Origin of the sequence: Sphingobium estronivorans, assembly GCF_008692605.1 — a bacterium.
GTDB lineage: Bacteria > Pseudomonadota > Alphaproteobacteria > Sphingomonadales > Sphingomonadaceae > Sphingobium > Sphingobium estronivorans.
Window position 1 is genome coordinate 1 of sequence record NZ_LFCT01000026.1, and the last position, 57,671, is coordinate 57,671.

At 61.6% G+C, this 57,671-nt stretch carries 52 protein-coding genes and 1 pseudogene (1 of these 53 running past the window's edge); 24 read left to right on the forward strand and 29 right to left on the reverse strand.

The genetic code is table 11. The features are described from left to right. On the forward strand, nt 1-544 hold a 544-nt coding region (locus tag F7P65_RS17265), incomplete at its 5' end, for an IS66 family transposase (protein WP_150293880.1). 171 nt (nt 545-715) lie between these two features. On the opposite strand, the gene F7P65_RS17270 is transcribed toward F7P65_RS17265, so the two are convergent. After that, complete coding sequence (locus tag F7P65_RS17270; RefSeq protein WP_150293882.1) at nt 716-2,977, reverse strand: arylsulfatase; 2,262 nt, start codon at nt 2,975-2,977, stop codon at nt 716-718. Between the two features lie 122 nt (nt 2,978-3,099). Between F7P65_RS17270 and F7P65_RS17275 the strand changes: the two genes are divergently transcribed. Beyond that, a complete protein-coding gene (locus tag F7P65_RS17275; protein ID WP_162854686.1) occupies nt 3,100-4,404 on the forward strand; it encodes a TetR/AcrR family transcriptional regulator in 1,305 nt (434 codons plus the stop codon). 93 nt (nt 4,405-4,497) lie between these two features. Then, nucleotides 4,498-4,658, forward strand: a pseudogene (locus F7P65_RS17280) (transposase); the annotation flags it as partial. A gap of 15 nt (nt 4,659-4,673) precedes the next feature. Here the strand turns inward: F7P65_RS17280 and F7P65_RS17285 are convergent. Continuing rightward, entirely contained in the window at nt 4,674-5,333 is a 660-nt protein-coding gene (locus tag F7P65_RS17285; protein WP_150293886.1) for a GntR family transcriptional regulator, read from the reverse strand. 96 nt (nt 5,334-5,429) lie between these two features. On the opposite strand from F7P65_RS17285, the gene F7P65_RS17290 reads away from it, so the two are divergent. The 3 genes from F7P65_RS17290 (at nt 5,430) to F7P65_RS17300 (ending at nt 8,493) form a co-directional block, all read left to right on the forward strand. Further along, nucleotides 5,430-6,185 carry an SDR family NAD(P)-dependent oxidoreductase gene (locus F7P65_RS17290; RefSeq protein WP_150293888.1) on the forward strand — a complete coding sequence of 252 codons (756 nt, stop codon included), beginning with the start codon at nt 5,430-5,432 and terminating at the stop codon, nt 6,183-6,185. Nucleotides 6,186-6,259: 74 nt separating this feature from the next. Then, nucleotides 6,260-7,429 (forward strand): acyl-CoA dehydrogenase family protein, encoded by a 1,170-nt coding sequence (locus F7P65_RS17295; RefSeq protein WP_150293890.1) that lies wholly within the window; start codon nt 6,260-6,262, stop codon nt 7,427-7,429. Beyond that, nucleotides 7,426-8,493, forward strand: coding sequence for a phosphotransferase (locus tag F7P65_RS17300; RefSeq protein ID WP_150293893.1), 1,068 nt, complete (start codon nt 7,426-7,428; stop codon nt 8,491-8,493). Before F7P65_RS17295 ends, F7P65_RS17300 begins: the two co-directional genes overlap by 4 nt. Before the next feature lie 128 nt (nt 8,494-8,621). Here F7P65_RS17300 and F7P65_RS17305 read toward each other — a convergent pair whose 3' ends face one another. Then, nucleotides 8,622-9,827 carry an MFS transporter gene (locus F7P65_RS17305; protein ID WP_150293895.1) on the reverse strand — a complete coding sequence of 402 codons (1,206 nt, stop codon included), beginning with the start codon at nt 9,825-9,827 and terminating at the stop codon, nt 8,622-8,624. A 97-nt stretch (nt 9,828-9,924) separates the two neighbouring features. On the opposite strand from F7P65_RS17305, the gene F7P65_RS17310 reads away from it, so the two are divergent. Together F7P65_RS17310 and F7P65_RS17320 are read left to right on the forward strand one after the other, a co-directional pair. After that, nucleotides 9,925-10,743, forward strand: coding sequence for an AraC family transcriptional regulator (locus F7P65_RS17310; protein ID WP_150293897.1), 819 nt, complete (start codon nt 9,925-9,927; stop codon nt 10,741-10,743). 543 nt (nt 10,744-11,286) lie between these two features. Then, the gene (locus F7P65_RS17320; protein ID WP_150293901.1) at nt 11,287-11,517 is read left to right on the forward strand and encodes a hypothetical protein; all 231 of its coding nucleotides are present in this window, start codon (nt 11,287-11,289) and stop codon (nt 11,515-11,517) included. A 155-nt stretch (nt 11,518-11,672) separates the two neighbouring features. On the opposite strand, the gene F7P65_RS17325 is transcribed toward F7P65_RS17320, so the two are convergent. The 3 genes from F7P65_RS17325 to F7P65_RS17335 all read right to left on the reverse strand — a co-directional run bounded on the left by F7P65_RS17325 (nt 11,673) and on the right by F7P65_RS17335 (nt 16,871). After that, complete coding sequence (locus F7P65_RS17325) at nt 11,673-12,944, reverse strand: hypothetical protein (protein ID WP_162854687.1); 1,272 nt, start codon at nt 12,942-12,944, stop codon at nt 11,673-11,675. Nucleotides 12,945-12,954: 10 nt separating this feature from the next. After that, nucleotides 12,955-14,211 (reverse strand): DUF1214 domain-containing protein, encoded by a 1,257-nt coding sequence (locus F7P65_RS17330; RefSeq protein WP_150293905.1) that lies wholly within the window; start codon nt 14,209-14,211, stop codon nt 12,955-12,957. Between the two features lie 71 nt (nt 14,212-14,282). After that, nucleotides 14,283-16,871 (reverse strand): TonB-dependent receptor, encoded by a 2,589-nt coding sequence (locus F7P65_RS17335; RefSeq protein ID WP_162854688.1) that lies wholly within the window; start codon nt 16,869-16,871, stop codon nt 14,283-14,285. Nucleotides 16,872-16,999: 128 nt separating this feature from the next. Between F7P65_RS17335 and F7P65_RS17340 the strand changes: the two genes are divergently transcribed. The 6 genes from F7P65_RS17340 to F7P65_RS17365 all read left to right on the forward strand — a co-directional run bounded on the left by F7P65_RS17340 (nt 17,000) and on the right by F7P65_RS17365 (nt 23,010). Next, nucleotides 17,000-17,566, forward strand: coding sequence for an RNA polymerase sigma factor (locus F7P65_RS17340; protein ID WP_150293909.1), 567 nt, complete (start codon nt 17,000-17,002; stop codon nt 17,564-17,566). Beyond that, the gene (locus F7P65_RS17345) at nt 17,559-18,455 is read left to right on the forward strand and encodes a FecR family protein (RefSeq protein WP_150293911.1); all 897 of its coding nucleotides are present in this window, start codon (nt 17,559-17,561) and stop codon (nt 18,453-18,455) included. The genes F7P65_RS17340 and F7P65_RS17345 overlap by 8 nt, the downstream gene beginning before the upstream one ends. A 440-nt stretch (nt 18,456-18,895) precedes the next feature. Further along, the gene (locus F7P65_RS17350) at nt 18,896-20,767 is read left to right on the forward strand and encodes a PAS domain-containing protein (protein ID WP_150293913.1); all 1,872 of its coding nucleotides are present in this window, start codon (nt 18,896-18,898) and stop codon (nt 20,765-20,767) included. A gap of 2 nt (nt 20,768-20,769) precedes the next feature. Continuing rightward, the gene (locus F7P65_RS17355; protein WP_162854689.1) at nt 20,770-21,444 is read left to right on the forward strand and encodes a response regulator; all 675 of its coding nucleotides are present in this window, start codon (nt 20,770-20,772) and stop codon (nt 21,442-21,444) included. Nucleotides 21,445-21,738: 294 nt separating this feature from the next. Continuing rightward, the gene (locus F7P65_RS17360) at nt 21,739-22,251 is read left to right on the forward strand and encodes a hemerythrin domain-containing protein (RefSeq protein WP_150293917.1); all 513 of its coding nucleotides are present in this window, start codon (nt 21,739-21,741) and stop codon (nt 22,249-22,251) included. A 312-nt stretch (nt 22,252-22,563) separates the two neighbouring features. Next, nucleotides 22,564-23,010, forward strand: coding sequence for an MgtC/SapB family protein (locus F7P65_RS17365; RefSeq protein WP_150293919.1), 447 nt, complete (start codon nt 22,564-22,566; stop codon nt 23,008-23,010). A 186-nt stretch (nt 23,011-23,196) separates the two neighbouring features. Here the strand turns inward: F7P65_RS17365 and F7P65_RS17370 are convergent, their stop codons facing one another. From F7P65_RS17370 to F7P65_RS17430, 13 genes are all read right to left on the reverse strand, one after another. After that, nucleotides 23,197-23,478 carry a cytochrome C oxidase subunit IV family protein gene (locus tag F7P65_RS17370; protein WP_162854690.1) on the reverse strand — a complete coding sequence of 94 codons (282 nt, stop codon included), beginning with the start codon at nt 23,476-23,478 and terminating at the stop codon, nt 23,197-23,199. Further along, nucleotides 23,475-24,104: a cytochrome c oxidase subunit 3 gene (locus F7P65_RS17375; protein ID WP_150293923.1), complete on the reverse strand. Its 630-nt coding sequence runs from the start codon at nt 24,102-24,104 to the stop codon at nt 23,475-23,477. The genes F7P65_RS17370 and F7P65_RS17375 overlap by 4 nt, the downstream gene beginning before the upstream one ends. Further along, nucleotides 24,097-25,746 (reverse strand): cytochrome c oxidase subunit I, encoded by a 1,650-nt coding sequence (gene ctaD, locus F7P65_RS17380; RefSeq protein ID WP_205452144.1) that lies wholly within the window; start codon nt 25,744-25,746, stop codon nt 24,097-24,099. Before ctaD ends, F7P65_RS17375 begins: the two co-directional genes overlap by 8 nt. After that, nucleotides 25,739-26,713, reverse strand: a complete 975-nt coding sequence (gene coxB / locus F7P65_RS17385; RefSeq protein ID WP_150293925.1) for a cytochrome c oxidase subunit II — start codon at nt 26,711-26,713, stop codon at nt 25,739-25,741. The genes ctaD and coxB overlap by 8 nt, the downstream gene beginning before the upstream one ends. Continuing rightward, the gene (locus F7P65_RS17390) at nt 26,710-27,468 is read right to left on the reverse strand and encodes an SCO family protein (protein WP_150293928.1); all 759 of its coding nucleotides are present in this window, start codon (nt 27,466-27,468) and stop codon (nt 26,710-26,712) included. The genes coxB and F7P65_RS17390 overlap by 4 nt, the downstream gene beginning before the upstream one ends. Continuing rightward, on the reverse strand, nt 27,465-27,884 hold the full coding sequence (locus F7P65_RS17395) for a hypothetical protein (protein WP_150293931.1): 420 nt from the start codon (nt 27,882-27,884) through the stop codon (nt 27,465-27,467). The genes F7P65_RS17390 and F7P65_RS17395 overlap by 4 nt, the downstream gene beginning before the upstream one ends. After that, entirely contained in the window at nt 27,881-28,927 is a 1,047-nt protein-coding gene (locus F7P65_RS17400; RefSeq protein WP_150293933.1) for a hypothetical protein, read from the reverse strand. The genes F7P65_RS17395 and F7P65_RS17400 overlap by 4 nt, the downstream gene beginning before the upstream one ends. Further along, complete coding sequence (locus F7P65_RS17405; protein ID WP_150293935.1) at nt 28,917-29,420, reverse strand: c-type cytochrome; 504 nt, start codon at nt 29,418-29,420, stop codon at nt 28,917-28,919. The genes F7P65_RS17400 and F7P65_RS17405 overlap by 11 nt, the downstream gene beginning before the upstream one ends. After that, nucleotides 29,417-29,962 (reverse strand): DUF3341 domain-containing protein, encoded by a 546-nt coding sequence (locus F7P65_RS17410; protein WP_150293937.1) that lies wholly within the window; start codon nt 29,960-29,962, stop codon nt 29,417-29,419. Before F7P65_RS17410 ends, F7P65_RS17405 begins: the two co-directional genes overlap by 4 nt. Further along, complete coding sequence (gene nrfD / locus F7P65_RS17415; protein WP_150293940.1) at nt 29,955-31,256, reverse strand: NrfD/PsrC family molybdoenzyme membrane anchor subunit; 1,302 nt, start codon at nt 31,254-31,256, stop codon at nt 29,955-29,957. The genes F7P65_RS17410 and nrfD overlap by 8 nt, the downstream gene beginning before the upstream one ends. Further along, entirely contained in the window at nt 31,253-34,081 is a 2,829-nt protein-coding gene (locus F7P65_RS17420; protein WP_150293942.1) for a Fe-S-cluster-containing hydrogenase, read from the reverse strand. Before F7P65_RS17420 ends, nrfD begins: the two co-directional genes overlap by 4 nt. Next, nucleotides 34,078-34,683 carry a cytochrome c3 family protein gene (locus F7P65_RS17425; protein WP_205452145.1) on the reverse strand — a complete coding sequence of 202 codons (606 nt, stop codon included), beginning with the start codon at nt 34,681-34,683 and terminating at the stop codon, nt 34,078-34,080. Before F7P65_RS17425 ends, F7P65_RS17420 begins: the two co-directional genes overlap by 4 nt. A 270-nt stretch (nt 34,684-34,953) precedes the next feature. Then, a complete protein-coding gene (locus F7P65_RS17430; RefSeq protein ID WP_205452147.1) occupies nt 34,954-35,214 on the reverse strand; it encodes a hypothetical protein in 261 nt (86 codons plus the stop codon). Nucleotides 35,215-35,367: 153 nt separating this feature from the next. On the opposite strand from F7P65_RS17430, the gene F7P65_RS17435 reads away from it, so the two are divergent. The 3 genes from F7P65_RS17435 (at nt 35,368) to F7P65_RS22515 (ending at nt 38,057) form a co-directional block, all read left to right on the forward strand. Continuing rightward, nucleotides 35,368-36,081, forward strand: coding sequence for a Crp/Fnr family transcriptional regulator (locus F7P65_RS17435; RefSeq protein ID WP_162854691.1), 714 nt, complete (start codon nt 35,368-35,370; stop codon nt 36,079-36,081). A gap of 336 nt (nt 36,082-36,417) precedes the next feature. Further along, entirely contained in the window at nt 36,418-37,743 is a 1,326-nt protein-coding gene (locus F7P65_RS17440) for a D-serine ammonia-lyase (RefSeq protein ID WP_162854692.1), read from the forward strand. Between the two features lie 179 nt (nt 37,744-37,922). After that, nucleotides 37,923-38,057 carry a hypothetical protein gene (locus tag F7P65_RS22515; protein ID WP_275897566.1) on the forward strand — a complete coding sequence of 45 codons (135 nt, stop codon included), beginning with the start codon at nt 37,923-37,925 and terminating at the stop codon, nt 38,055-38,057. A gap of 85 nt (nt 38,058-38,142) precedes the next feature. Here F7P65_RS22515 and F7P65_RS17445 read toward each other — a convergent pair whose 3' ends face one another. From F7P65_RS17445 to F7P65_RS17465, 5 genes are all read right to left on the reverse strand, one after another. After that, the gene (locus F7P65_RS17445) at nt 38,143-39,315 is read right to left on the reverse strand and encodes an acetyl-CoA C-acyltransferase (protein ID WP_150293950.1); all 1,173 of its coding nucleotides are present in this window, start codon (nt 39,313-39,315) and stop codon (nt 38,143-38,145) included. Nucleotides 39,316-39,415: 100 nt separating this feature from the next. After that, nucleotides 39,416-40,531, reverse strand: a complete 1,116-nt coding sequence (locus F7P65_RS17450) for an acyl-CoA dehydrogenase family protein (protein WP_150293952.1) — start codon at nt 40,529-40,531, stop codon at nt 39,416-39,418. 3 nt (nt 40,532-40,534) lie between these two features. After that, nucleotides 40,535-41,731, reverse strand: coding sequence for an acyl-CoA dehydrogenase family protein (locus F7P65_RS17455; protein WP_150293960.1), 1,197 nt, complete (start codon nt 41,729-41,731; stop codon nt 40,535-40,537). Between the two features lie 132 nt (nt 41,732-41,863). Further along, nucleotides 41,864-42,661, reverse strand: coding sequence for an SDR family NAD(P)-dependent oxidoreductase (locus tag F7P65_RS17460; RefSeq protein WP_150293962.1), 798 nt, complete (start codon nt 42,659-42,661; stop codon nt 41,864-41,866). Next, a complete protein-coding gene (locus tag F7P65_RS17465) occupies nt 42,658-43,434 on the reverse strand; it encodes an SDR family oxidoreductase (protein WP_150293964.1) in 777 nt (258 codons plus the stop codon). The genes F7P65_RS17460 and F7P65_RS17465 overlap by 4 nt, the downstream gene beginning before the upstream one ends. 621 nt (nt 43,435-44,055) lie before the next feature. On the opposite strand from F7P65_RS17465, the gene F7P65_RS17470 reads away from it, so the two are divergent. Continuing rightward, nucleotides 44,056-45,042: a TetR/AcrR family transcriptional regulator gene (locus F7P65_RS17470; protein WP_240334363.1), complete on the forward strand. Its 987-nt coding sequence runs from the start codon at nt 44,056-44,058 to the stop codon at nt 45,040-45,042. Nucleotides 45,043-45,307: 265 nt separating this feature from the next. Further along, a complete protein-coding gene (locus F7P65_RS17475; RefSeq protein WP_150293968.1) occupies nt 45,308-48,412 on the forward strand; it encodes a TonB-dependent receptor domain-containing protein in 3,105 nt (1,034 codons plus the stop codon). A gap of 131 nt (nt 48,413-48,543) precedes the next feature. On the opposite strand, the gene F7P65_RS17480 is transcribed toward F7P65_RS17475, so the two are convergent. Next, complete coding sequence (locus F7P65_RS17480) at nt 48,544-49,578, reverse strand: urea transporter (RefSeq protein ID WP_150293971.1); 1,035 nt, start codon at nt 49,576-49,578, stop codon at nt 48,544-48,546. A 242-nt stretch (nt 49,579-49,820) separates the two neighbouring features. Here F7P65_RS17480 and F7P65_RS17485 point away from each other — a divergent pair, with 242 nt between their 5' ends. Both F7P65_RS17485 and F7P65_RS17490 read left to right on the forward strand, forming a co-directional pair. Then, nucleotides 49,821-50,867, forward strand: coding sequence for an NADP-dependent oxidoreductase (locus tag F7P65_RS17485; RefSeq protein ID WP_150293973.1), 1,047 nt, complete (start codon nt 49,821-49,823; stop codon nt 50,865-50,867). Nucleotides 50,868-50,880: 13 nt separating this feature from the next. Continuing rightward, a complete protein-coding gene (locus F7P65_RS17490) occupies nt 50,881-51,867 on the forward strand; it encodes a 3-keto-5-aminohexanoate cleavage protein (protein WP_162854694.1) in 987 nt (328 codons plus the stop codon). A gap of 19 nt (nt 51,868-51,886) precedes the next feature. On the opposite strand, the gene F7P65_RS17495 is transcribed toward F7P65_RS17490, so the two are convergent. Then, entirely contained in the window at nt 51,887-52,798 is a 912-nt protein-coding gene (locus F7P65_RS17495; RefSeq protein ID WP_150293977.1) for a LysR family transcriptional regulator, read from the reverse strand. 99 nt (nt 52,799-52,897) lie between these two features. Here F7P65_RS17495 and F7P65_RS17500 point away from each other — a divergent pair, with 99 nt between their 5' ends. Beyond that, complete coding sequence (locus F7P65_RS17500; RefSeq protein ID WP_240334364.1) at nt 52,898-53,704, forward strand: sterol desaturase family protein; 807 nt, start codon at nt 52,898-52,900, stop codon at nt 53,702-53,704. Between the two features lie 75 nt (nt 53,705-53,779). Here the strand turns inward: F7P65_RS17500 and F7P65_RS17505 are convergent, their stop codons facing one another. The 3 genes from F7P65_RS17505 to F7P65_RS17515 are packed head-to-tail and all read right to left on the reverse strand — an operon-like array spanning nt 53,780 to nt 56,466. Beyond that, nucleotides 53,780-54,571: an IclR family transcriptional regulator gene (locus F7P65_RS17505; protein ID WP_150293980.1), complete on the reverse strand. Its 792-nt coding sequence runs from the start codon at nt 54,569-54,571 to the stop codon at nt 53,780-53,782. A gap of 21 nt (nt 54,572-54,592) precedes the next feature. Further along, the gene (locus tag F7P65_RS17510; RefSeq protein WP_150293982.1) at nt 54,593-55,510 is read right to left on the reverse strand and encodes a DUF6282 family protein; all 918 of its coding nucleotides are present in this window, start codon (nt 55,508-55,510) and stop codon (nt 54,593-54,595) included. Between the two features lie 44 nt (nt 55,511-55,554). Then, on the reverse strand, nt 55,555-56,466 hold the full coding sequence (locus tag F7P65_RS17515) for a cupin domain-containing protein (RefSeq protein WP_150293984.1): 912 nt from the start codon (nt 56,464-56,466) through the stop codon (nt 55,555-55,557). 220 nt (nt 56,467-56,686) lie between these two features. On the opposite strand from F7P65_RS17515, the gene F7P65_RS17520 reads away from it, so the two are divergent. Together F7P65_RS17520 and F7P65_RS17525 are read left to right on the forward strand one after the other, a co-directional pair. Beyond that, nucleotides 56,687-57,478: an HpcH/HpaI aldolase family protein gene (locus F7P65_RS17520; RefSeq protein ID WP_150293986.1), complete on the forward strand. Its 792-nt coding sequence runs from the start codon at nt 56,687-56,689 to the stop codon at nt 57,476-57,478. Nucleotides 57,479-57,584: 106 nt separating this feature from the next. After that, nucleotides 57,585-57,671, forward strand: the 5' portion of a protein-coding gene (locus F7P65_RS17525) for an MFS transporter (RefSeq protein ID WP_150293987.1). It continues 1,218 nt past the right edge of the window; 87 of the gene's 1,305 nt are visible here — the first part of the coding sequence; the start codon lies at nt 57,585-57,587; the stop codon falls past the right edge of the window.

Below are 57,671 nucleotides of genomic sequence, written 5' to 3' on the forward strand. Positions count from 1 at the left end.
CGACATCCACGCCACCAAGCCGACGTCGCTCACCACTGATCTGCTGGAACGCATCGGCCAGATCTATGAGATCGAGGCAGAGGTTCGAGGCCAGCAACCCGAGATCCGACGACGAAGCCGGCAGGACCGCACCCAGCCATTGGTCGACGAGCTGCGCCAGGCACTTGACGATGCCCTGCGCCGTCTCTCGCCCAAGTCCGAGATGGCCAAGGCGATCGCCTATGGCCGCAAGCGCTGGGTCGCGCTGACGCGCTTCCTCGACGATGGGCGCCTGGAAATCGACAACAACATCGCGGAGCGCGCCATGCGGTGCGTGGCCCTGGGCCGTAAAAACTGGCTGTTTGCCGGGTCAAAGGCCGGCGGTGATCGCGCGGCTGCCGTCTATTCCGTCATCGAGAGCGCCAAACTCAATGGCCTCGAACCACAGGCATATATCGCCGACGTCATCGCCAAGATCGCGGACGAATGGCCCGCTGCCCGCTGGGATGAACTCATGCCGTGGAACTGGCGGCCCGATCAGCAACCGATCGCCGCAGCCGCCTGATCTGCCGTCTCCAGCCCACGCTTACGCAAATGATGACGCGGCCGCTAGTAAGATAGGTCGATACGCCACGGACATATCAGCCGATCGTCCATGATGGCTTTCCCGAACCGCCTCGTCGCCATGACTGCTATGCTCAAGCATCATCCTATTCCCCCGTTGTTAGAGTTTGACTCAGTTTTTTGTGCTCACCGTGACGTCCAGAAACTGTTCCTTGGGAAATTCGAAAGGGTATTTGTCGGAATAGGCACTCGTTACATTGGACCCGATATCGCGCCCTATGTCGGTGCCGGCCCAGCTGATCGACACGGCGGGCGTCATCGCCATATCCATTTGAGCCACGTCATCGCCATTGACCCTGAGCGTGCCTTGGCCGCGGAAATCCTCGGTTTTATCGAATGAAAAGCTGAGCGTCGCGGGGCCAAGGGGCAATTCCCGGTCGGATCGCAGCGTCATATGCCTGCCAAAGTCGTTGAAGTCGAAATAGAGGCGGTTGCCCCGCACATAGAGCGCATAACCACCGAAATAGTCGCCCGAGGCAATCAGCACCCCTTCTGTTGACCGGCTGATGCGGTTGACCTTCGCATCGATCGAAAAGGATCGATTGGTGACCATCGGATCGGTGCCGAACGGGAGAATGCCCACGCCCGGTGTAAAATGATAAGTTCGCGGCGGAAGTTGAACGCCGCTAAAGGCGTTATCGCGCACGCCCCGGTCATCCAGCGGAAGCACCTTATACTTCCGCGCCTCCGTCAACCAGAGATCCTTAAGTCCGTCCAATCGCTGCGGGAATTTCGAACCCACATCCTGAGTAGCGGTGATGCCCCTTGCTGTGTCATACAGACTCCAGCGATCAGCGTCGAAGGGCGTCCCCGGCTGATGCCGCGCCATCGCTTTCCAGCCGTCGCTCCAGATCGCGCGCTTGCCCCATAATTCGAAATATTGGACGTTGCGAGGCGACGGCGTATCGGCCTTGCCGAAGGTGGCCGCTATGCTGGCACCCTCTATCGGTTGTTGGGGTATCCCTGCATAATTGTCGGGCGCGGTCGTACCCGACACGGCAAGGGCGGTCGGCGTGATGTCGATAATGTCGACAAATTGTCGCCGGATCGCGCCAGGATCAGCGATATGGTGCGGCCATGATATGATCAGAGGGGTCCGCAGTCCTCCTTCGTCGACGGTGCTTTTATAATCCCGAAAGGGCGTGTTGCCGACCATTGCCCAGCCACGCGGATAATTGTTGAATGTCCGATCGGTGCCGACATCGTCCAGATGCTTCACCTGCTCGGCGAGCGACTCCGGCTTGCGGGCAAGATTGCCGACATTGTAGGTTTCATTATAAGTGCCATGCTCTTCACCCTCGGAACTGGCGCCATTGTCCGATGCGACAATGATCAGCGTATTCTCCCGCAAGCCGCTTTGTTCGAGATAGGAGAGCAGTCGACCAATCTGGGCATCGGTATGCTCCAGGAAGCCGGCATAAGCCGCCTGGAGACGGGCCGCGACTGCCTTTTCATCGCTATTCAGCGTGTCCCATGCGCGAACGTCGGCATTGCGCGCCGGCAGCACGGCGCTTTTTGGAATAATGCCAAGTTCTTTCTGTCGGGCGAACCGTTCCTGGCGGATTTCGTCCCATCCTCTGGCGTAGGTTGTTTTATATTTGTCGATATATTCGGCGGGCGCCTGATGGGGCGCGTGGGTTGCTCCAGTCGCGAAGTAGAGGAAGAAGGGATGCGCGCTGTTCAGAGCCTGAGCGCGTTTGATATAAGCTATGCTGTGATCGACCAGATCGGTCGTGAGGTGATAGCCAGGCGTGGCCGGCGGATCGATTGACGTATTATCCTGCGTGAGATCGGGATGAAACTGATCGGTCATTCCCCCCAGGAAACCATAATATTGATCGAAACCGCGCTGGACCGGCCATTGATCCTTCCGGCCCGCCGATAGGGGCGCCAGATGCCATTTGCCAACCGCCATCGTGGCATAGCCGTTCAGCCGCAACATTTCCGCGACGGTGGCCGCGCCGTGCGAGATTTCGCCTTTCTTACCGGGAGCATCGGTCACGATATGCGTGAGATTGCCCATCCCCACCGAGTGACTGTTACGGCCTGTCAACAACGCTGCGCGCGAGGGCGAACAGATCGCGCGGGTGTGGAAGTTGTTGTACCGAAGCCCCTCGGCCGCCAATCGGTCGAGGTTTGGCGTATGGATTTCCGATCCGAAACTGCCCAGGTCGCTGAAACCCGTATCATCCAGCAGGACGTATATGATATTCGGCCGCGCCTGTTCTGCGCGCTTGGCGGGCGTGGACGTCGCATTGGGCCCGACCGACGGTGGGGTCCCGGTAGCGGGCGTATGGGCCGCAGCAACCGCTCCCGGCGCGACAGAATAGAAGCAGGCACCGATCAGGCCGATTCGCAAATAGCGCAAACCCATACACACTCCCCTCTTGGCTCATTTGACAGGTACGGTACAGACACGTACCGCATTAAGCAATGGTATTTCTATGTTGCGCGTTTGCCGCTATCGTGACGGCAGCTTCACGGGAGATGCACCGATTGCCACAGTCTGACAGTTCCAATGTGGAAAACGGAAATCCATTGAGGGAAAGAATTCTCAACGCTGCTGAAAAATTGTTTCTGGAGCAGGGGTATATTGGTACCACGGTTGAAAAGATCGTCACCATAGCTCGTACAAGCAAGCGCGAATTCTATCGGCTTTTTCCCAATCGCGAAGCGGTGCTGTTGGAAACGGTTTCGTACCTGGTAAGCGACGAAAACTCTATCATGTCGGTTCCAACCGGACGATTATCTAATGTTCTCGCCAAAGCCGGACGTCTGATGTATCTCGACCACACGCAAGCTCGTGCAATGGGCTTGTTTCGGGCCAGCATCGCCGCTGCTGGGCGATCTCCATCGCTGGCCGTCGCGGCCCATCGGGCTCGCTCGCGCGCCACTGGTTTAAACGTTTATCTTGAGGAAAAACTTCAGACGGGAAAGGTCGTCTTGGACAGTCCGAGACTGGCGAGCATTCGCTTTGGCTATCTGTCGATTGATGGCTTGCGTTTCATGATCGGTGCGTCCCCTCTGACCGGGGATGAGCTCGATGTCCATGTTAACGACGTGGTCGACGTCACGCTGAATGGCCATGCAACATCCGTGTTCCGCAAGGCACCTGACATATGCTTGCCTATTCCCCCGTTGGCAAAGATCGGACGTGTCGATGATGCGGAGATCAGCGATGCTGCCTATTCCAGCAGGCTGGATCAGTCGATTTGGGACAAGCTGTTAGATGTCGCCTGGGAGGAGTTCAGCGCGAACGGATTTTGCAGCGCCAGCGTGCCCGCCATCGCAAAGAATGCCAATTTTCCACGCAACACAATTTACCGGCGTTTCAAATCGAAAAGGGAATTGTTCCAAGCGTCGGCGAAAAGAGCAATGTTGCAGTCGTTCGATGTGGATTTTCATCAGAGAAGCAATCTCACGGTTCAAGATTATATGGAGCGTGTTGCAGATCATCTTCTACACTGCTTTCTTGATCCGAAAAATCTGGCGCTCCACAAAATCATGCTTGCCGAAGCCGGAAGAGAGCCGGAGGTGATGCTGAACCTATATTCTTGGTTGGCGGCGTTGATGGAGCAGCGACTCGCGCCGATGTTGGCCTGTCTTGTCGAACAGGGGGTCATCCGTCATGATGTGTCTGCGAAAGCAGCATGGCGCTTCTTCATATTGGCTACCTTCGGCAGTCGCTTCCTGTTCCTTCCGGTTGATGATCAGGAACGGCGCGACCTGACGAAAGAGGCTGTCCGGATGTTCCTCTTCGGTTTTACCTCCGGCTCATCGAACAGCGACATCAAGATCTGACCGGCACATTGCCTCCAAAATATTCCCGAGGTCGGTTGGGAACGCGCGGAGATTGCCGGTGGCTTTGCATATGATAGACGCCGGAGAGCATCGATGCAGCGGAGGAAGGTCAGCCGCGAGTCAAGTTTGCAGCGGTAAGATTGGTAAAGGAGCGCGGGGTAGTTGTTGCGCAGGCGGCCCGCGATCCTGATGTACACGAGAATGTGCTGCGCAAATGGGTTCGGGAGTTTGCGGCGGACAAGCTGGAATCTTTTTTAACGCAGCGCGCCCTAGCTCGCTTCCTGCATAACGATATGTTTGACATGGCGGACATGGTCGCGGCCTGCCTTTTCGGCAAGGTCTGGATTTTGCTGCGCTACTGCCTTGGCGATCTGACGATAGTCGGCGATGCGAATGCCGCGCAATTGTCGGGTCTGATATTGCGCATAGATGATATGCATGCCGATGGCCGGGAAGAGGCGCTGCAGTTCCTTGTTGTTGCCGATCGCAAGGAGGGCGCGATAAAAATGTCGGCGCGCACGGCTGAAGGATCCCGCTTCGTCGATCAGATCCGCCTGCGAAAGCATGTCGAGGGCTGATTCCAGAAGGCTGCGATGTGCCTCGACATCATAGCCTGTGGCGGCGGACCGGGCCACCAGGGCGGTGAGGGCTTCGGCGACATCCAGAACGCCACAGGTTTCCGCCCGGTCAAGCAATCGAATGGTCGGTGAGCGATGCTGATGCAGGTCTATCACGCCTCGCGCAGCCAGTTGTTGCATGGCTTCGCGAACGGCGTTGCGCCCTACGCCGAAGCGGTTGGCCAGGTCCGTTTCAGCCAGTCGCTGGCCCGGTACCATACGGCCAGCCTCCAGGTCCGCCATGACTGATTGGTAGATTCGCTGCGAGGAATTGGCCCGGATTGCAGAGCGGGGCGGGATGGGTTCGTTCATGAGGCCGCTTATGCACGAGCACCCATGCAAAGGACAAGTTCCGATTGATTGTTCTACAATCATGCTCTACTGAAAGGCGTGAAGAGGATAGATATTGTGACAAACGGCTTTGATCTGCGCGGAAAAGTGGCACTCGTTACCGGTGCATCAGGCGGGCTTGGCGCGCATTTTGCGAAGGTGCTGGCGCAGGCGGGAGCCGAGGTGATCATCGGCGCACGCCGGAAGGACGCCATGGACCATGTCGCCGAAGCGATAACGGCCAGTGGGGCTGTCTGCGAACCCGTCACGCTCGATGTATCGGATGCGGGCAGCATAGCGGCAATCGCACCCCGGCTTTCTCGCGTGGATATATTGGTCAACAATGCGGGCGTGGTGCGCGATGCCGCGGCGCTCCATCAGACGGAGGCGGACTGGGACGTCGTTATCGACACCAATCTCAAGGGCATGTTCCTGATGTCGCAGTCGCTGGCGAAGGCGATGAAGGCGCGCGGACGGGGCGGGTCCATTATCAACATAGCGTCGATATTGGGGTTGCGTCAGGCGGGCGGCGTCGTTCCCTATGCTGTTTCCAAGGCGGGCGCGATCCAGATGACCAGATCGCTTGCGCTGGAATGGGCGCGGCTTGATATTCGCGTCAATGCGTTGGCGCCGGGCTATCTGGAGACCGAGTTGAACAGCGACTTTTGGCAGAGCGATGCCGGCAAAGCGATGATCAAGCGGATTCCGCAGCGCCGTCTTGGAAGGCTGGAGGATCTGGATGGTCCATTGCTGCTGCTGGCTTCGGATATGTCACAATATATGACCGGCTCGGTCATCGAGGTCGATGGCGGCCATCTGGTCAGCACTCTCTAGGGCATGTCCCGGTCTGACTGCATCAGATCGGATGTTCCAAGTCTTTGTTTTACCGCGTTTTAAAGGAATGGCATATGACGGATCGTGCTCAGGAGATTGCCGCAAGGGTCGAAGCCTTCGTCCGCAGCGAAATCATACCCTATGAGAAGGACCCGCGTTTCGACGTGCATGGCCACGGCCCGTCCGAAGAAATGGTCATGGAAATGCGTGACAAGGCGCGTGCCGCCGGCGTGCTGACGCCCCACATATTGCCCGACGGCACGCATCTGTCGCAGCGCGAGACAGCCATCGTCCTCATCAAGTCGGGATTGTCACCGCTCGGGCCGGTGGCCTGCAACACCATGGCGCCCGATGAAGGCAATATGTATCTGCTCGGCCATGTCGGCAATGACGAACAAAAGGCGCGATTCCTGCAGCCGATGCGGGAGGGCAAAGCCCGTTCCGCGTTCTTCATGACCGAACCCGCGGCGGACGGTGGGGCGGGGTCGGATCCCTCCATGATGAAAACCAGCTGTCGCCTGGACGGAGATCATTGGGTCATAAATGGTCGCAAGGCCTTCATCACGGGCGCGCAGGGCGCGCGCGTCGGCATTGTCATGGCGAAGTCGGAAGACGGCGCATGCCTGTTTCTCGTCGACCTCCCCGATCCGGCGATCCGCGTGGAACGTGTTCTCGACACGATCGACAGTTCCATGCCCGGCGGGCATGCCGTCATCGCGATCGACGACCTTCGTGTCCCTGTAGGACAGATGCTGGGCGCCAGCGGCGAGGGCTTCAAATATGCGCAGGTCCGCCTCAGTCCCGCGCGCCTTTCGCACTGCATGCGCTGGCTGGGCTGCTGCCTGCGCGCGCAGGAGATCGCAACGGCTTATGCATGCACCCGGCAGGCGTTCGGAAAGCCGCTGATCGACCATGAGGGCGTCGGCTTCATGCTCGCTGAGAACCGCATCGCGCTCAGGCAATGTGAATTGATGATCGACTGGTGCGCATCCGTGCTCGATACCGGCTCCCTGGGTACAGAGGAAAGCTCGATGACGAAGGTCGCTGTCAGCGAGCAACTCATGAAGATCGCCGATAATTGCGTTCAGGTGCTGGGTGGAACCGGCGTGAGCGGCGATACCGTGGTGGAACAGATATTCCGGGAAATCCGCGCTTTTCGGATTTATGATGGTCCAACCGAAGTGCATAAATGGTCGCTTGCGAAGACGATCAAGCGGAACTTCGCACGGGAGCAAGCGGAATGAGCGTGGATGACGAAAATTCCGGCACGACGCGGGTGCGGGAAGGGTTCGCGTTCGATGAAACGGCGCTCGCCGTCTGGATGGACGCCAATATCGATGGCTTTGCCGGTCCGATCACCGTCGAGCAATTCAAGGGCGGACAATCCAATCCGACCTACAAGCTGTGCACGCCCGCCAAGAACTATGTCTTGCGCCGCAAGCCGGCAGGCCAGATCCTCAAGGGCGCACATGCCATCGAGCGCGAGGCGAAGGTGCTCACGGGCCTGGAGCGCGCGGGCTTTCCCGTCGCGCATGTCTACGGCCTGTGTACCGACGAGAGCGTGATCGGCACCTGGTTTTATGTCATGGACATGATTGAGGGACGCATCTTCTGGGATGCGACCATTCCTGACGTCAGCATGACAGAACGCGCGGCGATCTTCGACGCCATGAATGCGACGATGGCCCAGTTGCACATGGTCGATTATGACGCGGTTGGCCTGGCTGACTATGGCCGCTCCGGCAATTATTTCGAGCGGCAGATCGGCCGATGGTCGAAACAGTATCTGGAGGACACGGATGCTGGCCGAGATCACAATATGGACCGGTTGATCGAATGGTTGCCCGCCAACATTCCCCAAGGCGATGACAATAGCAGCATCATTCACGGCGATTTCCGGATCGACAATATGATCTTCCATCCCACCGAGCCGAAAGTGCTGGCGGTATTGGATTGGGAGCTTTCGACGCTTGGTCATCCGGGGGCCGATTTCGCCTACAACGCCATGATGTACCGCATGCCGCCCCATATCGTCGCCGGTCTTGGCGGCGCCGATATCGCGGCATTGGGAATCCCCAGCGAACAGGATTATGTCGCCGCTTATTGTGCGCGGACCGGTCGTGCCTCCATGCCGGCTTATGATTTCTACATGGCCTTTAATTTCTTCAGGCTAGCCGCGATCTTCCATGGCATCAAAGGCCGCGTGGTCAGGGGAACCGCGTCTTCGGCGCAAGCCTATGAGCGCGTGAAGGTGTTGCCGGAACTGATGGAACTGGCGTGGGGACAAGCGGTGTTGGCAGGTGCCTGACCGCTGAAGCGATACCGGGGGCGCATCTGGCGGCTCGGGCGGCGCAAAGTACCCGCTTCGAAACACATTGCGGCGACGGACACCCGGCTCCTGAAATTGTCCGTTTTGAAAGCCGGGTAGCACCCATATCAGCTTGCCTTGGGGTCCGGCAGCAATACTGCCAGAAATCCAATCGCAGGCAGAAACGCGCAGATGGCATACACCATTTCGATGCCCGCGCGATCCGCGACCTCGCCCAGCACCGCGGCGCCTACGCCACCCATGCCAAAGGAGAAACCGAAGAACAGCCCGGAGATCATGCCGATCTTGCCGGGCACCAAATCCTGCGCGAACACGACGATCGCGGGAAAGGCGGAGGCGAGGATCAGGCCGATCAGGACCGTCAGCGGGCCGGTCCAGAACAGGCTGGCATGCGGCAGCAACAGCGTGAAGGGCAGCGCGCCGAGGATCGAGAACCAGATCACACGCTTTCTGCCAAAGCGATCTCCCAGCGGTCCGCCACCGATAGTGCCCACCGCCACTGCGGCCAGGAAAGTGAACAGGTGCAACTGCGCAACCTCCACCGACACGCTGAAACGGTGGATCAGGTAGAAGGTGAAGTAGCTGGTGAGGCTTGCCAGGTAGACATATTTGGAGAAGATGAGCGCCAGCAAGACGGCGATCCCGCCCAATATCTTCCTGCGGGGCAGGGTGACGGCCGCCTTGGCACCTCCCTTGCCGGTGGACAGGCGCGCAAGGCCGTGATGCCGGTACCATTGCCCGACGTTCCACAGGATCGCACAGGACAGCAGCGCCAGCATCGCGAAGAACGCAAGGCTCGTCTGCCCCCAACGCATGACGACAATGGCGGCTGCGAGAGGGCCGAGCGCGGAGCCGGCATTGCCGCCGACCTGAAACAGCGACTGGGCAAGGCCATGTCTGCGTCCTGCCGCCATCCGCGCAACGCGAGAGGATTCGGGATGGAATACCGACGAGCCCATTCCCAGCAGCGAGGCGCCGATCAGCAGCAGTCCATAGCTATGCGCAGCCGACAGCACCAACAGGCCCGCCAGTGAGAACAATGTGCCGCCCGGCAATGCGAGAGGCGTCGGTCGCTTGTCCGCATAAAGGCCAACCAGCGGCTGAAGGATCGACGCCGTCATCTGATAGACCAGCGTAACCAACCCGATCTGGCTGAACGAAAGGCCCAGTTCAGTTTTGAGGTTGGGATAGATGGCGGGCAAAAGCGATTGCAGCATATCATTGATGAGATGACAGGCGCTGATCGCGGCGATGACGCCGAAAGCCGTGGCCTCGGCGGCGGGTGGAGATAGGGCTGATCGGGTGGCGTTCATGACGATGTTCCAAATTTGATAACGAACGCCTCTCTAGCCGCTCGCTTGATGGCCCGCATTCCTGTATGGGTCTTCCACTTTCGCGATTGGGACAGGCATGCCTTGGAATGACCCCGCCTCGGTGGAGCATATTGATCGGCCCGTCGTCGGCATCGGCAACGAATATCCTCCCGCCTTCGAGCTCGATTGGCACACCCATCGGCGGGGTCAGTTGCTGTACGCCGCGCGCGGCGTGGTGGTGGTCAGCACACCATATGGCGCATGGGTAGCACCGCCCGAGCGCGCTGTATGGACGCCTCGCGGATGTCCCCATGCCGTTCGAATGGTCGGTGCCGTCAGCACGCGCAGCGTCCTGATCGAAGGGGATACGGAAGCCGCACTGGGTGACCGGAACAAGGTGATCCAGGTATCCTCGCTGCTCCGCAGCCTGCTTGAGGCCGCCTGCGACATCCCGCCGGAATATGATCGGGACGGACGAGACGGAAAGGTGATGGCGCTCCTGCTGGCCGAAGTGTCGGCAGCGCCCACGGTACCTCTTTCCGTTCCCTTTCCGCAGACGGCTGCCATTGCCGCCCGGTGCCAGGCTTTTCTGGAGCGGCCGACGCCACATGTCAGCATCGACCAGTGGAGCGCCGAACTGGGCATGGGCCGACGCGCCTTCACCCGCGCCTTTCGCCGGCAGACGGGCTTGAGCTTCGGCGCGTGGCGGCAGCAGGCCTGTATCTTGATCGCCCTCCCGAGACTGGCGGCGGGTGAATCCGTCACGACGATCGCCTTTGATCTGGGGTATGACAGTGCCGCATCGTTCACGACAATGTTCAAGCGGTTGGTCGGCGTGTCGCCCAGTCGTTACAGGCCAGGGGGGTCTTCGGCGGCGAACCCCGACATTAGCAAATGTCCGGTTTTGCGATATTAAAAATGGGCAGCTGAATGCAAGGCGCAGGTCAACGACGTGCCCTATCGAATGTCCAGTCGAGCGGATGGCGCAGTCGGCATCGATCAGATCGACGATGGCATCGTCGAAAGTCACCTCGGCCTGAAGACCGGGAAAGCGTACCAGAAACTCGGCGACGCCGGGCGCAACCATCACCTCTCCATAGTCGATGGATGCGGTGACGGTGAGTGTGTCAGTCGGGGTTTCCAGCCCCAAAGCAGCTTCGCCAAATCGTCCGCATCGCGCTTGCGCGCTCGCCGCGAATGAGCGAGGAAGATTGGGAAAATACGCTGCTGGTATTCCGGGCATGCCTGCGACGACACCGGAACAGCGTTGGCGGAGGATCGCCTGACACCCCTCAAAACCCCATCGGCGCCGTCCGTGCTATCACCATAATCCTTATGCGAAGGCGGGCAATATGTCCAATGTTAATCATCGATTTCTTGGCATAAAGAAAGATAAATTCGATATATGACTAAAATCGCAATAGATATATTTTGTTATTAAATAGGGTTTTTAAAATCAATGGATTGGTTTCCTGTTGTTTTCATAACATTCAAGATTTCTGTACTCGGCGCAGGGATGTTCTTCGCCGTCAAGTGGCATTATGATCGTGAAGAAAAGGCCGAGAAGGGGGAGGTGCTAAGCGCTGTTGGCAAGATAAGCGCGATCTTGGTGCTATCGCTCCTGGGACTGCTGTTCGCCACCTTCATGCTTGCCAAGATGCTTGGTTTGGACGTGGCATTCCCACGATAGGGCGCGCGCCCACCTGAGTAGCCTTACGTGAGGGGGACCAGACCCAACTGCTGCAGAGCAGTGAGCGCACAGTCCTGACCGAGTTCGAGCGAGGCGAGGGGCAGTTCACGGACCACAATGCTCCACGTTGGCGGGGCATTGCTCCGGATTGCGGTCTATCGAACTTGCGGCGCCCATTTGCGTTCGGCCAGTTGTTCGCGCCGCGCCATGGCGTCGATGACCGGGGTATCGGCTGGCAGGACTTTTCGCAGCGAGGCGAGCGGAACCAGCCGCGCGGTCGGCGCGTCCCGTCCCGCCAGCGGCGTCCCGATGTTCTGCCAGCGCATGAAGATGTAGCCTTCCGGATTGCCCGCCGGATCGAGCCAGTTCGGCACGCCGGGGTCTTCGAGCGAAATGACGAAACGGATCAACCCGTCATCATCGACCCGCGCCTGACGAGCGGTGAGGCTGTCCTGATGTTCGACGGTGTTGGGCGTGACGAACCAGGGATCGCCGAGTTGGATGCCCTGATAGGCGGCGTCGGCCTTGCGGACGGTGATCAGCAGGGCTTCGTCCTTCCTGATCCTGTAGCGGGCCATCACGCTCATCTGTCCGCCCAAGCCGCCGGCGCCGGTATCCGACGGGCGTGGCGCGGGCAGTGCATTCACCATCGTCGCTCGCTCTATGGCGGGGACATAGCCGTCGGCCCACAGCTTGGCCGCTTGCCGCAGCGCGGTCGCGGCTTGCGCGAACGGGCTGCGATAGAGGCGGGGCGCGGGTTGGTCGAGCCGTTCGATGAACAGGGCCGTCGGCGTCTGCCGCCAGTCGTCGAAGGACTGGCGGACAAGGATCGCCGCCGCATGATCGGGCATCGCGAACCAGTGCGCCCCGGCGCGGGGCGAACCGCCCAGATAGAATTCGAAATCCTCGCCCGGTCTGGCGCCTCTATCGTCGGGCCGGATCACCATCAGATTTTTGCCCAGCCCGACGATCGGATATTGGTCGATGACCTGAAAGCTCAGGTCCGCATGGGTGCCGCGCCGGCCGTAGATGCGATAGGCCCCGCCCGGCTCAAGCAGGGCGGAGCGATAGAGATTGTCGGGATTATAGAGACCGGGCAGGCCTTCCACGCCAGCACCCCGGCTGAAATAGGGGGTGCCGATCAGGCCCAGCTGCTCGGTAAAACCCCATGCCTGCGCCAACAGGCCCGCCAGATATTTTTCGGTATTCTGGCGCGCTATCTCCGAACTGTTGGCATAGGGATCGGCGCGCAGCCGGGCGCTCACGTCGCGCAGCGCGTCGATCAGCGGGGCGGCGGGGTCTGTCGCCTGCGCTGTGGCGGCGCTGGCCGGCCCTTTGCGCATGGCCGCTTCGCCAGCATCCCCGCTGGCCGCGACGGCCGTTGGCAGAGGCGTCAGCGCGGCGAGCAGGCAAAGGGCATATCGCATGGTCATGGTCTTAATTATCGAACCTAAGTTGCACGTGCCGGCGACGTTCGGCCATGATTTTCCCACGCTGCTCCTCGCTGACAACTGGCGTGTCCTTGGGCAGATATTTTCGTATCTCGGTTAGCTTCACCTTGGTCGCTGTCGGATATTGCTCGGGATTGAAGGTCTTTTCCTTCATTCCGTCATAGCGGAGCAGAATGACACCCCGCCGGCGTCCCGTCGTATCAATCCAGTTGGCCACGCCGGGATCGCGACCGGCAATGACGAAATAATAGGAACCGTCCGCGCTTCTCGCTGCCTGATCGCCCGTCAGACTCGTCTGGCGATTGCCATATTCGAGCGAGGAGAACCAAAGGTCCGCGAGTTGAATGCCTTGATAATTGCCACTCATCGGCCATGTCCGCACGATCAGGGCTTCGTCGGGGGCGAGATCGAAATTGCCGCTGACCATGAAGCGCCCCGGAGCGCCGCCAAGCGCACCCGGATCGAAGGGTTCGCCGATCGTATTGGCCGCGCGCTTGAGATAACGGGCATCGACCATTGTCGGCCAGACGCGCACATGCGTCCGCAGGTCGGCGGCCGCCTTGCGGAGACGCGTCGCCATCGCGGCATCGGTCAGGACAGGTTTCAGGTCGCCTTCATGACCCACCCGATCGATATGCACGTCGCCCGGCGTTTCGCTGCGCCAGTCGCTGAAGATCTGGCGGACCCAGAGCTGGTTGGCGTCCTTTGGGTTTTCCAGCCAGTTGCCCGGTCGCTTGTCGGGCGACAGCCACAGTTCGAACGTGCCATCCGGTTTGACCTTCAGATTGTCGAAGCTGAGAACCGACGCGGATCGCCCGCCGCCAGCGACATAGGGATCGCCGGCATAGACCTGAAAATCGAGCCGCCGGTTCTTGCCCAGCCTACCCCACACCCGATAGGTCTCGCCGCCGTTGAGCGTCGCCATCAGGTACCGCTGGTCGGGATTGTCGCCGCCTTCGCGGATGCGGTGATCGAGGACGCGAAAATAGGGAAAATCGCCGTCGAACACGAGGTCTTCCTCGATCCGGGCCACCATCAAGCTCGCCAGATAGGCATAAGCCGACGCCTGATTTTCCGCGTCGCGGTAAAAGGGATGCTGCCGCAGAAAAGTGGCGGACTCGGCCGTCGCCTGCTGAAATTCGTCCCAGGCGGCATCCAGCTCCCGGCTATCGGATGATTGGGCCGATGCAGGAACGGCCCAGGCCAAGGCGGCGGCGACAAGGCTGATGGCGATATGTTTCACACCCGTACCTCTTTTTTAGAATGACGATAGGGGCAGGCGCACAGAAGGCGCCTGCCAGCGGCATATCCGCCTTAGAATTGGAAACTGAAGTCGAGGCCCCAGGTCGCGGGATCGCCATAGACGTTGCCCGCAAATCCCAGGGCGCCAAAATCGACGCCCACGGCCTTGTATTTCTTGTTCGTGATGTTCTTGCCCCAGAACCCGATCGTGGCCTTGCCTGTGCCCAGTTCGAGATCGGACAGGGCGATGCGCGCATCAAGCAACCCTCGCGCGGGCGAGGCGATCTTCTCCCCGAACGGAGCGGTCAGAGGATTGGGACTGAAGAATATCTTTCCCCGGTAATTATAGTCGAGCCTGAAGGCCATCTTTCCAAGTTCTTCCACCGCGAATTCATATTGCGCGCCCGCATTCAATGTCGTCGACGCAGAATAGGTGAATTTGGCGATGTCGGCGATGTCGACCGTGGCGTTCACGGGATAGCCAAGCGAATTGGCCGAGGTATTGAATATTTCGAACTTCTTGAACTTGCGGTCGACATAGCCGAAGGTCGCATAGGCCGTCAGCCCTTCATAAGGAACGGCGTTGGCCTCTATCTCTATCCCCTTGTAGCGCGCCTTGCCGGCGTTGGTGATCACCGCCGACGCCCCGTTGGGGGTAGCGATGAAGGAGTTCACCTGAACATCCTTATGGTCCGCATAATAGGCCGTCGTATTGAACCGCAGCCGCCGATCGAAAAGATCGGCCTTCAGGCCCACTTCATAAGAGGTCAAACTTTCGGGATTGAAACCGCTGTCGAAGGCCCGCGCGCTGAAACCGCCCGCCTTGTAGCCGGTGGCGACGCGGGCATAGCCCATGATGCCGTCGTCGAACTTGTAATCGGCGGTGATAGCCCAGTTGAATTTGCTGAAGTCGATCTTCGGTGCGCGAACGAGGGGCTGCGTCTGGTTGATAGACTTATCGTCCCAGGTGTAACGCGCGCCGCCTGTCAGGCCGAGACGATCGGTGACATGCCAGGTGCTTTGCAGGAATACGGCCTTGGTCGTCGATTCCGTGCTGTAGGTGAGTTGCGGGGTGGTGAGAACGGCGCCGCCGGCGGTGATGAAATTTACCACCTGCGGGCTGGTCTCATGGCCCTTTTCATTGAAATAATAGGCGCCCAGCACATAATCGACGCTATCGCCCACTTTGCCGATCAAGTTCAGTTCCTGCGACCATTGGTGCTGACGCCGGAACCCGGCGGCATGATAAAGGCTGACAGGAAACAGCGTCGCGCCCTGACCGGAACGGCGACCGAGCAGGCCAGAATTGCCCTGGTAACTGCTGTCGGCCACATCCTGAGTCCACTTGCGATAGCCCGTGAGGGATTTGAGCGTGGTATCATCGTTGATGTCGAGTTCGAGCGTCAGCGCATGGCCCTGCACCTTGTCGATCGTCTTGCCGTCGGAATCGATGCTGACCTGATCCAGCCGGGTGGGCGAAACCGTGAAGGTGCCGCCGCCCGCGCCCGGCGAAGCCGCGAAGTAATTCAGCAGCAAAGGGCTGGCCGCAGTCAGCTGAAAGGCATTCGAAAACGCCTTGCTGCGGTTGTAATCATAGGTGTAGCTCGCCCGGAACCCGGACTTGCGGTCGAACAGCAAGGCCGCGCGCGCGCCATCGGCGCGATAGGCGCCGGGATCGCGGCTGTCGGGCGTCAAGATGTTGTTGACGATACCGTCGCGCTGCTTGTGCAGATAGGTGAAGGAGGCGCGCAGGCCGGTGTCCCCCAGTTCCCCGGTATCGACCACCGTGCGCGATTGCAGGAAGCCATAATTGCCGACGCTGAACTTCTGGCGAAGACCGAAGTCCTGATCGGGCTTGCGCGTGATCAGGTTGACAGCGCCGCCGATGGTGTTGCGCCCATACAGCGTGCCCTGCGGTCCGCGCAGCACTTCCACCCGCTCCAGATCGGCGATTTCGAAGGCTGAGCCGGCGGTACGGGCGATGATGATCCCGTCGACATACATGCCGACCGGACTGTCGGCGGTGAGCAGCGGATCGGCCGTGCCGAGGCCGCGAATGAATAGTCCGACATTGTTGGGAGCCCCCGCGGCCGCGCTGACGACCAGACTGGGTGCGATGGAACCCAGATTGGCTACGGTCGATATCGAACGCGCCTCAATGGTCTGTTCAGTGATCGCGCTGATCGCCAGGGGCGTTTCCTGAAGATTTTCGGAACGCTTTTGCGCGGTGACAATGATCTCTTCCACACCGGACGCGGCAGGTTCGCTGGCGGCGGGCACGGCAGCCGGCGCTGTTGCCTGCACGGCCCTGCGCGGCTGCGGTGCCGCGATCTGCTTTGTCAGGGGCCGACCGCTGCCCCGCACGACGACGATATTCGGTCCGGCATTGCGATGCGCCAGCCCGCTCCCAGCCAGCAAGCGGCGCAAGGCTTCGTCGGTCGTGAAACGGCCGTTCAGCGCGGGCGCCTGCTTGCCGTCCACATCGGCGTCGGAAAATAATATCTGTATGTCGGCCGCACCGGCGAGATGCTTCAACGCGGCGCCCAGCGGCTGCGGCGCCATATCATATGTCTGAGCCTGGGCGCCGGATTGCGCATAGGCAGGGCTAGCCATGATGACGGCCAGCGCTGCTCCGGTTGCCAGCGTTCCATATTTCAGCATCCTTTTGTCTCCCCCGACCATATGGTGACTATGTGTATGTTGCTTGCGTAGGGAATGACGGGATTTTCACCGCGACCCGTAATCGTTGCTCAAAATATTTTTTGAATTGCGGATACCATGTTAGGCATATGGTCGAGGAATCGCCACGAAGGCGGTGGGAAGAGGATGTGAAGGCGCTGGGGCAAGTGACACTGATGGGAGGCATTGCGGCCCATTATGCGCGCCTTTTCCGTGTCGTGCGCAGCAGGGGGCTCAACCGGGACGATGCCGCCGACATCGTACAGGACGCTTATGTGCGGCTGACGGCAGCGGCTGAACAGACCGAAGTGCGGAACCCCGGTGCATTCCTGCATGTGACGGCCATCAACCTCATTCGGGATCGCGGCCGGGCGTCGGGAATACAGAGGCTGGCCGCTGAAAACGACGCCGCGCCCGATGACATCGCCTGTACGGCCCCTGATGTCGAACGTGCGATTATCGGTCGACAGGATCTCGCGGTGCTGGAGCGTGCGCTGGCGGAATTGCCGCCCAAACGGCGCGCCGCGCTCGTCCTGTATCGTTTTGACAATATGAGCCATGCCGCTATCGCGCAGCAGCTCGGCATCAGCATATCGATGGTCGAGAAACATGTCCGGCTTGCGCTCGACCACTGCCGCCTTCGCTTGTCGGAAGCGGGCGAGGTGCACAATGGATAAGGGAAGGAAATTGGGCATCGACCCGCGACATGAGCCGGTGTGGGATGCGCTGGAAGGGCTGCGATCGAGCGCGGTCGTGGCCAAAGCGCGCGCCTATGCCAGCCAGGGCCACGAAGGGCGGGTGCGGAAGCGCGGCGTCTGGTCGAACCTGCTCTCCTTCTCTCCGATGTCGGTCGCGGCGGTTGCGGCCTGTCTGGCGCTGATCGTGGGGGCTGGCTGGTGGCTGCGGGCGCCCGACGCCCTGGAATATGCCACCCATATAGGAGAAATCCGGACGGAGAAGCTGGCGGACGGGTCCAGCATCGTTCTCGATACCGATACGCAGATCCGCGTCGTCTTCACCGGAAGGGCCCGGCAGTTGACGCTCGTGCGGGGACAGGCGCATTTCGACGTGGCGCACGATGCGTCGCGACCGTTCAAGGTGACATTCGGCAAAGGCACGGTGACGGCGATCGGCACGTCCTTCGACGTCACGGCCTTTGCGAACAGCAAGACGGTCACCCTGCTTGGAGGGCGCGTCGTCGTGGAAGGCTCCGCCAAGCCCTTCGCGCATGCGGATCAGGCGATGCTCAGCCCCGGTCAACGGATCGCCCTTGCGCCCGACGGCGGGTTGACGGTTCCGAGCACCATCGATCTCGAGGGGGCCAGTTCCTGGCGGCGAGGCCGCATCGATCTGGCCAACCTGACGCTCAGCGACGCGCTCGCGCAGGTGAACCGATACAGCAGCACGAAAATCATCGTGCAGGAGCCTTCGCTTTCAAACCGTCGGTTGAGCGGGATATTCCGGGCCGGTGACGTCGATGGCATCGCCGCCGCGCTTTGCGCCTATTTCGATCTGAAAGTGGTACAGCGGACGCCCGAAGCGATCATCATCGCAAAGAGTAGCTGATCGCAAAGCCGAAATTCTCGCTTCTGATGATGTGCGCCGAGAACCGGCCACGTCTATCCGACGGCGCGGCCAAGCTGCGGATCGTCTTCCTCTGCCTCCGCCCGCGCGTTTTGGTCCTCGCGAAACCTTTGTGGTGGTCGACAGAGGTTCGCCGGTAGGCTCCTGTCCGAAGGAAGCGCCGTCGGGTTATGCCTATAGAGGCGGGCATATCGGCAAGGGGACTATCGATGTGCGGTGAAGGGGACTTGCGCTGTGGATAAGCCGGCGATGTTGCCCCCCTGGACGATTGCGGTTCACGCTCCTGCACTTTGCTGCGGGAGCGTGTGGGAGATGCCGATCTTGCCGCCCCTGCCGATCTTGCCTATTCATTCCATAGGATCAGGAATCGATGGGGACCACAAGATGCAGACGATCGGTTCTCATTTCCGGAACATTGGAGGATGACGACTATCGACTGGTCGCATTCGCGCCTCGGCGCCCCCGCCGGCTGGACCAGCGAGCTTCGCATCACTGTGAGCATGGTGATGGCAGCAAGAGCGCCGATCATTCTCTTCTGGGGCCCGGATTATATCGCCATATATAATGACAGCTTTGCGTCAGCGATCGGCGCAAAGCTCCCGCAGGCGTTCGGCCAGCCTGCGCGCGAACATTGGCGGGAGACCTGGAACGATCTTGAACCGCTGCTGCGAGGCGTAAGGCGGACGGGGGAAGCGTTTGCCGCGCGGGACCATCCTTTGCCTATCGAACGCTCCGGCCGAGTGGAGCTCGCTTATTTCGACGTCTCCTTCTCGCCGGTCAGCGATGCCGACGGCTCGATCGGCGGCATCCTCGCCATCGTTTCAGAAACGACCAATCGCATGCTTGCTCAACAGAAGCTTCGCGAGAAAGAGGCCGCATTGACCGCAAGCGAGGGCTTGGCGCGAAGCCAGGCTGACCAACTCGCCGCGATCTACCACGCTTCCCCTGTCGGTCTCGCCGTGATCGATCGCGAACTGCGCTATGTGAGGGTTAACGACCGGCTCGCGGAATGGAACGGCGTGCCGGCGGAAGACCATATCGGCAGGACTATTGCCGAGATCGTGCCGGAACTCACTGAACAGTCGATGGAGGTATTTCGGCAGGTACTCGCGGGCAAGGCGATCTGGGGGCAGGAAATAGCAGGGCCGACACGGGGCAGACCCGACGGCGAAGGAATCTGGCGCGAAAACTGGGTTCCGCTGCACGGTGAGAATGACGCGATAATCGGTATTGCTGTCTCCTGTGAAGATGTGACCGATGAGCGCAGGGCGCAGCGCGCGCTTGAGCTGATGAACCGGGTTGGCGCGGCGCTGGCGGTCGAACATGATCTGGAGCGGCTGGTGCAAATCGTGACCGATGCCGGCGTCGAGCTTTCCGGGGCACAGTTCGGTGCCTTCTTCTACAATGTGGTCGATGGGGCAGGCGAGAGCTACATGCTCTATTCCCTCTCAGGCGCTCCCCGCGAAGCCTTCGCCCAGTTTCCTATGCCCCGCAATACCCAGGTTTTTGCGCCCACGTTCAGCGGCGAAGCCATCGTCCGGTCAGACGACATCACGACTGATCCGCGCTATGGGAAAAACGCCCCGCGATCGGGAATGCCGGAAGGGCATCTTCCGGTACGCAGTTATCTTGCCGTTCCCGTCATGGCGCGGAGCGGCGAGGTGCTTGGCGGGCTGTTCTTCGGTCATCCAGACGCTGGCCGCTTTAAAAACGATCATGAGAGCCTAGTCTCCAGCCTGGCCGGGCAAGCGGCCGTCGCGATCGAAAACGCCCGACTGATCCGACAGGTGCGTGAAGCCAACGAAACCCTCGAAAAACGCATAGCCGACCGCACGGCAGCGCTCACGCAAGCCCATGAAGCGTTGCGCCATGCGCAGAAAATGGAAGCGATCGGCCAGCTTACCGGCGGCGTGGCGCATGATTTCAACAATTTGCTGACGGTCATCTCGGGTGCCGCCGAAATGCTTCAGAGACCGGATCTGTCGCAGGAAAAGCGCGATCGTTATCTCGATGCCATTGCAGCCTCCGCAAACCGCGCCTCGACGCTGACCAGCCACCTTCTTGCCTTCAGCCGTCGGCGGGTCATCAAGCCGGAGGTCATCGATCTCAATGTGCAGCTCGACGCTTTGGGAGAAATGCTCTCGCGATCGCTCGGCAGCCTTGTCGGCGTCGAGGTCAAGCCCTTTGCGGGTGAAGCGCATGTGGAAGTGGACCCCACCGAACTCGAAACAGCGGTGCTCAATGCAGCAGTAAATGCGCGCGATGCCATGCCCGATGGCGGCAGCCTCACATAGAAGTGCGCCCTCATCAGCTCGGCGGTGCGGCTGCGCTGGCGATCGATATCACCGATACCGGCGCCGGCATGGACCGGGAAACCGTACAACGCGTCTTCGAGCCCTTTTTCACGACCAAGCCGGTCGGTGAAGGAACGGGCCTTGGCCTGTCGCAAATTCACGGCTTTGCCGCCCAAGCCGGCGGGGTCGCGGAAATCATATCCCAGTTGGGCAGCGGCACGACGCTGCGGCTCATCCTGCCGAAGGTCGACAAATTCCCCGTGCGCGCCGGGCCGGTAAGCGAGCGCGAGCCGATTCCGCCGGGGATGACGGTCCTGCTCGTCGAAGACAATGAACAGGTTCGCCACTTTGCGGCGCAGTTGCTCAAGGATCTGGGAACGACCGTCAGATCGGCAGCCAACGCGGCTGACGCGCTGCGTGTCTTGCAGGAAGACCATTTCGACCTTGTCTTCACCGATGTCGTCATGCCGGGGATGAGCGGCATCGACCTTGCGCGGCAATTCAAGATCCGTGCCCCCGACATGCCCGTGCTGTTGGCGACAGGATATAGCGAACAGATGATTGGCGAAGGCGCAGCACCTTTCGATGTCCTCAGCAAGCCTTATGGTCCCGATACGCTCAGCGCTGCGATAAGGAAACTCTTGTCAACGCGCGGTGCATCGCACGCCGGCGACTGAGGCGTTCTGCGTAAGGGAATGCTAATGGCGGGCGCTCTCAGGCTTTGATCGAAGTTCGATCCAGACCGGCGCTTGATCGCTCGCCTTTTCCCGCCCGCGCCGCGGCATCCACCTCTCCGTCGCTCTCAGCATCGTGCGGGCTTTCGCATTGAGCAGGAGATGATCGATGCGAAGGTCGACATTTCGTCAGCGGTCTTCAGCCCCTCCATTCCTCAACGGCCGCTTGCGAGACGTTAGCGAGGAACCAATTCGTCCGTCATCTGCTTCAAGAGCGCATATCCGAGGAGATGGAAAATGGCTGAGACCCAGTTCACTGACGCAATCGCCCTTCTCAAGGCCGACCACCGGAAGGTCGAAGAATTGTTCGAAAAGTTTGAAGCGACCTCTTCCAAAGACCGGAAGCAGAAGCTTGCGCACGAAATCTGCACCGAGCTCAAAATCCACACCCTCATAGAGGAGGAGATTTTCTATCCGGCATTTCGTGGCCGCATTGAGGACGCCACGCTTGATGAGGCCTATGTCGAGCATGACGGAGCGAAGGTGCTTATCAATGATATCGAGGCAGGAGCGCCCGATGACGCCTTTTATGACGCCAAGGTGAAGGTTCTGTCCGAAGAAATCAAACATCATGTCCACGAGGAGGAAATGCCTTCGGAGGGCATGTTCGCGCAATGTCGCAAGACCGATGTAGACCTGGTTGCCCTGCGCGATGCCATGATGGCGCGTAAGAAAGAGTTAAAGGCACAGGCCCAGTCTTCGGGTCTGCCTGCCGCCAAAGCTACGGCAGTCAATCTCCTGGCGGCCTGAACAAGCTGGCGAAATCAATTCCTCCACTATGCGACGATAAGGCGCGCCCGTCTGGACGATCCAAGGTTCACGGGCGTGCCTCTCATCTTCGCTGTGCCCCTGTACCGGGAATGTATACGGCAGGAAATGAGGGCCTCGGCACTTCATCGGCCGGGGTTTGCCCAGCCGATGAAGCAAATTCGGTCGTTGAACGATTCCACAATGGCACGATCCATTGGGTGCGGGAAATGAACTCGGGCCCATAGCGCATGGTGAAGGCTGCTCGACAGAGGGCGATCCGCATCCCAAATCATTCTGGCGCGTTCTGCCAGGATGACGGACGAATTTTCGCTGCTGCCCCATTTGAGCGCCTTGTCCATTGCCTATGCTTTGGCGCTACCCATCGGCTGGAACCGGGAGAGGGAGGAACGCAGCGCCGGGATCAGGACATTTCCGCTCGTGGCTGTCGCAAGTTGCGGCTTCGTGCAGGCTGTAGAGACGATGATGGCGCATGATCCCGCTGCCATCGCGCGGGTACTGGAGGGCGTGATTGCTGGCATCGGCTTCCTGGGCGGGGGTGCGATCCTACAGAATAAGGAAAGCGTGCGGGGAACCGCGACCGCCGCGAGCCTGTGGGTCACCGGCGCCACCGGTGTCGCCGTGGGGCTGGGAAGCGTCGATGTGGCGCTGGTGTTGACCGTTTTTACGTTGCTGACCTTCTGGATACTGGCTCCGCTCAAGCCGCCGGCGCGCGAGCGCGGCGAGAGTGAGGGAGAATAGGAGGGCGGTCGGCGCGCATTATCCGCAGCAGGAGCTCGTCCTTGGCGCCAGGTACAAGGGGCTGGTGCCTTTACCGGCTCTGCGACGGTTCCTGTGCAAGTGCGCCATTTGATCGACTGCGCTGGTTTTCCCCAACGGAGGCGTGTGCGGCCATGCCTGTCGCGCCGGAAATATCCAGCCGCCATGTCAGCCGCTGAGCCAGCCGCGCGTCAGATAGTCGGACGCCGACAGCGTCATCATCATGATGAGCCAGACCATGGCAGCCATCATGGCGAGCCTGGCGATCGCTCCTTCCTTGCGCATCTCCATGAAGACCCAAAGAATGAGCGCCGCCTTGGCGAAGGCGATGGCATAGCTGATCCACGGCTTTGCAGCCCCAAGCGGCAGATGCGCGGCGATGACGGTCGCGGCGAGCAGGATGAGCAGCGCGACCCAGACCAGGCCCAACTGGATCAGCAAGCCCTTCATGACACGTCCGGCAGATAGAGTGTGGGATAAAGGAATACCCATATGATGTCGACCAGATGCCAATAGAGCGCGGCATTGCCGATCAGCAGGACAGTGCGGTCCTGCCGTGCGGCGCGGCTGAACGCGGCGATAGTCAGCAGCGCGATGCCGCCGATAACATGCAGCGCATGAAGCCCGGTGCTCACGAAATAGAAGTTCATGAACAGGTGCTGGACCCGGCCTTCGAAATGCGCGCCGTGAAGACCGGGGATCAGGCCCTCACGATATTCGCTCCCATATTCATAGCCTTTGATGCCGAGAAACAGCAGCCCCAGGAGAATGGCGGCGACAAGAGCATATCCCGACAGACGCGGCCTCCCGCCGCGTGCGGTTTCCACCGCGACCGCCGCCATCAGACTGGACGTCAGCAGTATCGCGGTGTTGGCGGTGCCCAGCCACAGCTTCAAATGCCCCGATGCCGCGACATAATCGGCGGGATAGAGGAGGCGCAGCGCCATGGCGGCGGCGAAGAGGCCGCCAAACAGCATCGCCTCGCTGGCGAGGAACAGGATCATGCCCAGCCGGTCGGCCTGCCGTTGGCGCGCGGGATGGTGGAAAGGTTCGTGCAGGGCGCGCTGCTCAGGCATTGGCGCGGCTCGCGGGATGTTCGAGCGGATAGTCGTAGGGACCGCGCACGACCACCGGCTGCTGCGTGAAATTATGCTTGGGCGGCGGGGAGGAGGTTGTCCATTCCAGCCCTGTCGCGCCCCAGGGGTTGGCGGGCGCGCGCGGCCCCTTTTTCAGCGACCAGAGGAGGTAGAAGGCCGGCATCGCATAACCCACCGCCAGCAAGGCCGCGCCTGCGGAGGAAATCACCTGGAGCAGCTGGAATTCCGGCGGATAGACATGATAGCGGCGGGGCATGCCTTCATAGCCCAGCATGAATTGCGGAAAGAAGGTGACGTTGAAGCCGACCAGAATGACGATGGCCGCAATCCGCGCCAGCGTCTCGTTATACAGCCGCCCCGTGATTTTGGGCCACCAATAGTGCAGCGCGCCGAAAAAGGCCGTTACCGTGCCCCCGACCATGATGTAGTGGAAATGGGCGACCACGAAGTAGGTGTCGTGTACATGCACGTCGATCGCCAGCATGGCGAGCATGAGGCCGGTCAGGCCGCCCGCGACGAACAAGCCGATGAAGCCCAGCGCGAAGAGCAGGGGCGCGTCGATCATGATGTCGCCCTTGTAGAGGGTCGCCGTCCAGTTATAGACCTTGATCGCGGAGGGCACCGCCACGGCCACCGACAGGAAGGAAAAAACCGCGCTCGCATAGAGCGACTGGCCGGACACGAACATGTGATGGCCCCACACGAGAAAGCCGATCACCGCGATCGCGATGGACGCAATGGCGACGAACCAGTATCCGAAGATCCGCTTGTGCGCAGCCGATGTGATGAGTTCGCTGATGACGCCCATGGCGGGAAGCACCATGATGTAGACGGCCGGGTGGCTGTAGAACCAGAAGAGATGTTGGAACAGGAGCGGGTCGCCGCCCAGCGCGGGATCGAATACGCCAATGCCGAACAATCGTTCGGCCGCCACCAGCAGCAGCGTGATCGCCAGGACCGGCGTCGCCAGCACGAAGATGATCGACACGGCGTAATGTGACCAGATGAACAGCGGCAGGCGGCTCCAGGTCATGCCCGGCGCGCGCAGCTTGTGGATCGTAACGATGAAGTTGATGCCGGTGAGGATCGTCGAAAATCCGCTGATGAAGACGGCGATCACCGTCGCTGCCACCATCCCGTTCGCATACATGGTCGATAGCGGCGTGTAGAAGGTCCAGCCTGTGTCCACGCCCCCGCCCAGCACCACGGCCAGCGCGATGAAACCCGCAACGATATAGATATACCAACTCAGGAGATTGAGGCGGGGGAAGGCGAGGTCGCGCGCGCCGATCATCAGGGGAATGATGAAATTGCCGATCGTGTTGGGGATGGACGGGATCAGGAAGAACCAGACCATGATGATCCCATGCAGCGAAAAGGCGCGGTTATAGCCTTCGTTGGTCATGAGGTCGCCCGCCGGGGTGAGCAGGTCGAGCCGGATCATCGCCGCCGCTGCGCCGCCGATCAGGAAGAAGAAGACGATGGAGACAAGGTAGAGGATCGCGATGCGCTTATGATCGGTGGTCAGGAACCATGAACGCAGGCTGTGCCCGGCGCGCAGGTAGCTGATGTCCTCCACCTCCTCTGCGGGCTTACCCATGTCGAGCGCGGCGTCACTCATTCCCGTCCTCCTGCCGGGTGCCCGGCTTTCCTGCGCCGATATCCTTGAGATAAGCGACCAGCGCATTCACCTGTTCGGACGCAAGGACGTTGGCGTAGGTCGGCATGATCGGCCTGTAGCCTGCCGCGACGTCCTTGTTCGGTAGCATGATCGAGTCATGCAGATATTGGTCGTCCGCGATCAGCGCGCGTCCATCCGACAGGCCGACCGGGCCACCATAGAGCCCATCCAGCGGCGGGGCATGAACGGTCGAGGCAGCGCCATGGCAGCCGCTGCACCCGACGGACCGGAACAGGCGCGCGCCGGCGGCGGCCAGGGTCTCGCTCTCGCCCCCGTCGCGGTTGCGGGCGAGCCAGCCGGCATAATCCTGCGGCGCCATGACGATCAGCCGTCCCCCCATGACGCTATGGTCCGTGCCGCAAAATTCGGCGCAGCGCAGCGGATAGATGCCCAGCCGATCGGCAGTGAACCACATCGTCGTGTAGCGGCCCGGCAGCACGTCCTGCTTGATGCGCAACGCAGGAACAAAGACGCTGTGGATCACGTCCTGCGAGATCATCACCAGCTTCACGGGACGATTGACGGGGACATGCAGATCGTTGATCTCCCGCGCGCCTTCCCCATGCTGATATTTCCACATCCATTGCCTGGCGACGAGGTTGATTGTCATCGCGCCTGCAGGCGGTCGCCTGAGGTCGAAATAGAGCGCGGTCGCCCAAACGAAAAAGCCGAGCGTCAGCAGGAAGGGGATGATGGACCAACTCACCTCCAGCCACACATTGCTGCCGGAGGCATGGTCGCGGTTCGCGTCGCGACCGGTGCGGTAGCGGAAGACGAAAACCGCGATCAGGATGAAGACCGGCAATGTCAGCAGCCAGACCATCACGCCAAACCCGCCGATCAGCAGATCGACCTCCTTCGCATGATGCGACGCCTGTACGGGCCAGAGGAAGAAGCCGTGGCTCATGCCGTTCGCCCCTTCAGCCGGAAGAGGAGCAGGGCGATAGCGGCGACGGTTGCGACGCCCGCCAGGCGCAATATCTTTTCTATGGCCGGCGTATAGCGCCCCGTAGCCGGGTCATAATGATAGCAGAGGAGGAGTATCGTCTCGCCAAAGCTGCCGGATGTGCCGGACCGGGCGGCGCGCAGCGCGCTCTCAAGCTCTGCCGGGCGCGGGGCGAGGCCGTAGAGCCAGCCGCTGAGCCGTCCGTCCGGAGAAATGACCGCAGAGGCGGCGGCATGGGCATATTGGCCGATCCGATCGTCCCACGCATAGTGATAGCCGATGGCTTCGGTGATGCGGCGGACCGCCTCGCGCTGGCCGGTCAGCGCGTGAACGCCGGTGCGGTCCCTGATCTGCGCCAGATCGTCACGCGCAGCCTGCGGTCCCTCACGCGGGTCGATGCCGAAGGCGACGAGCGTAAAATCGCGGCCGGGACGCAGCCTCTGTCCGGCGATCGCCTGCGCCACGCCCGCCAACGTCGCGCCGCAGATATTCGGGCAGTGGTGCAACACGGGCACGAGCAGGACAGGCTTCCCTGCCGCGAGCGCGCGCAGGCTGGTGGGGCGGTCCTGCGCGTCGAGGAAAGGGGCATCCATCGGTATTCGCGCGCCGGGGCGACCGTCTATCCGCGCCTCGCCGAAAGGATCGAAGCCGCCTTGCGCAAAAGCGGGACGACACAGCAACGCCAGAGCGATCAGCAGGAATCGTATCATCATCATCGCGCCGCTCCCCGGCGCGCGCGCGCCGTGGCGTCAGGCGGCGGCATGTCCTCCTGCCAGCCGCGCTGGATAACCGCTTGGGCGGCGCGGTCGAGCGCGGCCTTGTCGCGCTGTTTTGCCATCGCCGCGTCGAAGCGCTGGCGTGACGCTAAGGGTTCGGCCAAAAGATGCGGCGGTGGCGGCTTGACCGCAAGGCCGCGGGCCGGGTTGCGCGGCCTGTCCTCCTCCGCCTTGAGCCAGCCCAGCGTCGCTGCCGAAAAAAGCAGGCCGGCCACCATCAGCGCCAGGAAGCAGGCGACGCCCAACAGCACCTTGGCGGGCGATGCGTCGAGGGGTTCATAGCCGCGTTCGCGCTGCTCCGCCGTCGGGCTGTCGCCGCGCTGGACCTTCGTTTCGGCGTGGAGCGGGCGCGTCATCGCCGCGCGTCCCGCGGCAACCGCGCATCAATGCGCTGCCGAAGGGCGGCCGGCAGCAACGCCACCCCGAAAAGGCCAAGCCCCGTAAGCGTAGCGCAGAAGGCGAGCGCCGCCGTTGCTCCTCGCAGCGGCAGCACGACCCAAGCCAGTTGCAGCAGCGTCGAGAACAGCACCGCGACGGACAGCAGCTTCAGCCAGGCGAGGCTCGACCGGATCCTGGCGAACAGCAGCGCGAGCAGGGGTATGCCGCCCAGCAGCCCGAACGCCCAGGCGACGGCCTCCCACTCCAAGTCCCAGCGCCGTGCATACCATTCGACGTTGGGCGCAAGGTTGCTCGACCAGATCACGAAGAAGGGCAGAAAGAGGAAATAGGCTGAAAGCAGCAGCAGTGTCAGCAGCAAGCCGCCGAGCACGGAAGGCCGCACCGGCGCGCGGCCAAGGTTGAGCCGCAGCAGGAGCAGCGCGCAAAAGCCGATCGTCACCTCCCGCTGGATAAACTCCAGTCCGAAGGCAGATGACGTGAACCCCGCATCCAACGACATCAGCCAGTCGACCGCCACCAACGATGTCAGCATCGGCATCAGCATCACGCCGGCACCCGCTGTCCTCGTCTGGCGCAGCCGCGCGCGCATGCAATGGCCAAGCCACCATTGCGCGGCGAACCGTAGCAGCGTGCGCAGGGCGAAGGGCAGCGGGCTCAACCAGATCAGCTGAAAGGGGGACAGTGAACGGTCGCCAACCCACGGATAGATCGCGCCCATGCCAACCAGCACCGGCAACATCGCTGCGGCGGCGAGCGGGGTCAGCAGCGTCGCGGCTTCCGCGCTGAGGCGCAGGTCATCACCCCATAGGCCCGGAATAAGCCGCATCATCATCATGAGCAGGAGCGCGCCCGAAGGGACGGCCCCAAACGCCACCGCGCCGCCAAGCCAGCCGGTCAGCACCGCGCGGGGCGACCAGAGCGAGGCGAGCAGCACCCCGCCGCAGACCAGCGTACCGGCAAGGACCATGATTCTTTCACGGCGCAGCGTCCTATAGCGCATCGGCGCGCCCCCGCTCCGCATCGCGCGCCGGCTGCGCTGCCTGAAGTACGCGGATATGCGCTGCGATCGCCCAGCGGTCGGCGGGCGGTATTCGGTCGGCATAGGCGTACATGATGCCATAGCCGTGGGTGATGACGTCGTAGAAGTGCGAGGCCGGCGCGATCCGCAGGCGGGGTGACAGATAGCTCGGCGGGTGCGGGAATCCGCGCGTCGTCACGTAGCCGTCGCCGCGCCCATCCGCGCCATGGCAGATCGCGCAATAGATGCCATAGCGTTCCTTGCCGCGCGCCAGCAGCGCCGGGGTGATAGCGGCGGGCCGCCGGGCGGCGGCAGCGTGTTCCGGTTCGTCGCGAGCGACAGTGCCATCGGGCGGCGCCTGCATCACCTTGCCATCGGGAAAGAGGCTGCTTTTCTCATAAGCGTCGTAGCGCGGCTGCTGTACCATATTGTTGCAGGCGGTGAGCAGCAGCAGGGCAGGCAGGGCACGGCTCATGCGCGCGGCCTTGCCCGTACATCGATGATCGCGTCCGGATTCAACGCGGCCAAAGCCTTGCCGGCTTCGTCGCGGTCGAACTGCGCATCGGCCAGAATTGCAAGATAGAAGCGGTCATCAGCCGACAGGTCGAAGCCATCGGCATCGAAGACGGGATGGTGCAGGCGCGGCAGCCGGTTGCTGATGAACATCGTGGCGAGCGCCGCCAGCACCGCCCCCAGCACCATGAGTTCGAACGCGATCATCATGAAGGCCGGTACTGCCACCAGCGGCCTGCCCCCGATGCGTAGGGGATAGTCGAAGCTGGTGCCGACCTGCATCAGAAAACCGCTCGCCGCGCCGACGATGCCGCCAATCAGCATGGCGGCGGGCACGCGCCGGTCGGACAAGTCGAGCGCCTGCTCCAGCCCCTTGACCGGAAAAGGCGTGAAGGCATCGACGTTCCGGAAGCCCTGTGCCCGTATCGCGCGCGCGGCATCCAGCAATCGCCTGGGCGTGTCGAAGACGGCGAGCACGGCGAAGATCGGGCCGCTGTCAGCCATCCGCCGCCTCCTCGCGGACCTCGAAAGCGGAAATGACCGGCAGGAAGCGGACGAATAACAAGAATAGGGTCAGGAACAGGCCGATCGTTCCCAAGAACAGCCCCCAATCCCAGAAGGTCGCATGGAAATAGCCGGTCGAACTTTCGAGCCAGTCGCGATAGAGCGAGCTGACCAGCAGCATATAGCGTTCCATCCACATGCCGGCGGTGGCGCTGCAACCGATCAGGAACAGGACGATGGGGGTCACCCGCAAGCGCCGCCACCAGAGCAACTGCAAGGGGATGAAGTTGAAGAAAATCGCACCCCAATAGCTCCAGGCATAGGGGCCCCCGAAGCGGTCGAACAGCGTCTCGGCCTCCTTGCCCCCGGCATAGGCGGCAGAGAACATCTCGGCAGCATAGCCATAGGCCGTCATCATGCCGGTCGACAGCAGCAGGCACCCCAGCATGTCGAGGTGGCGCGGCGTGACCAGCGCGTGGAGATCGAGCATCCAGCGGAGCCAGACGGTCAGCATCGACACCATGGCAAAGCCGGAAAAGGCCGCGCCCAGCACGAAATAGGGCGGGAACACCGTAGATACCCAGCCGGGAACTGGCCCGGCAGCGAACAGCAGCGATATTTCCGAATGGACCGATACGACCAGCGGCACGGCGATGGCGGCCGTCAGCCGATAGGCCTGCTGCCACCGCGCCCAATGCGTCGCCTGTCCCCGCCAGCCGAGCGCGCCCAAGCCGAAGAAAATCTTCCATCGCATCTTCGCCGCCCGGTCACGCGCCGCCGCGAGGTCGGGGATGATGCCGATATACCAGAACAGCACCGATACGATCAGATAGGTCAGGACCGCGAAGAAATCCCAGGTCAGTGGACTCTTGAACTGCGGCCACACATTCATCGTGTTGAAATAGGGCGCCATCCAGTAAAACAGCCATGGCCGCCCCAGATGCAGGATCGGGTAAAGTCCGGCGCAGCTGACGGCGAACAGCGTCATCGCCTCGGCAAAGCGATTGAGGCTGTTGCGCCAGTCCTGCCCCAGCAGCAGCAGCATCGCCGAAATCAGCGTTCCGGCATGGCCGATACCCAGCCACCAGACATAGTTGGCAATGGGAAATCCCCAGCCGACAGGGATGTTATTGCCCCAGATGCCGGGCCCATGACCGAACAGCCAGCCCACCGAAATGAAGAAAAGCGCGAGCAACGACAGCGCGAAGCCGAAGCAGATCCACCAGGCCCGCGGCGCGGGAAATCGCGGGGGGAGGCGCAGGACGCGGTCGGCAGCCTTGAGGTCTTCGGTCACGCCTCTTCCTCCCCGCTCCTGATCCGCGCCTGATAGCTGGTCCGGGGTCGAGTGTTGGTTTCGGGCAGCAGATCATAGTCGCGCCCGCTGGCCTTGCGCCGGCTGACGGCGCTTTTCCCGTCGAATATGTCACCAAAGACAATGGCTTGCGTCGGGCAGGCGGCTTGGCAGGCGGTTGCCACCTCGCCGTCGCGGATCGGCCGATCCTCTTTCTTCGCGGTGATGCGGGCGGCGCTGATGCGCTGGATGCAATAGGTGCATTTTTCCATGACGCCGCGTCCGCGCACGCTAACCTCCGGATTGCGCGCGGCGCGCAGTTCCGGCGGGTCCTTGGCGGTCAGGTCGAACCAGTTGAAGCGGCGCACCTTGTAGGGGCAATAGGCAGAGCAGGTACGGGTGCCGATGCAGCGATTATACACTTGCAGGTTGAGGCCGTCGGGGCTGTGCACGGCGGCATTGACCGGACAGCCCATCTCGCAGGGCGCGTCTTCGCAATGCATGCACGGCACCGGCTGGAAGGCGTGCCGCGGATCGTCGGGCGGTCCTTCATAATAGCGGTCGACCCGCAGCCAGTGCATCTCGCGCCCCTTGGCCACCTGCTCCTTACCGACCATCGGGATGTTGTTCTCGGCCACGCAGGCGACGACGCAGGCGTTGCAGCCGATGCAGAGGTCAAGGTCGATCGCCATGCCCCAGCCTGGGCTCGATTTCTGGGCGGAAAAGAAGTTGGCGCGCGGCGGACCGGGTGGCAGAGCGTCGGCCAGTGTATCGACGAAGCGGATGAACTCGTCGCCCTTCATCGCGAAATGATGCTGGGTGGTGGCGACTTCCTCCCGTCCATCGATCCTGTCGATCCGCACTTCCCCTTTCGCGCCGACAAGGGGGTAAGCGTCGAAGCCCGTTCCCTGGGCGACCGGCCCACCGCGCTGTCGCCCATGACCCAGATGGACCAGCAGGGTACGGCGCTCTTGTCCCGGCACGATCCAGACGGGACCGGCGACGCTGCGATCGCCGACCGACAGCCGCACCATGTCGCCCGACGCCAGCCCCCGTTCCCGCGCCAGCGCCGGGCTGATATGGACCGCATTGCCCCACGTGATCTTGGTAAGCGGCTTGGGCAGTTCCTGGAGCCAGGGATTGCTCGCATAGCGCCCGTCCCAGATCGTGGGATCAGGCCGGACGAGCAGCGAAAGCCCCTCGGCCGCTTTATCCTCACGGGCTTGTTGCGTCCTCGCCGACTGCGGTGCGGCGGCCACGGGCTGGCTGTCCGGGATGGTCCCGCTCACCAGCGCCTGCGTCCACGCCTCATCCTCCAATATGGCGGGCCATGTCTCGCGCACGATGGCGCGATCGCCACGCTCTCCGCCCATCAGCCGTTCCAGCAGCGCGTGGCGGGAGCGCACGTCGAGCCATGGCCGTACCAGCGGCTGCACCAGCAGCGCCGATCCATCGGCGGCCCGCCCGTCGCTCCAGCTTTCGAGCAGATGCGGCATGGGCAGATGCCAGTGCGCGGTTGCCGCGCTCTCGTCGACATGCAGCCCCGCATGGATGCGCAGAGGCAAGCGCGCCAACAGCGGCTTCAGGTCCGGGGCACTGTGAAACGGATTGATGTCGAGGAGGAACAGCGACCGCGCCTCGCCGCGTCGGATCGCCGCAGCCAGTGCCGCCATGTCCTGGGGGCGTGGCCCAGACGGTGGCGCGAAATGGCTTCTGGTGGCGCTCAGATTGCCGAGATGCCGGTCGATGGCGCGAGTCAGTTCGTGCACGTCCCGCGGTTGTTCGGGCCCCGCCACGACAAGGCCGCGTCCGGGATTGCGCCGCAATGCCGCCGCAGCTTCGCCCACCCACGCCCGTTCCAGCGAACTGAGCCGGATCGGTGGCGCGGCGCGCACGCCGAGGTCCGTCGCCAGAGCTTCCACCAGCGCTCGCATCCGCGTGCCGCTGGCGACCAGCCGCCGGGTCGCCGTGACGCCCGTCATAGTCGGGCTGGGTTCGGCGACGAACAGAGCAGCACCGCCGCGCCCCGTTTGGAATGCCCGCCGTCGCGCACCCCATTGTGTTGCATGCCAGATCTGATGCGGACCGGGGCCGAGCAGGTCGGCATCGAAGCTGACGGTTACATGTGCTCGGTCGAGATGCAGCCGCTCATTGCTGACAGTGGGATCGCCAACCGGCGCATGCACATGCCAGCGCGCTTGCGGCCAACGGTCGAGCAGGGAGGCGATCTGGCGGCGCAAGGTCGGCGAACCGACCGGCCCGGTGATGAGGTGGAAACCCGCCCCGGCTTGCCCGTCCAGGCGGCTGCGCAACTCCGCCAGAGCCGTATCGACGCGGCTCCAGCTGGTGGGCTGTCCTTGGAAAAGGGGCGCGCCCGAGCGCGCGGGATCGTAAAGATCGAGCAGCGCCGCTTGAGTGAAGGCGTTCGTTGCTCCCAGGCTTGCGGGGTGATCGCCATTGCCCTCCAGCTTGATCGGCCGCCCCTCACGCGTCTTGCCGATAACCGGCTGGGCGACGCCGTCCATCTCGACCGCGGTGGCGTAGAAGCGGGCGATTCCCGGCTCCGCGCCTTCGGGCTGTTCGACGAAAGGCATCGCCTCTTCATCGGGCTGGCGCTCGCAACCGTCGAGTCCGGCGAGGGCGATAGCGCCCCCCAGACATTTCAATATATCCCGGCGCCGCCAGTCTCCCGCACCCGTCGCCAGGGCAGGAAAGGCGGCGCCGATCCGCGCGCGAAACCCCGGTTGATCGATGAGATCGTCGAGCGCGCGCCAGAAGCGCTTGCCGGTAAGGGCGTGCAGCCCCGCCAGATCGCCGGGGTTGCTCATCGGTGGCATATCTCGCAATTGTCCAGTGTCTTGGGGTCGATCCGATGCGCCTGCATCACCCGCTCGCCATAGGCGCGCTTCTGCGCCTCGCTCCAGTCAGGCGGCGCCATACGCGTCACCCATTGGCGCGGACGCAGGTGGGGGGCGGGATCGCGATGGCAGTCCAGGCAGAATTGCATCTGGAACGGCCTGGCGCGCCAGGTGAGCGGCATCTGGTCGATGCGACCATGGCATTCAATGCAGGCAACGCCGCGGTTCACATGGATCGAATGGTTGAACTGCACATAATCGGGCAGCTGCGCCACGCGCTGCCAGCGGATCGGACGGCCGGTCAGCAGGCTCTGGCGAACAGGCTCCAGCACCTTCGCCCCGGTCCAGAGTTGTGAATGACATGTCATGCAGGTGTGGGTGGGGGGAAGCCCGGCATGCTCGCTATCTTCCACACTCGTGTGACAATAGCGGCAATCGATCCCTTCATCGCCGACATGATGCTTGTGGCTGAACGGAACAGGCTGGTCCTGCACCCAACCCACCTGCGACTGATAGGAAGATCTGGCATAGTCCCGCCCCCCCAAGGCAAGCCCCAGCACAAAAAGCGCCAAGGCCGCAGCGCCCAGGCGTAACCATGTGTCGGCTGCGGGTGGGAAGATCTGCGCCGCCCTTCTCCCTGTTACAATTTGGAAACATCAATGCGTCGCAGTTCAGACCGTTCCACGGTCGATCGTTTTTAGCGCGGTGGTTCAATGCTTCGCAGCGGTCAGCTTCCATCGGCGTAGCAGCGGGGAGCGGCCCGCCGGGGGCACGAAGCGACCCGGCGGCGTCAGCTATGGCTAATCTCGATCAGCACGATTCTTCGGAACGGCGCTGTTCGCTCACGTGTTTTCAGTTCGCGCCATCCCGGCGCTTGAGGATACCCGAAAATGGCAGACCAGAACCAAAATCAGTCGAATCCCGGTCAGCAAGGCGGTCAGGGCATGAACCCCGGTCAGCAAAATCAGCAGGGTGGCGGCAGCGGCCAGCAGGGCGGGAATCCAAGCGAGCGGGACCGTAATCCCGGTCAGCAGAACCAGGAGGATGAACAGCGCCGCCAGCAGGGTGGTCAGCAGGAACGGCGTGACAACCAGAGCGATCAACAGCGGTAACGCTCCGGAAACACGAAGGAAGGCCGCCTCTTAGGGCGGCCTTTTTTTGCGCCTGGCGAGCCTGCTGGGCACTTCGCATTATGGAAACATTGCATTAATCTGGTCGGCGGGCTGATCCCGGAGACCAAGTTGATGCATAATCCATTGCTGAAAAAGCTGGCATCGGTGGACCGTCTGACGGAAGCCGAAGAGCAGGCTGCCATGGCCCTTTGTCACGATGTCCACGCCATCGCGCGCCGTAAGGATATCGTCTCCGAAGGCTCAAGTCCGGATTGCATTCACATCATTCTGGATGGATGGGCTGTCCGCTATAATGTGCTTCCGGACGGCTCGCGTCGCATCACGGCCTTTCTCCTTCCCGGCGACTTTTGCGACATTCACGCCACCGTTTTGAAGATAATGGATCACGGCATCATTGCCCTGACCGACTGCAAGGTTGCCTTCGTTCCGCCGGAACAGATCGATCGCATCGCTGGCTCGACCCCATCGCTCGCCCGGGCATTTTGGCGGAGCACGCTCATAGATGAGGCGATTCTCAGGCGCTGGCTGGTCAAGGGCGGACGTGGCGACGCATTCGAGGCCGTTGGCCACCTGCTCGGCGAGCTTTATGTGCGTGCCCGCCTGGTCGGCCTGACCTCGGATCATTCGCTCGAAATGCCATTGACGCAGGAGGAGATTGGCGACGCCACGGGCCTGACCCCGGTTCATGTGAATCGCGTCCTCAAACGTCTCCGGGAGGCCGGGCTTGCAACGGTAAAAGGTGGGACGCTCCGCATCAACGACATCAATGCACTGCGCCGGGAAAGTGGCTTCGACCCCAATTATCTCCACCTGTCGGTGTACGACAGCCGGCCTTGAGGCCGCGTCGCAAGCCCTTCCTGATGACGAAGATGATGCCGCTGATGATCGACCGATCCTCGTCACCCCAAACAATTTAAAGATCTGAGCCCAGGCATCCGGTCATCAGAGGTGAATTATGTCGCCATCCCTCTTGGCTCCCATGCCCCGCAGTTACCCAGGTGCAGCATCGCGATCTTGACGAACGCTGGAGGGGGGCAGGCCATATCATTCGCCATGGTTCGGTTTGCTTTTCCTTTATCTCTGATTTGAGATAAGCTCGGCATGACATTGAAAGTGGCGGGAAGGCCTCGCGCGGCGATATTAATATTAGACTAGTGTCAGAAAATGGAACTTATGGGCGATATTCTTGACGATGGGGCATGGTCCTGGCTGCGCAGCGCCAAAGCCGGGTTTTGGTTCAATCCTGCTTTGCCGTGCGATGCGGCCGGCGATCCCATGGTCGATAGCGCTGTAGAGGAGGCTGAAGCGAGATTGCGGCGGTCGATCGGGCTTCTTGGCAAAGTTTTCCCTTCGGTAGTCAATACTGATAACCCTCTTCGTTCTGCGCTGCTGCCAGTCTCGCCTATGATGGAGAGGCTGGGTCAGTCCTCTGAATTTGCGGCGCGGTGTTGGGTAAAGGCCGACCATCGCCTTCCCATTGCTGGGTCGGTCAAGGCGCGTGGAGGATTTCACGAAGTCATCGCCTTTGCCGAACGTGTCGCACTGGCACATGGGCTGGTGGAAGCGAATGGAGACCTGTTGTCTCTCGTAAAGCCCGAGGTGAAAGAGCTGTTTTCCCGCTATTCGGTGGTCGTCGGCAGCACTGGTAATCTGGGCATGGGCATCGGGCTTATTTCCGCAGCCTTGGGTTTCCGTGCGACCGTACATATGTCGCACGATGCCAAGGCTTGGAAAAAACAGCGGTTGCGCGACAATGGGGTGGAAGTCGTCGAACATGGCGGCGACTATGCCGAAGCCGTGGCAAAGGGGCGGACGGCGTCCGAGGCCGACGCCTTCTCGCATTTCGTGGATGACGAGCGGTCTCTGGATTTGTTCGTCGGTTACGCGGCTGCCGCTTCCGAACTCGCTGTCCAGCTGCGCGAGTGCGCAATTCCCGTGGACCATGACCAACCGTTGTTCGTTTATATACCGTGCGGCGTCGGCGGCGCGCCGGGCGGCATAGCCTATGGGCTGAAGCGCATCTTCGGTCAGCATGTCCACTGCATCTTCGCCGAACCGGTGCAATCGCCTTGCATGCTTGTGCAGATGCTAAGCGGCATGGATCGCTGCGTCTCCGTCTATGATATCGGCCTCACCAATCGGACCGAGGCAGATGGTCTTGCCGTCGCGCAGGCATCGATGCTGGTCGCGCCGCTCATGGTCGAGCGGCTCGATGCCATCTACACGCTGACGGACGATCAACTGCTCAGCCTTCTTCTGGTCGACCACGAAACAATCGGCCTGGGTGTTGAGCCGTCGTCCGCATCTGCCTTTGCGGGACCGCTGATGCTCTCCACGGAGCCTGGCAAGGCCTATCTCGCCAAGCACGGCCTGACTGATCGCGTGGGCCAGGCGACCCACATCATGTGGACGACAGGGGGCTCCCTAATTCCGGCCACGGAACGGGCTGCCTTGCTCGAAAGGGCGATTCAGGTCGCACCCTTTACCACCGATTTCTGACCCATCGAGACGGGGGGCGGCGGCTGGCGCGCGCGGCTGTTATAGCGTTGAGCTGCTGTTCATCGACCTCACCATCTTGCAGCGCACAGAGCGGCCATCATGCTGCTGGGGAGAGGTTTCGCTGGTCTTGCCATCGTGCGAAAAGGGGGCGCTGCGGCTTGGACTGTTATCTGTCCTCCATGACCAGCGCCTCGGGATCGTTGATCGCGCAGGCCGGGGCCGGGCTGCGGGTCCGCGATCTCGCGCAGTCTCAGCGTTTCCGGCCGCGCGGCGCGATCGACAGCAGTGCGCGCATTTATACCAAGGCGCGATGAGTTTGCCTCATCGGACCTTGGTAAAGCCCGCGCGGCGCCTGAGCGAAACCCACTTGTGATCGGTCGAAGACCGAGCGCGATGGTATTACAGCACCTCGAACAGGCCGGCCGCGCCCATGCCGCCGCCCACGCACATCGTCACCACGACATAGCGGGCGCCGCGCTTCTTGCCCTCGATCAGCGCGTGGCCAACCATGCGCGCGCCGGACATGCCATAGGGATGGCCGATGGAGATCGCGCCGCCATTCACGTTCAGACGTTCGTCGGGAATGTTCAGCACCTCCTGACAGTGCAGTACCTGCACGGCGAAGGCCTCGTTCAGTTCCCAAAGGCCGATATCGTCCACGCTCAGGCCGAAACGGTTCAACAGCTTGGGCACCGCGAAGATCGGGCCGATCCCCATTTCGTCCGGCTTGGTTCCGGCGACGGCCATGCCGACATAGCGGCCAAGCGGCGCCAGACCGCGCTTTTCCGCCAGGCTGGCCTCCATCACGACGCAGGCCGACGCGCCGTCGGACAGCTGCGAGGCGTTGCCCGCGGTAATGACGCCGCCTTCGACCACGGCCTTGAGCGACGCCAGCCCTTCTGCCGTCGTTTCGGGACGATTGCCCTCATCTTTGGTCAGGGTGATTTCCCGGAACGACACTTCGCCGCTGGCCTTGTCGGTCACGGACATGTTGGCGGTGACGGGAATGATTTCCTGGTCGAAGGCGCCGGCCTGCTGGGCCTGCGCGGTCAGTTGCTGCGAGCGCAGGCCATAGGCGTCCTGCCGCTCGCGCGATATGCCGTAGCGCTTGGCAACGACTTCGGCGGTCTGCAACATGGGCATGTAGATGTCGGGAACCATGGCCAGCAGTTCGGGGTCCGGCTCCACGCGCAGCTGCGGCGTCTGGACCAGCGAGATGGATTCGACTCCGCCGGCCACGACCACGTCCATCCGGTCGACGATCACCTGCTTGGCAGCGGTGGCGATGGTCATCAGGCCGGAAGCACATTGGCGGTCGATCGTCATGCCGGCGACGCTGTCGGGCAGGCCCGCGCGCAGGGCGGCGGTGCGGCCGACGGTCTGCTGCACGCCCTGCGGCAGCGAGCAGCCCAGGATCAGGTCGTCAATCTCGCTGGGATCGATGCCGGACCGTTCCACCGCAGCGCGAATGGCGTGGGCGGCAAGCGTGGGCGAGGGCGTGGCGTTGAAGGCGCCCTTATAGGCTCGGCCAATGGGGGTGCGGGCGGTAGATACGATGACGGCATCGCGCATGATTGTTTCTCCTGAATAGGGGTCAGATGGTGAAGCGGGTCAGCATTTGGCGGCCAGTTCCTCTATCTTCCGAAGCATGAAGGCGCCCCCGAGCCCGCGGTCATGCCGCACGTCCGATCGCGCTGTACCGCGCCAGATGATGGTCTTCATCGCCCAGCTGGTGGCCGATCATGGTCAAGCGCTTGGCATAATGGGACAGCGGCAGTTCCTCTGTCATGCCGATACCGCCATGCATCTGGATCGCCTCTTCCGCCACCAGCGTGCCGACGCGGCCGATGGTATATTTTGCAGCCGACACGGCCCGTTCGCGCCGGTCGCGATCGCCGCCCAGCGCATCGGCGGCGTTGATCGCGGCGGACCGGGCCTGTTCGATTTCCAGCGCGACCGTGGCCATGCGATGCTGAAGCGCCTGGAACTTGCCGATGGCGACGCCGAACTGCTTGCGGGTGCGCAGATAGTCGAGCGTGGCGTCCCTGATCACGTCCATCACGCCCACCGCTTCCCAGCACAGGGCGACGATGCCGGCGGCAACGGCTTCCTCTATGGCGGGATAGGCTTCGCCCTGCCCGCCGACCAGGCTGGCGGGCGTCTGGTCCAGCCACAGATCGCCGCCGCGACCGCCGTCGACCATGGGGTAGTCCTGCACGCGCGCCTGGGCGCTGCCGCCGTCGAGGCGGAACAGCGACACGGCCGCGTCCGCTTCGCCATCACGCTGCGCATGGGCCGACACGATCAGCTCGTCCGCCGATGCCAGCTGCGGCACCACCGCCTTGCCGCCTTTCAGCAGCCAGCGGTCGCCCGACGGCGACGCCGTGGTTGCGATGTCGGCCAGATCATAGGGATTATGGGCTTCGGAATGGGCAAAGGCGACGACGCGCTCGCCCGCGATGACCTGTTCGACCAGTGCGGTTTCGCCCATCGCGGCGAGCAGGCGGCCGGCCATCAGCGTGGACAGGAAGGGTTCCACCACCAGCGCGCGGCCCAGCTGTTCGAACACCACGGCGATGTCGAAGCCCGTGCCGCCATAGCCGCCGACCCTTTCGTCGAACAGCGCGCCGATGACGCCCAGTTCGGCCAGTTCATTCCACTTGTCGCGCGACCAGCCGGCGTCGGACGCGCTGATGCCGTTGCGCACGTCGATCGGATATTGTTGTTGCAGATAGCGGCCAAGGCTGTCGGCCAGCATCTGCCTGTCTTCGCTATGTTGAAAATCCATGGATCAAAGCTCCAGAATGGCTTTGGTAATGATTTCGCGCTGGACCTCGTTGGACCCGCCGAAGATCGAGAGCTTGCGGTTGTTGAAATATTCCACCGCGATCGGCGCCGCATAATCGGGACCGACAGGCTCGCCCTTGAACCCTTCGTCCAGCGCCTCGCTCACGAAGGGCTGGGCATAGGGGCCGAGGGCACGGCGCGCGAGGTTGGTGATTTCCTGCCGAATCTCGGTTCCCCGGATCTTGAGCATGGAGCTTTCCGCCACTGGCGCCGTGCCTTCGCCTGCTGCCGCCAGCACGCGAAGATTGGTCGTGCGCATATTGTCGAGGTCGATTTCCAGCCGGGCCATGCGCGCGGCGAACAACGGATCGTCCGCCAGTCGCCTGCCGCCCCGCTGCTGGGTTTCAACGATATGTCGCAGATGGGCGAAGGCCGCGACCGACTTGCCGACATCGGCAATATTGCTGCGCTCATAAGTCAGCAGATATTTGGCGTAGGTCCAGCCCTTATTCTCCTCACCGACCAGATTTTCGACCGGCACGCGCACGTCGGTGAAGAAGACTTCGTTCACTTCATGCTCGCCATCCAGCAGGGTGATCGGGCGAACCTCCACGCCGGGGGTGTTCATGTCGACCAGCAGGAAGGAAATGCCCTCCTGCTTCTTGCCCTCGCTGGACGTGCGGACAAGGCAGAAGATCATGTTGGCGTGCTGGCCCAGCGTGGTCCAGGTCTTCTGCCCATTGACGACATAATGGTCGCCATCGCGAACCGCCGCGCATTTCAGGCTGGCAAGGTCAGACCCGGCGCCCGGTTCGGAATAGCCCTGGCACCACCAGTCGGACCCGTCCAGAATGCGCGGCAGCCAGTATTTCTTCTGCTCTTCCGATCCATATTTGATCAACACCGGGCCCAGCATCGATACGCCGAAAGGGATGATGGACGGGGCATGCGCGGCGGCGGCCTCTATCTCGAAAATATGGCGCTGGGGGATGGTCCAGCCCGGCCCGCCATGTTCGACGGGCCAGTGGTTGGCGTACCAGCGGCGCTCGTTCAGCAGGCTGTGCCATTCCTCATGGTCGGCCTTGGTCAGCCGCTTGCCCGTGCGCACCTTCTCGGAGATGCGGGCGGGCAGCTTTTCCTTCAGGAAGCCGCGCACTTCCTCGCGAAAGGCTTCCTCTTCCGGGGTAAAGGTCAAAATCATGGCATTGCCCTCCCTGTCTCAGCGATCCCGCCGGTCGATCCCGCCCATTTTCGCGCCGGCTTCGGCGGTGATGGCCTGTGCGATTGCAAAGACGTCGTCGTGCTGAATGGTCTCGATCATGATTATCTCGTCTCAGATGGTCGTCTCACCCAGTTTCCTGGGCTTGGCGAAAGGATGGGATGTGGACAATCCGCCATCGACCACCAGTGCGTGGCCGTTGACATAGCTTGCCTCGTCAGAGGCCAGGAACAATATGGCCTGCGCGATTTCGGCGGGTTCGCCGCCGCGGCCGAGCGGATTGAGCTGGCCGATCGATTCCCCGCGTCCCTTCGCGCGCGCCTGATCATAGATTGGCTGGGTCATGCCGGTTTCGATCAGGCCGGGGCAGACCGCGTTGACGCGAATGCCCGACCCGCCCAGTTGCTGGGCGGATGTCTGGACCAGATTGATCACGCCGGCCTTGGACGCGGAATAGGCGGGCCCGCCCGCCCCGGCACGCAGCGCCGCGACCGACGCGGTGCACACGATGGCGCCGCCACGACCACTGTCGATCATCGCCCGCGCGCCATGCTTGATCGCCAGGAAGGGGCCGATCAGGTTGACCCGCAACAGATTGGCCCAATCCTGGGCGGTCTGTTCGAACAGGCCGCCAAAGCCCCCCAATATGCCGGCATTCGCGCATATGATGTCGATGCCGCCATGGCGTTCGGTCGCCGCCGCGATCATCGCGATGACGTCGGCGTCGCTGCCGGCATCGCCCTGCATGGCCGTGATATTGTCGTGACCGGCGGCGGTCTGTTCGACCGTATCGGTCAGATCCACCGCCAGGACGCGGGCGCCCTCTTCGGCGAAGAGCTGTGCGGTCGCCCGGCCGATGCCCGATCCGGCACCGGTGACGAGCACGCTCTTGCCGACGAAGCGTCCGCTCACAGCGGACCGCCGACGGTGGCGCCGCCATCGACGACGATGGCCTGACCGGTGATATAAGCGCCCGCGCGCGAAGCCAGGAACACGGCCGTGCCGGCGATTTCGGCCGGCTCGCCGATGCGGCCCAGCGGGGTCACCCGCTTGAGTTCCGCCTCTGCCTTCGGGTCTTCCCACAGGGTGCGGGCGAAGTCGGTGCGGACCACGCCGGGCGCGATGGCGTTGACGCGGATATTGTGCGGCCCGAATTCCAGCGCCAGGTTGCGGACCAGCTGCAAGTCGGCCGCCTTGGAGACGTTATAGGCGCCGATCACGGTCGAACCCACCAGGGCCCCGATGGACGAAACGATGATGATCGCGCCATCGCGGCGTTCGATCATTTCGGGCGATGCCATGGAGATGAGCCAGTGGTTCGCCAGCACGTTATTGTCGAAGATCTTGCGGAACTGTTCGTCGGTAATGCCCGCCATCGGGCCATAATAGGGGTTAGACGCGGCGTTGCAGACCAGAATGTCGATCTTGCCGAAACGCTTGCGCGTTTCATCCACCATGGACTGGAGCGCGGCCTTGTCGGAAATGCTGGCGGCGATGGCGATGGCCCGTTCCTCGCCATATTTTTCGTTGATGGCGTTGGCCACGTCCTCGCAGGCAGCTTGCTTGCGGCTGGAGATGACGACGCGGGCGCCGGCGGCGGCATAGCTTTCCGCGATGGCACGGCCGATGCCGCGCGACGAACCGGTGACGATGGCGACCTTGCCGGTCAGATCGAACAGTTCCATGCTAATCCTCTGCTGAGCTATTGCTTATTCGCCGGCGCCGTCCTGCGCCCTGGACCCGACTTCCGATTCCCCGAAGTCCCGAATGCGATCCTGAACCTGTCGTTCACGTGAGGTGACGCTGAAATCCATCGAGTCCATTCCATCTGGCTATCTCTTGCCTTGTTGGCATACTCGGTTTTCGAAATCCAGACTCAAAATTCGATTATACGAGAGTATGACGCATATATTTTATAATATTACGTATTATCAATAGATTAATGTGGCGTGACTCGATGTTCGACGGCAAACCCGTTTTACTAAAAATGGAAAAATGGCGTGCGCTTGGCGAGTTTTGCTCGACAGTGCTGAACAAGCAGGTCAAGGAAGGATATGTCTTCCTTGGGGTCATCGCCCACCAGCCTGCATTCGATCGGCAATCGATCCGTCCGGTTCGAGCGTCAAAGGGCCAGAATTCTCGACGCAGCGACGTTGCTGCTCAATCGGCATGGCGTGGCAGGTATGCGGCTGGCGGATGTCGCACAGGCGCTCGATCTCAAAACCAGCTCAGTGACCTATTATTTCCGGTACAAGGAAGATCTGGCAGCGGCAGTGTTCGAGGAAAGCATTGCCGAGTTGGACCGCATGGCGATGGCGGCGGCGTGCGCCGACAATCCCAGGGAACGGGTCGCGCAATTTCTGAAACTTCATTTTGATCATTATATCTCAGCCTTTCGCGGCGAGGTCCGGCCAATCGCTATCCTGTCGGAAATTCGCGCCCTTGACGATCCGGTGAGGTCGCTTCTCTTCGCCCGATTTCAGGCATTGTTTCGCACTGTGCGGGCTTTTTTCGGACCGGTCGATGACGAAGTTCGCAAATCCATCCTGACCGCCAGAACCCAGACGCTGATCGAGGCAATCTTCTGGTCGGACGTGTGGATGCGTCAATATGCCTTGTCCGACCTCGATAATGTCCGTCAGCGTCTATTCGACCTGTTGGACGGAGGCATTGCTGCGCGTCCGCAGAACAAGGCAGCTCGAATCTTTGACATAATGGTGGAGCCGCCCACAGATGGTCGCCCGCCTTTCCTGAAGTCTGCGATTAAATTGATCAACGACATGGGCTATAAAGGGGCGTCGATCGATCGGATTGCCGGGGACATCAATCTGACAAAGGGCAGTTTCTACCATCATCTCGAGGCGAAGGACGATCTGATCCTCGAATGTTTCAGGGACAGCTATCGGAGGCTTGGTTATCTACGGCAAGCGGCGCAAGAGACCTGCGAGTCCAGGTGGGATGTCTTGCGGTCCATCGTCGCATCGGCGGTCGCGTTGCAGTTCGAAGGCCATGACCCGCTGCTGCGTACCACGGCGTTGCAGGCTTTGCCGCTAACGATGCGCGCCGGAATGCGGGAGCTTTCGAATCGTACGGCGATGTTTCTGTCCGGGCTGGTCGTGGATGCCATGCGCGAAGGTCATGTGCGTGTGATCGATCCTTATCTGGCGGGACACCTGATCATGTCGACGATCAATTCGGCGAATGAATTGCGAAGCTGGGCGTCGCGGCTTGATCGATCCGAAGCCGTCACTCGCTATGCTTCCGTCATCGAAATTGGCATCTTTGACGATTAGGCGGAAGGCATGGTTATTGGCGTGAAGGACGCGCCCCTGAAGAAGTCGCAGGACCCCGGCCCGCGACGGACCGGCCCCTGACCGGATCACTGCTGGTATGTCCACTAATGACTGCGTTCGCAAAGAGCCGTTCATCCACCTTAATGTGATATAATAGTAACAATGCAGCTATTTGTGCAGGCTGTGGGAAATTAGATCGCCGATGTATGTTACATCCCCAGAAAGCGTTGAGGGGATGCTTTCTGCAAGGGATGAGGGGTATAACATGCAGCTTCGTGCTATTCTGCTTGGCTCGGCGTGCTGGGGCACGGCTTTCTTGATCGCGACCGGAGCTGCCTGTGCGCAGACGAACGGGGCCGCCGCCTTCCCGGCTGCCGCAACGGCGCCGCAGGATAGCGACGCGACATCGGATAGGGCAGAGCCGGTCATTATCGTGACAGGTTCCCGCATTGCGCGACCTACGCTGGATTCGCCGATTCCCGTAACGTCTCTGTCGACCGCAGATCTCACCCGGAGCGGCGGCACCGTCATCGGTGATGTGCTGAATGATCTGCCCTCGTTGCGGTCCTCCTACAGTCAGGCGAATTCCACCCAATATATCGGCACATCCGGCCTCAACCTGCTGGATCTGCGCGGCCTGGGTGTTACGCGCACGCTGGTGCTGGTGAACGGCCGCCGCCATGTCACATCGTCCGAAGGCGATTTTCTCGTCGATACGAACACCATTCCCACCGACCTCATAGACCGGGTCGACATCGTGACCGGCGGCAGTTCGGCGGTTTATGGTTCCGATGCCATGGCGGGCGTGGTCAATTTCGTGCTGAAGCGCGATTTCGAAGGCATTTCTCTTGACGGCAAGGCTGGCGTTTCCAGCTATGGCGACCGGGGAACCTATCGGTTGTCGGGCACCTTCGGCCGGAATTTCGCTGACGGACGGGGCAATGTTTCGCTGAGCCTGGAATATAACCGCGCGAATTTGCTGACCTATATCGACCGCCCAGCCTTGACCGGAGCTTTTTCCGGGCGGCGGCAATTCCAGCTGGTCGACAATCCGTCTCTGGACAATGACATTCCCGACAGAAGCTTCCTGACCGGAGTGCACAGCTTCGGTTATGACAATGGCGGCAATTTCATCGCCTATAATGGCAGCAGTCCGCTGTCCTGCGGCACAGGCGCGGCGGGGGCCTGCCGCGCAAATGGTTTTCCGCGCGTTTTCGGCTTCAACCCCAACGGGTCGCTTTATGAATATGCCTATGGCAATGATTTCCGCCCTGCCGGATCCGGGAATAATCAAAATGGCGACGGCGCGACCCTGAACGATCGCGGCACGCTCGATCCCTCGCTCAAGCGCTTCGTGGCGAACTTCCTGGCCCATTATGACGTTTCGGACGCATTTCGTCCCTTTATCGAAGCCAAATTCGTCCGCGTGAAGAGCTTCAACCAGGGCAGCCCGACATTCGGACAGGGCGGCGATCAGGGCACGGTCGCGTCGGAGGATGAGGACGGCAATCCGATCCGCGTGGCAGCGACGCCCGACACCTATCTCGGCTCGGGCGTTCCGATCTTCTTCGACAATGCCTTTTTGCAGCCGGGCGCAGCCGCCACCATCCGCTCGCTGCTGCCAGCAGGCGCGGAGTTCTTCCGGCTCAACCGCAACAATAACGATCTTGGCACCCGCGACGAGTATGATCGCCGCGACACCTACCGCATCGTCGTGGGCGCCGAAGGCACATTCAACGACGACTGGCGCTATGATTTTTCCGTTAACTACGGGAAGTTCAAGAGCCGGTCTCTGTTCTTCAACAACCGTATCGAATCCCGTTTTCAGAATGCGGCCGACGCCGTATTCAATGCAGCGGGCAATATTGTCTGCCGCATTAATCAGGTGACCGTCACGGACCCGGCATGTGCGCCGCTCAACCTTTTTGGCGACGGCGCACCCAGCCAGGCGGCGCTCGATTATATCAACACCACATCCCATCGCCGGGGCAGCGCCAGCCAGTTCGACATCAACGCCAATCTGGTGGGCGACAGTTCGCAATGGTTCGAATTGCCAGGCGGTCCCGTCGCCTTTGCGATTGGCGCCGAATATCGTCGGGAAAAGGCATTTTACGCCTATGACGACACGGTGAAGAGCGGCGATACCTTCCTGAACGCAATTCCCGACTTCAATCCGCCATCCTTCGCCGTCAAGGAAGCCTATGGCGAACTGGACGTCCCCCTTTTGAAGAATATCCCCTTTGCAAAGGAGCTCAGCGTCAATGGTGCGGTGCGCGTTGCTGATTATAAGGGGGCCACGGGCACAGTCTGGGCCTATAATGGCGGGGCGATCTATGCTCCGGTTTCCGACATCAAGTTCCGTGTCAATTACTCCCGGTCGGTGCGGGCGCCGACTTTGAGCGATCTTTATTCCTCGCCGTCACAGAATTTCGATCTTCTGGACGATCCCTGCGACGTCAATTTCATTGACAAGGGCAAGTCGACCCGCGCAGCCAATTGTGCGGCCGCAGGCGTCCCTGCGGGCTTCGTCAACAGCGTGGCGCGCGCCGGAAGCACCGAGTTTCTGTCCGGCGGCAATCCCAATCTGACCGCTGAAAAGTCGCGCAGCTGGACTTATGGCTTCATCCTGCAACCGCGCATGATCCCGGATCTGTCGATCACGGTCGACTATTACGACATCAAGATCAGCAAGGTCATCAGTTCTGTGGATGCGCAGACCATTCTCGACGCCTGCTATGATGGCGCAAGCCTGAACAATCAGTTCTGCCAGCTCATCTATCCCCGTCAAGCCAATGGGCTGTTCGCCAGACCGGCCCTGCTGCAGAGTACAGTGAACTTCGCCGCTCTGGTGGCGAAGGGCATCGACATGGATGTGGCCTATAATCATCGTTTCGACCCGAATAACAGGATCGCGGTCCGCGTCGTCGGCACCTGGGTACGGACCCGCACGGACTATCCCTATCTCGACAATCCCAGCCAGCCTGAACGAGTGAAGGGCGAGCTGGGCGATCCGATCTGGAACGTCAATGCGTCCATCGACTATACGCACCGCAATCTCACTTTGGGCTATCAAATCCGCTATATCGGCCGCCAGTCGATCACGGATTGGGAAGCCCAACACGATACTTACGGCGTGCCGGCCCTCGATCCCAATTATGCCGACACCGTCTATTATCCGCGCGTTTTCTACCATTCGGTCCGCGCGTCGTTGGATGTAGACAAGCGGTTCACCCTTTATGGCGGGGTCGATAATCTCACCAATCGCAAACCGCCCTATGGACTGCTCGGTAATGGCAGCAATGGTGATGGCGACGCCATTTACGACAATATCGGCCGCTTCATGTATATGGGTGTATCCGTCAAACTTTGATTGCGAAGTGGGAATTGGAAAGGGTGGATGGATATCTGCCCTTTCTTGACATCATTTAAAGGTCAGTACGCATCGATCTGGATAGCCTTACTTCGATGTCGGACGTATTTATTGAATTCTTTTTCCATATTTCATGCTGCGGGGATCACTGTCCCGCTTTCGGGGGTCGCGGGCTCATTTGAGTCCGTCACCGCCTGAAGGCCGGGAAAGGCCGGTCCTGCAAACAGAAAAAGCCATGTCACGAGCACAAAAGGTAGCGTCAGTGCCGGGATGCCAAGTGGCTCCAGCGCAGCGGAAACAGCCGCAAACACAAACACCGTGGCGATCGTCGCGATCAGCGTACAGATGACCATCCTCTTGCCGGGAACGAAGAACACGCCGCCCATCGCGATGGCGGTGAGCGCGCTGTTGAAGCCGAACGCGCCGGAGTGGATCGCCGGTTCGGCGGCGCCCATCGCCCATGCGACAAGGATTCCGGCCAAGGAGCCCGCCAGCGCCATGGTGCCGGCTATCCTTGAACTGATGATGAGGCCGGCCGCAAAGAGAATGCCGGTTATGATATTCCCCTGGAAAAAGATTTGGGCAATCCCATTGAAAAGCCCCTCCGCGATTGTCGATGCCGTCACCGTGCCTTCGACCGTCACAGCCTTCGGCAGGCCGGCAGTCGGCAGAAGATGCGTCGATGGGAGCCGGCCGAAACGCGCGGTCGCCAGGAAGAAGCAAAAGGCGGTGAAGACGAATGGGGCGGTCAGCGCGGGCACTTTCCAGACGCCCATAAGGGCGAGAAAGGCGGCCATGACGATCGTCGAGCAAGCAGCGGCGAAGACGACGCATCCCCAGGTGAGGAGAGTCGGTTGCAGGAAATAGAGCAGGGCGATGGCGACGAGTCCGCCGTTGAAGCCGAACAGCCCCTCCCGCACAAGCGCACGATCGGCGCCGAGCAATATGGCGGTGCCCGTGCTGACCCCGGTGCCGAGCAGAACCGCCATCGCGAATAGCGGCGAATTATAGGAAATCCCGATCAGGAAGAGCAGTCCGGCAAAGCTGTTATTCTGCAACATCACCTGCCCGATGCCGCGCAGCACGCAGTCGAGAAAGTTCAGCGCAAGGGAGGATGCCGCCGTGCCGTCGACGACGAGGCCGGTTGAAGAAAAACGTACCGCCATCGTCGTAAAGCTCCCTCTGAGGCGGGATATGGCCCGCTCTTTTTCCCATAAAAGAGGGATATCGCCATCTCAGTCAAGGGGGTGATCCGGTGACGCCGGATCGGACGATCGAAGCCAAAGGACGGCTTCGTCAATTGCTCTCGGCCCGCGCCTTTGGCCGATGATCGCGATATTACCGATGCCGCCCCCGGCAGAGGAAATCGCGCGCAGGATAGAATGGCGATCGGTCCTCATACAAATGGATGAAGCCACGCTTGCAGGGCGCTGGCACCATCTTCACAAAAGCGGGGAGGGAGATCAGCATCGTGCGGGCGATTGCCATGGACCGGATCGGGGGACCTGAAGTCCTCTATCCTGCGACGCTCGACCGGCCTCGGCCGGGACCTGGCGAAGTCGTGGTCCAGGTCGCCTATGCCGGGGTCAATCCGGCTGACTGGAAAGCGCGCGAGGGTTCGCTGGCCCGCTATTTCGACTATCATTATCCCTTCGTGCCCGGTTTCGACGCGGCTGGATGGGTGGCCGCGGTCGGCCGGGATGTGGCGGGCCTTGCTGTCGGCGACCGGGTGGTCGCGATCAGCAACTTCGGTCGAGGCGAGCGTGGCAGCTATGCGGAATTCGTGGTGAGCAGCGCGGAACTGACCGTGCGCTTGCCCGCGCATGTCGGTCTGGCAGAGGCAGCGGCTTTGCCCACGGCGGGGACAGCCGCATGGCAGGCCTTGTTCAATGTCGGGCGATTGCAGCGCGGTATGTCCGTGCTCGTCAACGGTGGTGCAGGCGGCGTCGGCGGTTTTGCCATCCAGTTGGCGGTGGCGGCCGGCGCACGGGTCGCGGCGACGTGCAGTCGCGGCAATCGGGATTATGTTCTGTCATTGGGTGCGGATGTCGCCATCGACTATAGCGGTGGTCCAGTGCGGGAAAAGCTGTTGGCGTGGCGGCTCGATGGGGTCGACCTGCTGGTCGATACGGTTGGCGGGGACAGTCTGCCGAACGCTTCCGATCTGGTAAGGGCGGGAGGTGTGTGGGCGGCAATTGGCAATTCGCTGTCCGCGAACGGAGCGCGGTCGGAACACCCCGCGCCGGACCGGAGAATAACGCATCAGATCGTGTTCTCGACCTTCGATACCCAGCCGCCTCAACTTAGAGGCCTTGTCGACGCTCTTGCCAAGGGGACGCTGAAGGCGCCGGCAATGGACATCGTCCCTCTCGAAGAGGCCGCGAAAGCGCAGCAGCGCCTCGCAACCGGCCACGGTCGGGGAAAAATCCTCCTGCATGTCGCCGATGAACGATGAAAGGCAAGCCGATATGACGCTGGCAGAACAAGGCAAGGTGATGGTGCGCATCGCCGTCAATGAATATCAGAAAAAGGAGACCAATACGGCGGTGCCCTATACGGCCGAGGAAATCGCCGAGGATGCCATCCGTTGCGGCAAGGCGGGCGGCACAATCGTTCATTTCCATTCCCGGACGGCCGACGGACGACAGGCGCTGGACAACGACCGCAATGGGGCGAGCCTCTATCGCGCGGCGATCGACCTGACCGCTCGCCAAAGCGATATCGTCATGGAGCCGACCAATCTTCCTTATGGCATCGTGAATCCGTCTTCGACCGAAGATCTTCCGCACATCTGGTCGCTGGATGAACAGCCGCCCGAGCATGGCGGCCTGGAAACGGTCAATATCGACGCATTTCGTTTCGAGCATTTGAAGTCCGGTTATGATGTGCACCGAAACCGTCTGGTCACCATTGACGAAAAGCAGTCCCTGCGGCCGGATGTTCCCTTTCGTCTGCCAGCTTGCGTTCAGGAAGTTCTCAACCGGGGGTACACACCGTTTTTCGGCGTCTTCAATCTGTCCGACCTGCGCCTTCTCGGCAGTTATGGGCAGGAGGGATTGATACCGACCCCTGTCCTGGTTTCCATCAACTTCTTCTGCGATCTGATGTGGGGGCCGACGCCATCAGTGGAGGCGCTGGACGCCTATCTCTGGCAATGGCGGCGGATGGAGGTGGATTCCGAAATCAACCTGTTCGTCACCGGATTGCCCGACATGAAGAGCTATGAATATTTTCAGGAAGCCACATTGGACAGGGGGATCGGCATGCGTGTCGGTCTGGGCGATCACGCTTCCATTTTCCCGGGCGGGAATGCGCAGATGGTGGATCATTATGTCGATCTGCTCATCCGTCGCGGTTTCCGGCCGGCCACGCCCAACGACCTGCGCGACCGCGTCGGAATGGCATCGGAAGGCCGCCGCGCCGGTCGCGCGAACGGTTGCGCCGCTTCATCCTGAGAGGTGGCCTTGCGCTCGGTTAAACGGTGGTGGTGGAAACGAAACGGTCGTCTCTGGGATCGGTCATGGACCGGATGTGTTGCAACAGCATCGTCACGGCGGGCGAGAATTCCCGGCCGCGACGGGACACCGCGACGATATCGATTTCCTTCGCAGGTCCCTCCACCACGTTGAGCGCGACCACCCCGGTCTGGAGAGGCAGCATCGCACTGGAAGCAAGGCACACGGCATCGCAGTGCGCAACGGTGGACAGCAAGACCTGATAATCGTCGCATGCAATGGCGATAGGCATATCCAGCATCGTATCCGCTGCACTTTCCCGAGGGGTGCTGAAGTCAGAATGAACGCCAGCTATCGGATAATCCGACAGCATGTCCCACGTCACCGCCTTTCGGCGCGCCAAAGGATGCCCAACTCTGGCCAGCCATGTCAGCGGAATGCGGCAAAGCTTGGTCATCGCGAGAAGGCCGTCGCGCGGAAGGCGCGATTTCGCACATATGAAAAATTCGATATGATCGCCGCGCAATTGTTCGAGCAGCGCTGCCATTGAGCCGAGCGACACGCCCATGGTCAGGTCGGGTTGTTCCTTTGAAACGCGGCTCAGCAGAGGCGACAGAAACAAGGCGGCCGGGAGCGGCGCCACGCCGAAGCGAAGATGGCCCAGCCGCCCTTTCGCAAATGCGCGCAAATTGTGCTGAACCATTGCCATGCGCCGCAAGATGCCCTCCGCGTCGTAGAGCAGCAATGCTCCCGCCGGGCTGGGGACGCATCCGTTGCGGTGGCGTACGATCAGCTTCTGCCCGATCTCTTCCTCCAGCCCGCGGATGCTCCGACTGAGCGCAGGTTGGGTGATATTCAACTCTTCCGCCGCAGCAATGAAGCTGCCGCGTCGCGCGAGTGTGACGAAATGACGAAGGGTGCGGATCTCCATATATTACTTATAATCATGAATATCACCCTTTCAATGCATTGGACATGCGTCCCCGGCTCGGGTGAAGAAGTGCCGAACGACCGCTGAGGGAGGGTGCCCATGAATCAGATATTTCTCTTCGCCGCCTGCCTGTTTGGGGTCTTGCTCGGCGCTGAGCTGCTATTGGGTCGTCACAAGGGCATTTATTCAGCCACCGACTGGAAAGTGAACATTTCCTCCTTCCTTATCGGTTTGGGCATGATGCGCCCGCTTACGTCGGTGGTCGTCGCCGTCGTGATCGCGTTTCTGTTCCCCACCTCGCGCGGCGCGCTGTCGGATTGGCCGCTGATCCCCGCCTTTATTGGGATATCGTTGATCGCGGAATTCGCCTTTTATTGGGTCCACCGGTTTTCGCACGAAGGGGCCGGCAAATATCCACGCCTTTCCGGACTCTGGAAATTTCACCGGACCCATCACTCCGGCAAATATATGAACGTGCTGACCAATTTCCGGCAGAATCTTGGCTGGCTGTGCATCCAGCCGGAAGCGTGGATTTTCGGCCTTTCGATCTATTTGGGCCTCGGTGCGGCCGCCGGGCTGGCAGGCGGGGTCCGTCTGGTCTGGAATGTGGTCACCCATTGCAATTTCAGATGGGATGACCCCATCCGCCGCCATCGTATCGCGGGTCCCGTTTTGCGCGGTCTGGAGCATGTGTTCGTTACGCCGGGGCTTCATCACACGCATCACGGCTGGGGCCGTGATGGCGCGAACTACCGCAACTATGGCACCGTATTCTCGATATTCGACACCATGTTCGGTACATTGCTTATCCCGCAAGGCCGTCCCGCACGCTATGGCTTGCCGGGACCGCAAGCACATTGGCTGGAAGAAATCTTCTATCCGTTGATCCGCAAGAAAACCCGTTGAACGGGAAAAGCGCTTCCGCTCCGGCAGGGAAGCCGGAGGCCCCGGCGCGATAGCCTCCAATGAAGGGCGATCGTGCTATTTGCCCATCGCGGTCCGGAAACCGGTCTGGTGGCCGAGATTGGCCGACACCCGCTCCGCCGCCGCGATAACCGCCCGCGCGATGGCCGGATCGGCTTCACGGGGCAGATTCTGCATCAGGCCGATGACCGCGATGGTGCCGATGCAATCGTCGCGGTCGTCGAAGATCGGCGCGGCGACGGCGTTCAGCCCCAAAGCCAGTTCTTCCGGCGCATCGGCCCAGCCCTGTGCCCGCGCCAGGGCGATTTTGGGTTCCAGCGCCTCCCAGTCGGTCGGGGTGTGGGGCGTGGTCTGTTCCCACTGCTGCTTGCGGGCGAAGGCGTTCAGCCCGCTCTTGCCGAACGCAAGCGCGATCCGTCCCTGCGCGCTGCTGTGCAGCGCCAGTTCACTGCCGGGCCGCACGCCGATCTGGAACGGCGTCTTGGCCGCCAGCATCGACAGCACGATGACGCTGCGCGCGCGCAGCGTGGATACCGCCACCGACAGGCCGGTCTGGTCGCGCAGCCAGATGGCGGCATCCTCCGACGCGCTGCGCAGGTCGATCCGCCCGGCCGCGAGCTGGGCGAGCAGTTGGCACTGCACGCCCAGCCGATAGCGCGACGTGCGCGAATCCTGCGCCAGATAGTTGCGTTCGACCAAAGTCTGCAAATGGCGGAATACCGTCGCCTTCGTCAGCCCCATGCTGGTGGCAAGGTCGGTGACGCCGATATCCTCGCCCGCATTGGCCACCGCTTCGATGACGTCCAGCGCCAGGTTGAGGGACTTAACGCCCGATCGATCTTCCGCCATATGCCTGTAATCCGCTCCCCTTTACAGACCCATCAGGGTCATTGCGTTGGTCGATATCATCTTCTTGATATCGGCCGGCGAATAACCGATCTCAAGGCAAAGCGCGATCACCGAACGGAAACCGTCCACCGGCGTCGGATTGCCCTGCTGACCAAGGTCGGACCCCAGGATGGTGCGGTCGACCGTACCGGCGGTGATCAGGCGCTTCAGCTCGTCCGGCTCGAACATCTTGAACGGCGAATTTTCGGTGAACATGCAGACCGAATGTTCGACATAGGCGCCGAATTCCGCCAGCGCGCTGATGTCCTCCAGCGTGGCGTCGACCACGAAGGTCGGGTGATTGACCAGGAACCGCTTCACGCCGCGCTTCTTGGCTTCCTCGAACACCGCCCAGATTTCCTTGATGTGCAGATGGCCGCCCGACAGCACGATGTCGGCTTCGGCGATCAGGTCGAGGATGAACTTCAGCTCGTCGAGCAGCTTGCCGTCCGGGCCGAAGGGGGTGAGCGGCGTCGGCGCCAGCATCGCTTCCTTGGTGGAGGGGAAGTTGGTGGTCTGGCCGTGATTATGATGCTCGATATGGTTGGCCGAGGAGAAGGTCGGCATCCACACCAGCCGCGCGCCCAGGCGAATGCCATGGTCGACCGCATAGCGGTTGATGCCGCCGGTCGCGTTGTTCAGCGGCACGCCCGACAACATGGTGACGCCCAGATGCGCGTAGCGCTTGTTCAGCATCTCCGTGATCGGGGTCGCGGAATAATAATGGTCCTTGAACAGCACCGCCTTCATGCCAGCGTCGGCGGCCTGCTCCAGCGCGTCGATATGGTCGAAGCGGCGCGGCATGACCGACGGGCCGCTATGGCAATGCAGGTCGACCGCGCCGGTCAGCAGTTCATCGATCAGCTTGTCGTCGACGGGGGTCAGGGTTTCGGTGGACATGACAGTCTCCAGTTCTGAAAAGGGGGGAAAGAAGGGAAGGGGGATCAGTCGTCAGACGGCATCGGATAGTCGTCGGCGTTCAGCACCCAGCCGGGCTTCAGCGAAAAATCGACGCGTGGCGGGCAGAAGATGTCGACCAGCTGGTTGGTGCCGTCACCGACGGCGCGACTGGTATGGATGGCGGGCGGCGGGATGACCGCGACGGAGGGGGACGCGCAATATTCCTTGTCGTCGTCGCGCCAGGCATGGAGGTTGGTGGTCCAGGGCCAGCGGATATAGTGCATGAAGCTGCCCTTCAGTGCCAAGGAGCATTGTTCGAAATCATCATGATGGTGCGGCGACAATTTGGTCGCGTCGCGCGGCCCCTCGAACAGGTCGAGCATGTTGATCATCAGCGTCGAACAGCGATAGATCGCGCCGAAGCGGCCCGGTTCGGGCGGCACGCTCAGCGGATAAGTGCGGATGGCATAGCCGCCGCGTGGCGCGGGCCAGGGCTGGAACGGCGGGATATTCGGATGCGGCGTGTCATAGGCCCCGGCGTTGCTGCATTTTGCGGCCAGATCCTGCGCCCGCACGGTGAGCAGGCGGATGATGCGGCCCGGCGCGGTCACGCTGACCCGGCTGGCTCCCGGCGGGATGAAAGCCAGTTGCCCGCCTGACACGGCGCGCGATTCGCCATTCGCCTCGATCGCCACGGCGCTGGCGGCATCGGGCATCAGGATCGCATATTCGTCGGCCTGATCCTCGCGCACCAACTGCGCGCCGGTGGCTGCCTCCATATAATGGACGATGAAATTCTGGCCGCGAAAATACCAGCTCCTGCCCTGCGCGTCGTCATCCTGGGGGAGCGAATCGTAGAAACGGCCATATTCCGCCGCTGCAAAGGTCGTGGCCGCAGGGGAAGATGCAGCGGAAGCAGGCGCCAGCGTCGCGCGCGGATCAGAACTGTCAAACATGCAATATCTCTCCTTTTGTCGGGCCGCGAACGCCTTCCTGAAGAGGCTCGACCGGGCGGCTGACGCATTTGCATTTCGTATTGCGATACGCGGTATCTAACAACGATACAGATTTTTGCAATGGCCGTTGACACCGGCTTATCGGAATTCTATCGAAAAAATGAAACATGGTTTCCAACAGTGAAACATCAGCAACGCTCATGGCAGGAGGGATGCCGGAATGAATGGGCTTATCGCCACGGCTGTGCCGCATATCCTGCGTGATCGAATCCGGGCTGGAGCGCCGGTCGTCGGCAGCTTCGTCAAGACCACCTCGGCGCAGACCGTTGATCTGCTGGGCCGATCCGGCCTGGACTTTCTGGTGCTCGACGCGGAACATGCACCCTTCGATGTCGGCGCGCTCGACAATGCCCTGATGGCTGCGCGGGGGGCGGCGCTTCCCGCACTGGTCCGTGTTCCCGACCATCGGCCGTCCTTCATCAACGCCTGTCTCGATATGGGTGCCGATGGCGTAATGGTGCCGCATACCCGTTGCGCCGCCGATGTGCAGGCCATTGCCGACGCCATGAAATATGATCGCGGCCACCGCGGCTTTTCCCCGTCCGGCCGCGCGGGCAATTACGGCCAGGTCGACCATGCCGCCTATCGGGCGCAGGCCGACGCGCGCAGCTGCTTCCTCGCCCAGATCGAGGATGCCGAGGCGATGGAGCGGCTGGATGACATCGCGGCGGACGACGCGGTCGACTGCCTGTTCATCGGTCCGGCCGATCTGGGCCTGTCGCTCGGTTGCAACGGCCCGAAGGACCCGCGCCTCGCCGACGCCATTCGCGCCATCGCCGATGCGGGCCGCCGCCATGGCCGCGCGGTCGGCCTGTTCGTGCCCAACAGCGACACGATTCCCGACATGATCGCCATGGGCATCAGCCTGTTCGTCTGCGGATCCGACCAGAGCATGCTGCTCTCCACGGCGCGGCGCGTGGCGGACGATATGGCCCGGATCGTGGCGAGATGATCCATTTTCAGCTTTCGGGCCGGGCCTGCACGCCCGCCCACCCTTTCAACCGGGCATTGGCCCCAACAGACCGGTTATAGGCCGGCACGGGTAGGAGACTCCTCTAATGTTCGACTGGTTTCGCAGCCTCAACAAGATCGAGAAGCGAACGCTCTACGCCTGTTTCGGCGGCTGGGCGGTGGACGCGCTCGAC

Coding starts and splice junctions, on each gene's coding strand:
- F7P65_RS17270 (WP_150293882.1), bottom strand. CDS start 2,977: ATGGGTTTGCGCTATTTGCGAATCGGCCTGATCGGTGCCTGCTTCTAT.
- F7P65_RS17285 (WP_150293886.1), bottom strand. CDS start 5,333: ATGAACGAACCCATCCCGCCCCGCTCTGCAATCCGGGCCAATTCCTCG.
- F7P65_RS17295 (WP_150293890.1), top strand. CDS start 6,260: ATGACGGATCGTGCTCAGGAGATTGCCGCAAGGGTCGAAGCCTTCGTC.
- F7P65_RS17300 (WP_150293893.1), top strand. CDS start 7,426: ATGAGCGTGGATGACGAAAATTCCGGCACGACGCGGGTGCGGGAAGGG.
- F7P65_RS17305 (WP_150293895.1), bottom strand. CDS start 9,827: ATGAACGCCACCCGATCAGCCCTATCTCCACCCGCCGCCGAGGCCACG.
- F7P65_RS17310 (WP_150293897.1), top strand. CDS start 9,925: ATGCCTTGGAATGACCCCGCCTCGGTGGAGCATATTGATCGGCCCGTC.
- F7P65_RS17320 (WP_150293901.1), top strand. CDS start 11,287: ATGGATTGGTTTCCTGTTGTTTTCATAACATTCAAGATTTCTGTACTC.
- F7P65_RS17325 (WP_162854687.1), bottom strand. CDS start 12,944: ATGCGATATGCCCTTTGCCTGCTCGCCGCGCTGACGCCTCTGCCAACG.
- F7P65_RS17335 (WP_162854688.1), bottom strand. CDS start 16,871: ATGCTGAAATATGGAACGCTGGCAACCGGAGCAGCGCTGGCCGTCATC.
- F7P65_RS17340 (WP_150293909.1), top strand. CDS start 17,000: ATGGTCGAGGAATCGCCACGAAGGCGGTGGGAAGAGGATGTGAAGGCG.
- F7P65_RS17345 (WP_150293911.1), top strand. CDS start 17,559: ATGGATAAGGGAAGGAAATTGGGCATCGACCCGCGACATGAGCCGGTG.
- F7P65_RS17350 (WP_150293913.1), top strand. CDS start 18,896: ATGACGACTATCGACTGGTCGCATTCGCGCCTCGGCGCCCCCGCCGGC.
- F7P65_RS17360 (WP_150293917.1), top strand. CDS start 21,739: ATGGCTGAGACCCAGTTCACTGACGCAATCGCCCTTCTCAAGGCCGAC.
- F7P65_RS17365 (WP_150293919.1), top strand. CDS start 22,564: ATGACGGACGAATTTTCGCTGCTGCCCCATTTGAGCGCCTTGTCCATT.
- F7P65_RS17370 (WP_162854690.1), bottom strand. CDS start 23,478: ATGAAGGGCTTGCTGATCCAGTTGGGCCTGGTCTGGGTCGCGCTGCTC.
- F7P65_RS17375 (WP_150293923.1), bottom strand. CDS start 24,104: ATGCCTGAGCAGCGCGCCCTGCACGAACCTTTCCACCATCCCGCGCGC.
- ctaD (WP_205452144.1), bottom strand. CDS start 25,746: ATGAGTGACGCCGCGCTCGACATGGGTAAGCCCGCAGAGGAGGTGGAG.
- coxB (WP_150293925.1), bottom strand. CDS start 26,713: ATGAGCCACGGCTTCTTCCTCTGGCCCGTACAGGCGTCGCATCATGCG.
- F7P65_RS17390 (WP_150293928.1), bottom strand. CDS start 27,468: ATGATGATGATACGATTCCTGCTGATCGCTCTGGCGTTGCTGTGTCGT.
- F7P65_RS17395 (WP_150293931.1), bottom strand. CDS start 27,884: ATGACGCGCCCGCTCCACGCCGAAACGAAGGTCCAGCGCGGCGACAGC.
- F7P65_RS17400 (WP_150293933.1), bottom strand. CDS start 28,927: ATGCGCTATAGGACGCTGCGCCGTGAAAGAATCATGGTCCTTGCCGGT.
- F7P65_RS17405 (WP_150293935.1), bottom strand. CDS start 29,420: ATGAGCCGTGCCCTGCCTGCCCTGCTGCTGCTCACCGCCTGCAACAAT.
- F7P65_RS17410 (WP_150293937.1), bottom strand. CDS start 29,962: ATGGCTGACAGCGGCCCGATCTTCGCCGTGCTCGCCGTCTTCGACACG.
- F7P65_RS17420 (WP_150293942.1), bottom strand. CDS start 34,081: ATGAGCAACCCCGGCGATCTGGCGGGGCTGCACGCCCTTACCGGCAAG.
- F7P65_RS17440 (WP_162854692.1), top strand. CDS start 36,418: ATGGGCGATATTCTTGACGATGGGGCATGGTCCTGGCTGCGCAGCGCC.
- F7P65_RS22515 (WP_275897566.1), top strand. CDS start 37,923: ATGACCAGCGCCTCGGGATCGTTGATCGCGCAGGCCGGGGCCGGGCTG.
- F7P65_RS17445 (WP_150293950.1), bottom strand. CDS start 39,315: ATGCGCGATGCCGTCATCGTATCTACCGCCCGCACCCCCATTGGCCGA.
- F7P65_RS17450 (WP_150293952.1), bottom strand. CDS start 40,531: ATGGATTTTCAACATAGCGAAGACAGGCAGATGCTGGCCGACAGCCTT.
- F7P65_RS17455 (WP_150293960.1), bottom strand. CDS start 41,731: ATGATTTTGACCTTTACCCCGGAAGAGGAAGCCTTTCGCGAGGAAGTG.
- F7P65_RS17465 (WP_150293964.1), bottom strand. CDS start 43,434: ATGGAACTGTTCGATCTGACCGGCAAGGTCGCCATCGTCACCGGTTCG.
- F7P65_RS17470 (WP_240334363.1), top strand. CDS start 44,056: ATGGCGATGGCGGCGGCGTGCGCCGACAATCCCAGGGAACGGGTCGCG.
- F7P65_RS17475 (WP_150293968.1), top strand. CDS start 45,308: ATGCAGCTTCGTGCTATTCTGCTTGGCTCGGCGTGCTGGGGCACGGCT.
- F7P65_RS17480 (WP_150293971.1), bottom strand. CDS start 49,578: ATGGCGGTACGTTTTTCTTCAACCGGCCTCGTCGTCGACGGCACGGCG.
- F7P65_RS17485 (WP_150293973.1), top strand. CDS start 49,821: ATGAAGCCACGCTTGCAGGGCGCTGGCACCATCTTCACAAAAGCGGGG.
- F7P65_RS17490 (WP_162854694.1), top strand. CDS start 50,881: ATGACGCTGGCAGAACAAGGCAAGGTGATGGTGCGCATCGCCGTCAAT.
- F7P65_RS17495 (WP_150293977.1), bottom strand. CDS start 52,798: ATGGAGATCCGCACCCTTCGTCATTTCGTCACACTCGCGCGACGCGGC.
- F7P65_RS17500 (WP_240334364.1), top strand. CDS start 52,898: ATGAATCAGATATTTCTCTTCGCCGCCTGCCTGTTTGGGGTCTTGCTC.
- F7P65_RS17505 (WP_150293980.1), bottom strand. CDS start 54,571: ATGGCGGAAGATCGATCGGGCGTTAAGTCCCTCAACCTGGCGCTGGAC.
- F7P65_RS17510 (WP_150293982.1), bottom strand. CDS start 55,510: ATGTCCACCGAAACCCTGACCCCCGTCGACGACAAGCTGATCGATGAA.
- F7P65_RS17515 (WP_150293984.1), bottom strand. CDS start 56,466: ATGTTTGACAGTTCTGATCCGCGCGCGACGCTGGCGCCTGCTTCCGCT.
- F7P65_RS17520 (WP_150293986.1), top strand. CDS start 56,687: ATGAATGGGCTTATCGCCACGGCTGTGCCGCATATCCTGCGTGATCGA.